The organism is Dyadobacter beijingensis DSM 21582 (genome assembly GCF_000382205.1).
GTDB classification, from domain to species: Bacteria; Bacteroidota; Bacteroidia; order Cytophagales; family Spirosomataceae; genus Dyadobacter; species Dyadobacter beijingensis.
This window is the reverse complement of sequence record NZ_KB907786.1, coordinates 922,745-980,415: the sequence shown is the minus strand read 5'-3', so window position 1 is coordinate 980,415 and position 57,671 is coordinate 922,745. Positions and strand designations below refer to the sequence as shown.

42 protein-coding genes (2 of these 42 running past the window's edge) are annotated in these 57,671 nt (G+C 52.4%); 17 read left to right on the top strand and 25 right to left on the bottom strand.

Translation table 11 applies throughout. The features are described from left to right. Both H144_RS0104120 and H144_RS0104110 read left to right on the top strand, forming a co-directional pair. A protein-coding gene (locus tag H144_RS0104120) for a HigA family addiction module antitoxin (protein ID WP_019940770.1) crosses the window boundary here: on the top strand, positions 1 to 138 show its 3' portion. The gene continues 174 nt to the left of window position 1, outside the view; the window shows 138 of its 312 coding nt (coding positions 175-312); its start codon lies off the left edge, out of view; the stop codon is at positions 136 to 138. A 563-nt stretch (positions 139 to 701) separates the two neighbouring features. Further along, positions 702 to 1,226 (top strand): ferritin, encoded by a 525-nt coding sequence (locus H144_RS0104110; RefSeq protein WP_019940768.1) that lies wholly within the window; start codon positions 702 to 704, stop codon positions 1,224 to 1,226. A 54-nt stretch (positions 1,227 to 1,280) separates the two neighbouring features. On the opposite strand, the gene H144_RS0104105 is transcribed toward H144_RS0104110, so the two are convergent. Then, complete coding sequence (locus H144_RS0104105) at positions 1,281 to 1,871, bottom strand: HPP family protein (protein WP_026350403.1); 591 nt, start codon at positions 1,869 to 1,871, stop codon at positions 1,281 to 1,283. A 245-nt stretch (positions 1,872 to 2,116) separates the two neighbouring features. Between H144_RS0104105 and H144_RS0104095 the strand changes: the two genes are divergently transcribed. From H144_RS0104095 to H144_RS0104085, 3 genes are read left to right on the top strand one after another with little or no spacing between them, the layout of a single operon-like run. Further along, on the top strand, positions 2,117 to 4,357 hold the full coding sequence (locus tag H144_RS0104095) for an FUSC family protein (RefSeq protein ID WP_019940765.1): 2,241 nt from the start codon (positions 2,117 to 2,119) through the stop codon (positions 4,355 to 4,357). A 2-nt stretch (positions 4,358 to 4,359) separates the two neighbouring features. After that, positions 4,360 to 4,569 (top strand): YwbE family protein, encoded by a 210-nt coding sequence (locus H144_RS0104090; protein ID WP_019940764.1) that lies wholly within the window; start codon positions 4,360 to 4,362, stop codon positions 4,567 to 4,569. 35 nt (positions 4,570 to 4,604) lie between these two features. Further along, a complete protein-coding gene (locus tag H144_RS0104085; RefSeq protein ID WP_019940763.1) occupies positions 4,605 to 5,468 on the top strand; it encodes a DMT family transporter in 864 nt (287 codons plus the stop codon). On the opposite strand, the gene H144_RS0104080 is transcribed toward H144_RS0104085, so the two are convergent. From H144_RS0104080 to H144_RS0104070, 3 genes are all read right to left on the bottom strand, one after another. Beyond that, a complete protein-coding gene (locus H144_RS0104080) occupies positions 5,469 to 7,862 on the bottom strand; it encodes a PAS domain S-box protein (protein WP_157504548.1) in 2,394 nt (797 codons plus the stop codon). Between the two features lie 51 nt (positions 7,863 to 7,913). After that, positions 7,914 to 8,363 carry a response regulator gene (locus H144_RS0104075; protein WP_019940761.1) on the bottom strand — a complete coding sequence of 150 codons (450 nt, stop codon included), beginning with the start codon at positions 8,361 to 8,363 and terminating at the stop codon, positions 7,914 to 7,916. 136 nt (positions 8,364 to 8,499) lie between these two features. Further along, the gene (locus tag H144_RS0104070; RefSeq protein WP_019940760.1) at positions 8,500 to 10,884 is read right to left on the bottom strand and encodes a TonB-dependent receptor; all 2,385 of its coding nucleotides are present in this window, start codon (positions 10,882 to 10,884) and stop codon (positions 8,500 to 8,502) included. A 257-nt stretch (positions 10,885 to 11,141) separates the two neighbouring features. Between H144_RS0104070 and H144_RS0104065 the strand changes: the two genes are divergently transcribed. From H144_RS0104065 to H144_RS0104045, 5 genes are all read left to right on the top strand, one after another. Further along, positions 11,142 to 12,470 (top strand): MATE family efflux transporter, encoded by a 1,329-nt coding sequence (locus H144_RS0104065; protein ID WP_019940759.1) that lies wholly within the window; start codon positions 11,142 to 11,144, stop codon positions 12,468 to 12,470. A gap of 110 nt (positions 12,471 to 12,580) precedes the next feature. Next, a complete protein-coding gene (locus H144_RS0104060) occupies positions 12,581 to 14,206 on the top strand; it encodes an NADP-dependent glyceraldehyde-3-phosphate dehydrogenase (protein WP_019940758.1) in 1,626 nt (541 codons plus the stop codon). Between the two features lie 170 nt (positions 14,207 to 14,376). Further along, on the top strand, positions 14,377 to 14,868 hold the full coding sequence (locus H144_RS0104055; protein ID WP_019940757.1) for a DUF6934 family protein: 492 nt from the start codon (positions 14,377 to 14,379) through the stop codon (positions 14,866 to 14,868). Between the two features lie 25 nt (positions 14,869 to 14,893). Beyond that, positions 14,894 to 15,097: a hypothetical protein gene (locus H144_RS0104050; RefSeq protein ID WP_019940756.1), complete on the top strand. Its 204-nt coding sequence runs from the start codon at positions 14,894 to 14,896 to the stop codon at positions 15,095 to 15,097. A gap of 184 nt (positions 15,098 to 15,281) precedes the next feature. Beyond that, complete coding sequence (locus tag H144_RS0104045) at positions 15,282 to 15,473, top strand: hypothetical protein (protein ID WP_019940755.1); 192 nt, start codon at positions 15,282 to 15,284, stop codon at positions 15,471 to 15,473. Positions 15,474 to 15,533: 60 nt separating this feature from the next. On the opposite strand, the gene H144_RS0104040 is transcribed toward H144_RS0104045, so the two are convergent. The 8 genes from H144_RS0104040 to H144_RS0104005 form a co-directional block, all read right to left on the bottom strand. Beyond that, positions 15,534 to 16,256, bottom strand: a complete 723-nt coding sequence (locus H144_RS0104040) for a thioredoxin domain-containing protein (RefSeq protein ID WP_026350401.1) — start codon at positions 16,254 to 16,256, stop codon at positions 15,534 to 15,536. A gap of 56 nt (positions 16,257 to 16,312) precedes the next feature. Continuing rightward, on the bottom strand, positions 16,313 to 18,136 hold the full coding sequence (locus tag H144_RS0104035; protein ID WP_019940753.1) for a sulfatase-like hydrolase/transferase: 1,824 nt from the start codon (positions 18,134 to 18,136) through the stop codon (positions 16,313 to 16,315). 15 nt (positions 18,137 to 18,151) lie between these two features. Beyond that, a complete protein-coding gene (locus H144_RS0104030; RefSeq protein WP_019940752.1) occupies positions 18,152 to 20,458 on the bottom strand; it encodes an arylsulfatase in 2,307 nt (768 codons plus the stop codon). A gap of 32 nt (positions 20,459 to 20,490) precedes the next feature. Next, positions 20,491 to 22,080 (bottom strand): arylsulfatase, encoded by a 1,590-nt coding sequence (locus tag H144_RS0104025; protein ID WP_019940751.1) that lies wholly within the window; start codon positions 22,078 to 22,080, stop codon positions 20,491 to 20,493. Between the two features lie 30 nt (positions 22,081 to 22,110). Beyond that, a complete protein-coding gene (locus tag H144_RS0104020) occupies positions 22,111 to 23,679 on the bottom strand; it encodes a RagB/SusD family nutrient uptake outer membrane protein (protein WP_019940750.1) in 1,569 nt (522 codons plus the stop codon). Positions 23,680 to 23,704: 25 nt separating this feature from the next. Continuing rightward, on the bottom strand, positions 23,705 to 26,764 hold the full coding sequence (locus H144_RS0104015; RefSeq protein WP_019940749.1) for a SusC/RagA family TonB-linked outer membrane protein: 3,060 nt from the start codon (positions 26,762 to 26,764) through the stop codon (positions 23,705 to 23,707). 511 nt (positions 26,765 to 27,275) lie between these two features. Beyond that, entirely contained in the window at positions 27,276 to 29,312 is a 2,037-nt protein-coding gene (locus H144_RS33135; protein WP_019940748.1) for a PAS domain-containing sensor histidine kinase, read from the bottom strand. Between the two features lie 104 nt (positions 29,313 to 29,416). After that, complete coding sequence (locus tag H144_RS0104005) at positions 29,417 to 29,881, bottom strand: response regulator (RefSeq protein WP_019940747.1); 465 nt, start codon at positions 29,879 to 29,881, stop codon at positions 29,417 to 29,419. 303 nt (positions 29,882 to 30,184) lie between these two features. On the opposite strand from H144_RS0104005, the gene H144_RS0104000 reads away from it, so the two are divergent. Next, on the top strand, positions 30,185 to 32,551 hold the full coding sequence (locus tag H144_RS0104000; RefSeq protein ID WP_019940746.1) for a PAS domain-containing hybrid sensor histidine kinase/response regulator: 2,367 nt from the start codon (positions 30,185 to 30,187) through the stop codon (positions 32,549 to 32,551). On the opposite strand, the gene H144_RS34210 is transcribed toward H144_RS0104000, so the two are convergent. Beyond that, positions 32,536 to 32,775, bottom strand: coding sequence for a hypothetical protein (locus H144_RS34210; protein ID WP_157504431.1), 240 nt, complete (start codon positions 32,773 to 32,775; stop codon positions 32,536 to 32,538). The two genes, H144_RS0104000 and H144_RS34210, sit on opposite strands and share 16 nt — an antisense overlap. Positions 32,776 to 33,071: 296 nt before the next feature. Between H144_RS34210 and H144_RS0103990 the strand changes: the two genes are divergently transcribed. Both H144_RS0103990 and H144_RS0103985 read left to right on the top strand, forming a co-directional pair. Beyond that, the gene (locus H144_RS0103990; RefSeq protein WP_026350400.1) at positions 33,072 to 34,997 is read left to right on the top strand and encodes a tail fiber domain-containing protein; all 1,926 of its coding nucleotides are present in this window, start codon (positions 33,072 to 33,074) and stop codon (positions 34,995 to 34,997) included. Further along, on the top strand, positions 34,994 to 35,689 hold the full coding sequence (locus tag H144_RS0103985) for a T9SS type A sorting domain-containing protein (RefSeq protein WP_019940744.1): 696 nt from the start codon (positions 34,994 to 34,996) through the stop codon (positions 35,687 to 35,689). Before H144_RS0103990 ends, H144_RS0103985 begins: the two co-directional genes overlap by 4 nt. A 54-nt stretch (positions 35,690 to 35,743) precedes the next feature. On the opposite strand, the gene H144_RS0103980 is transcribed toward H144_RS0103985, so the two are convergent. Beyond that, positions 35,744 to 38,302, bottom strand: a complete 2,559-nt coding sequence (locus H144_RS0103980; protein ID WP_229207835.1) for a galactose oxidase — start codon at positions 38,300 to 38,302, stop codon at positions 35,744 to 35,746. A gap of 319 nt (positions 38,303 to 38,621) precedes the next feature. Here H144_RS0103980 and H144_RS0103975 point away from each other — a divergent pair, with 319 nt between their 5' ends. The 3 genes from H144_RS0103975 (at position 38,622) to H144_RS0103965 (ending at position 42,722) form a co-directional block, all read left to right on the top strand. Beyond that, the gene (locus H144_RS0103975; RefSeq protein ID WP_019940742.1) at positions 38,622 to 40,865 is read left to right on the top strand and encodes a GH92 family glycosyl hydrolase; all 2,244 of its coding nucleotides are present in this window, start codon (positions 38,622 to 38,624) and stop codon (positions 40,863 to 40,865) included. 266 nt (positions 40,866 to 41,131) lie between these two features. Next, the gene (locus H144_RS0103970; protein ID WP_019940741.1) at positions 41,132 to 41,767 is read left to right on the top strand and encodes a response regulator transcription factor; all 636 of its coding nucleotides are present in this window, start codon (positions 41,132 to 41,134) and stop codon (positions 41,765 to 41,767) included. A 316-nt stretch (positions 41,768 to 42,083) separates the two neighbouring features. Continuing rightward, entirely contained in the window at positions 42,084 to 42,722 is a 639-nt protein-coding gene (locus tag H144_RS0103965) for a response regulator (RefSeq protein ID WP_019940740.1), read from the top strand. 19 nt (positions 42,723 to 42,741) lie between these two features. On the opposite strand, the gene H144_RS0103960 is transcribed toward H144_RS0103965, so the two are convergent. From H144_RS0103960 to H144_RS31355, 6 genes are all read right to left on the bottom strand, one after another. After that, a complete protein-coding gene (locus tag H144_RS0103960; protein ID WP_019940739.1) occupies positions 42,742 to 44,016 on the bottom strand; it encodes an aminotransferase class V-fold PLP-dependent enzyme in 1,275 nt (424 codons plus the stop codon). A gap of 179 nt (positions 44,017 to 44,195) precedes the next feature. Then, complete coding sequence (locus tag H144_RS0103955; RefSeq protein WP_026350399.1) at positions 44,196 to 44,858, bottom strand: glycan-binding surface protein; 663 nt, start codon at positions 44,856 to 44,858, stop codon at positions 44,196 to 44,198. After that, complete coding sequence (locus tag H144_RS0103950; RefSeq protein ID WP_157504429.1) at positions 44,851 to 45,039, bottom strand: hypothetical protein; 189 nt, start codon at positions 45,037 to 45,039, stop codon at positions 44,851 to 44,853. The genes H144_RS0103955 and H144_RS0103950 overlap by 8 nt, the downstream gene beginning before the upstream one ends. 61 nt (positions 45,040 to 45,100) lie before the next feature. Further along, complete coding sequence (locus H144_RS33130; RefSeq protein ID WP_157504427.1) at positions 45,101 to 46,858, bottom strand: response regulator; 1,758 nt, start codon at positions 46,856 to 46,858, stop codon at positions 45,101 to 45,103. Between the two features lie 101 nt (positions 46,859 to 46,959). Next, the gene (locus H144_RS0103940; RefSeq protein WP_019940735.1) at positions 46,960 to 47,382 is read right to left on the bottom strand and encodes a response regulator; all 423 of its coding nucleotides are present in this window, start codon (positions 47,380 to 47,382) and stop codon (positions 46,960 to 46,962) included. Then, positions 47,375 to 48,400, bottom strand: a complete 1,026-nt coding sequence (locus H144_RS31355; protein WP_019940734.1) for a PAS domain-containing protein — start codon at positions 48,398 to 48,400, stop codon at positions 47,375 to 47,377. The genes H144_RS0103940 and H144_RS31355 overlap by 8 nt, the downstream gene beginning before the upstream one ends. 90 nt (positions 48,401 to 48,490) lie before the next feature. Between H144_RS31355 and H144_RS0103930 the strand changes: the two genes are divergently transcribed. Next, positions 48,491 to 48,985: a DUF421 domain-containing protein gene (locus tag H144_RS0103930; protein WP_019940733.1), complete on the top strand. Its 495-nt coding sequence runs from the start codon at positions 48,491 to 48,493 to the stop codon at positions 48,983 to 48,985. Positions 48,986 to 48,998: 13 nt separating this feature from the next. Here H144_RS0103930 and H144_RS0103925 read toward each other — a convergent pair whose 3' ends face one another. The 5 genes in view from H144_RS0103925 to H144_RS0103905 are tightly spaced (at most 30 nt apart) and all read right to left on the bottom strand, a layout consistent with a single transcriptional unit that may run on beyond the window. After that, the gene (locus H144_RS0103925; protein ID WP_019940732.1) at positions 48,999 to 52,790 is read right to left on the bottom strand and encodes a metallophosphoesterase; all 3,792 of its coding nucleotides are present in this window, start codon (positions 52,788 to 52,790) and stop codon (positions 48,999 to 49,001) included. Between the two features lie 17 nt (positions 52,791 to 52,807). Then, complete coding sequence (locus H144_RS0103920) at positions 52,808 to 53,680, bottom strand: SdiA-regulated domain-containing protein (protein ID WP_019940731.1); 873 nt, start codon at positions 53,678 to 53,680, stop codon at positions 52,808 to 52,810. Further along, a complete protein-coding gene (ppk1, locus tag H144_RS0103915) occupies positions 53,680 to 55,716 on the bottom strand; it encodes a polyphosphate kinase 1 (RefSeq protein ID WP_019940730.1) in 2,037 nt (678 codons plus the stop codon). Before ppk1 ends, H144_RS0103920 begins: the two co-directional genes overlap by 1 nt. A gap of 10 nt (positions 55,717 to 55,726) precedes the next feature. After that, positions 55,727 to 57,040, bottom strand: a complete 1,314-nt coding sequence (locus H144_RS0103910) for a Pycsar system effector family protein (protein ID WP_019940729.1) — start codon at positions 57,038 to 57,040, stop codon at positions 55,727 to 55,729. A gap of 30 nt (positions 57,041 to 57,070) precedes the next feature. Continuing rightward, positions 57,071 to 57,671, bottom strand: the end of a protein-coding gene (locus H144_RS0103905) for a GAF domain-containing protein (protein WP_019940728.1). It continues 1,796 nt past the right edge of the window; the window shows 601 of its 2,397 coding nt (coding positions 1,797-2,397); its start codon lies beyond the right edge, outside the window; the stop codon is at positions 57,071 to 57,073.

Genomic DNA, 57,671 nt, shown 5'->3' with positions numbered 1-57,671 from the left:
CTTTCCGAGGCATTCGGTAACTCTTCGCAATTTTGGATCAACTTGCAGACTAATTTCGATATCTGGCATGCCGAGCAAAACGTCGACCGCACGGTAATTACTCATTTCTGGAACGACCCTAACCGGCAATCCGCATAATCTCCATTTCATTTAATTAGATTGCTTACAAATAAACTTGCTTCGCAAAAACTTTGGGTCTATCTTTGTGGTACAATTTCCACGATTCAAATTCCTTGCTGTCAGTGAATACCCAGAATGAATTGTTCAGTACCGCGAAAGGTTACAGCGTACAGTGTGATTTAACTTCCCGAATTGTTCTTCACTTTGGCGAACTCCAGGCCTCTTTCAAAATTCTGGATTTTCTGAATTTCCGTCGTTTCATTAACAGCATCGACATCCACAGCAAAATCTTCGACCTATCCGACGAGTCTGACTATGAGTTCGTTGAGGTTCCCCGATTGAACACGGGCCACAAAATGACGCTCTGCGAAGTGATCCAGTTGCGCGAGCTTGTGAACGGTACGCACTTCGCGATCGAGCTCAATTCCATGCTTCACCAGGTGCTCTTCATGGAGCGAGAATTAGTCTAAATTACTCATTCAGACTATATTAGACCGTTTCCAAATTTCTAAAACGATTTGGAATCATGAACTTTCGCATGATATTTGCACTTGTTAAGACACGAATAAACAAGCAAAATCATGAAAGACTTACTCAGAGCACGTACTTCCCTCAAAGAGGAGATAGAGATACTTTTGAACAACCAGGTGAAGATGGAAGCCGAAGCTTCCGCCAAATATCTGGCCATGGCGTCATGGTGTGACCGCAACGGTTTCAAGCGCAGCGCCCACTATTTCCTGAAACAATCTGACGAAGAACGCGGCCACATGCTGAAAATCTTCAACTACCTGATGACAGTAGGCGGAACAGCGATTTCTCCGGAAGTATCAGGCGTGAAACAGGAATATCCTACATTCAGAAGCGTTTTCGAGACTGCATTGCAAAGCGAAATCGCAGTAACACAATCGATTAACCGCATTGTGACTGCCGCCCGCAGAGAAGAAGATTACGGCACCGAAAACTTCCTGCAATGGTTCGTAAGCGAGCAGATCGAAGAAGAAGACAACGCACGCCGCGCGATCGAGCTGTTCGACGTGATCGGCGAAGATGGCACCGGATTGTACGAAATCGACAAAGCGATCAGCAAAATCGGTCACGACGAATAATAGCAAGATTTGACCTTGCAAAAATAGCTGCCCGAAAGAGCAGCTATTTTTGTTTTAAACCCTGGTGAAATACTTCCGCTCCCATACTTTGTACCAGTTTTTGTTGGCGGGGTATTTGCGGTGGGCGGCAAAACGGTTCACCGCCACGGCCACGAAAAGCAGGATCAGTACACCGCTCAGTACCGGGCTCAGCACATACATATAACCCAGCGCCTTGATTTTCTCGGAACCGATATTGGCAATGAGCGCCGTAGCGCCGCCCGGCGGATGTAGTGTTTTGGTCACCTGCATTAATACAATGGATATCGAAACGGCGAATGCGGAGGCCACCCAGATCTGATCGGGAATGATCTTATGCACCGTCACACCCACTAGCGCACATAGCACGTGCCCGCCTATGAGGTTACGCGGCTGCGCGAGCGGGCTGTTCACGATGCCGTAGATGAGCACCGACGAGGCCCCGAAAGAGCCGATGAGGAACAACGAGTCGGAATCGGTGAACTGTCGCTCGTTGAGCAATCCGATAAGGCCGATACCGAGAAATGAACCGATAAAAGTCCAGAAATGGTCCTTAAAATCGATTAATGTCTCTTTGTAAACTACGTAACGGACCAATCTGGCGTTACGTCTGATCCTTTTTCTCAAAACTCGAAAACTTTTTTGTTGAAGTCGCTCAAAATAGAACTATAACGGGATGGCAATGGTTCGGGAATTAGCCGGGCAATCAGAATTTTCTGCCGGACGCCCATCCTATTCCCTTTCAAAGATACTAAAAACGGCCCATGCCGAAATGTTATCCCACTTGGCGTAGCCTCAAAATTTGGTACAGCTTTTGTTGGTTGTGAGATTTAAAATAGTAGTATTGCAATAGTACACCGTGTCCTGACTCTATGAATTACCTCGACGAGTTCAAAAAATTTATTTCCAGCCATTACCTGTCGACCGGTGTACGCCTAACCCTGGGAACGGTCATCCCAAGCCTTATTTTTCAGCACTACGGGATTCTGAGCGAGATGATTGCATTTCCGCTCGGCACGCTGCTCATCGGCGGAACGGACAATCCCGGCCCCTACCACAGAAGGCGCAATGCATTGCTGGTTGCCATTGCCACCTGTTTTGTCGTCGCGTGCGTGACGGGCTACCTGCGGCATTTCCCATTGATCATTTTCCTGGAAATCATCGTCTTCGGGATGTTTTTCTCGCTCGCAGGCGTATATGGCAACCGCGTGAACAGCATCGGGCTTATTTCGCTGCTCGTTTTTGTATTTAACATTGATGACCACCTCAGCGGCGACATGGTGTTCCGTACCGCGGCGATCTTTTCCGCCGGCGGGATCTGGTACTTCATATTGTTCATGGTTTTACAAAAACTATTGCCCTACAAGCTCATACAACAGCTTTTGGGAGAAAATTTTGTAGAACTGGGCAAATTGCTTTCCATTAAGGCTGACTACTATTTTGCCAATCCCAACTACGACGAGCTGTTCAACCGGATGGTGCACCAGCAGGTGATCCTCCGCGAAAACCATGAAAACCTGCGCGAAATCCTGTTCAAGACCCGGGAGATCGTAACCGAATCGACCACCAAGAGCCGTATTCTGATGCTGATGTTCCTGGACAGCATCGACCTTTTCGAACGCATCCTGAATTCGCAGCAGAATTACGCCAACCTTCACCGCGCATTCGACCACACGAAGGTGCTGCGGCTGTTCGGTACGTACATTACCTGGCTGGCGGCGGAAATTCAGCAGATCGGGCTGGCCGTACAGAGCGGGTATGCATCCCATCCGCGCCACGACCTCGACGAAGCGTTCAACAAATGCCAGCGTGCCTTCGAGCGGATGCGCGAGCATAAGATGAACCACGATAATATGGAGGATTTCATCATGCTACGCCAGATCCTGAACAGCTTGCAGGACGTGACCGAGCGGGTGAAAAAGCTGCACAGGGCCACGAAATACGAAGCCGACGTGAGTACCGACTACAAACTGACCGTCGAAGCGGAGGATTTTACACCCAAACAGGACTACCATCCGCGCATCCTGCTCGATAACCTTTCGCTGAAATCCAGCCATTTCCGGCATGCGGTGCGCGTTACGCTGGGTTTGCTGGCGGGTTATACCGCGTCGCTCTTCTTTGCAGTGGGGCACGGTTACTGGATTTTGCTGACGATCGCCGTGATCCTTAAACCCGCATTCAGCATTACCAAGCAGCGCAACATCCACCGCATCGGCGGCACCATGCTGGGCGTGGTGATCGGTTTTCTCATGCTTTACCTCATCGATGAGAGCACGCCGCTGTTCATTTTCATGATGATAGCCATGATTTTGGCATACAGTTTCCTGAAAATCAATTATTTCGTCGCTTCTACGAGCATCACGCTGTATGTGATCCTGTCCTTCCATTTCCTGAACCCGCAGCATGTGACGGCCGTGCTGCAAGACCGCGTCGTGGATACGGTCATCGGTTCGCTGATCGCCTACGTTATTTCTTCCTACGTGCTGCCCGTCTGGGAGCATTCGCAGATCAAGCAATATATGAAGGAAGCCCTCGAAGCAAACCGGCGGTATTTTGACCTCGTAGCCGCTAAATTTACAGGAAAACAGCTGGATATCAACGAATTGAAAGTATTGCGCAAGAACGCGATCATTGCGATGGCCAACCTCTCGGACAACTTTCAGAAAATGCTTTCCGAACCCAAGCGCCAGCAGCTGAATATGGAGGAATACCACCAGTTTGTGGCGACGAGCCATATGCTCACTTCCTACATCGCGTCGCTGTCGACCTATGCGCAAATGCTGGAATATTCCGAATTTTCCGTCGAATTCGAACTGATGATCCGGCAGATCGACCGCCAGTTGCAGGCCGCGACGGACATCATCGATGGTAAAACCGGCAACAGCCTGGAAATCGTGCGGGAATCGTTGCCGCAGAACCAGCGCCTGATCGAGCTGCTCGCAAAGCGGAAAAAGGAGATCAAAGAGCTCGGTATCGAGGTCGCCGACCAATCCCCGGCGCGCAAAATGCTGTCGGATTTAAAAACGATCAATGGCCTTTTCGAGCTGATCAGCACCATTTCGATCGATGAAATCAAGATTTTACAAAAAATAAAACCCGCGAAAGCGGCATAGGCATGTCTTCACTGTCAGGCACAGAAAGAAAGAATATCGCACCGGGACTTTCCGTCTCCATCGTGCTCAAAAAAGACCAGCGTTCCGGCAAGCTCACCCAGGGCATTGTAAAGGACATTCTCACAAAAGCACCCGTACACACCCATGGCATTAAGGTACGGCTCGAATCAGGCGAGATCGGAAGAGTGAAAGTGATTGGTGCCGAAGATTAAGGATCGCTTATCTTTGCCCACAATTTATCCGATTTATGTCAAATCCCCGCGTTAACCTGATTATCGGGATTATCAGCATCAGCATTTTTCCTGTCCTGGTTAAATGGGCGCCCGTTTCAGGCGTTACCTCCGCATTTTACCGCATGTTTTTCGGGCTGGTGTTCTTGCTGCCTTACGTGGTTTTTCGGAGAAAGTTCACCGTGCCGTGCGCGGCGCTGTGGCTGCCTATCGTGCTCTGCGGCATCATTTTCGCTACCGATATTGCCGTCTGGAACCTCTCCATTCACTATTCCAATGCAACCCAGGCCACGTTGCTTACCAATCTTTCGCCCGTGTGGGTGGGCATAGGCACATTCCTCTTCTTGCCCGACAAACCCGGCCCGCGCTTCTGGCTCGGCACCCTGGTCGCGCTCGCCGGAATGGTGATATTGATTGGTTTTGAAACATTTGCGACCATGCGGTTCGATCTCGGTTTCGGATTGGCCGTCCTATCCGGCATATTGTACGCCTCGTATATGCTCATTAGCAAAACGGTTTTGAACAAAATCGACATTGTGAGCTTTATGACGGTCAGTATGGCCGTTTCCAGTGTCTACTTGTTTGCGATCTGCCTCATCTTCGATCATCCGGTCCGGCATTTCGAACCGGTAATATGGGGTGTTTTCGTCGTGCAGGGATTGATCTGCCAATTGATCGGCTGGCTTACGATCAGCTCGGCGGTGAAGCAACTGGACGCCAAAAGCGTTTCGCTCAGCCTTTTGAGCCAGGCGGTGGTGACGGGGCTTTTCGCGTGGATTTTTATTGGTGAAAAGATCACCCTGCAAATGATCGCCGGCGGCGTAGTGATCTTGCTCGGGATCGCAGTTACCTATTCCGGGCGTTCAAAAAGCAATGCGTGATCAGCCCTCCGCAGGCAAATAAATGATAAATGTAGATCCCGCTCCCGGCTTTCCGACGGCGTCGATCAGGCCTTTGTGGTTCTCCACGATTTTTTTGCAAATAGCCAGACCAATGCCTGTACCTTCGTAGGCCGAACGGTTGTGCAGCCTTTGAAATACCTGGAAAATGCGGTCCTTGAACTGCGGATCGAAGCCAATGCCGTTGTCGGAGAAGGAAATATACTGGTAATTCGTCGTCGGGTCGGCTTCCGCCAATGCGATGGCCGCGCCTTCCACCTCTCCCGAGCGTATCTCGATCATCGGTGCCCTGCCCGGACTTACAAACTTCAACGCATTGGCAACAAGGTTCATAAACAACTGCTCAAACTGGTACGCGATCACATAGCGTACCGGCAACTCATCGCTGGTAATAGTCGCATTCTCAGCCTGGATCACATCGCTCAGCTGATCTTTCACATTCTGCAAAACCTGGTTCAGGTCGGTACTCTCGAGATGCTTCTCGGCCACGTTGGCGCGCGAGAATGCCAGCAGATCCACAATCAGCTGCTGCATACGTGTGGACGATGCCTGCATCCTTTGAAAATAATCTTTACCCCGCTCCGACAAATTCCCGGTTTCCGTTTCCAGTATCCGCGTCGCAAACGTCTGGATTTTCCGCAACGGCTCCTGCAAATCGTGGCTGGCCACGTAGGCAAACTGCGCCAGTTCCATATTGGTGCGCACCAGTTCGCTATTCGCTACGATCAGCTGCTGTGTCCGCTCCTGCACCTTCGTTTCGAGCTGGTCGATAAAGAGGCGGTTATCGTGAATGTCCGAACTGGTCCCTACCCACATCCGGATCGTTCCGTCGGCGTCGTTCTGCGGGATGGCTCTGCATTGGTACCAGCGGTACTCACCGTCAAAACGTTTTAACCGGTGCTCGAACATGAAATCGGTACCATGCTCGACGGAATACATCCACAGCCGCTGGTTCTCGGCCCGGTCGTCGGGGTGTACGGCCTGTATCCAGCCATTCATTTCCAGCTCCTCCGGCGCCAGGCCGAAATAGTCGATCATCGAGCGGTTGAAATAATTCAGCGTACCCTGGGTGTCGCTCGTCCACACAAACTGCGGCATGGAGTCGGCCAGGGTGCGGAATTTACCTTCGCTTGTCTTCAAGGCGAGTTCCGACTCCTTGCGGTCGGTAATGTCCATCATCGTACCCAGCATGCGCAGCGGCACCTGATTTTCGTCAAAAAACACCTTGCCCTGAGTCCTTACCCAGTGAATGGATTTGTCCTGGTGGATAATGCGTGCTTCGTAGTAATAAGTGCCTGTTTGCAGCGCGGCGTGGAAAGCCTTTTCAATGATCGCCGTACGGTCCTCCGGCATCACCTGGTCGCGCATCTGAGCGTGGGTAAGCACGGTATTTTCATCATATCCGAAAATTACGGCCAGTCTTCCCGAATGGATAATTTCACGGGTCTGGAGATTCAGGTCCCATGTAGCGAGCCGTGTTCCGTCGGTAGCGAGTGAAAGGCGGTCGGCCGTTTCGGCGAACTGCTGGCGAAGGGTGACTTTGTCGGTCACATCATTCACCGAAGCCATAATACCCGACACGCTGCCGTCCAGTTCCAGGATCGGTGCATATTGAAAGTCGAGGTAATGTTTTTTCAGGCCGCCGGGACCGTCCACGTAGGCAATCGCTTCATTCTCACGATATATTTTAGCATGATCGTACACATCGTGCAGCAGATCGATGAACTTTTGCCCTTCCAGCTCGGGGAACACGTCTATCAGTCGCTTTCCCACGACGGCATCGAGGCGCCGCCGCCAGATGTTCAGCATACTTTCATTGGCAATACTGATCACAAAATCACGGCCTTTCAGGATCGCCTTGGCAAACTGGGATTGTGTAACGAGGTTCCTGAACTGGTTTTCACTGCTTTGCAATGCCTGTTTGGACAAAACCTGCTGCGTTACTTCCGTAGCCACCACCATCACGCCCGACGCGTGCTCCGATTCTTCAAAAAGCGGCTGGTATACAAAGTTGAAAAAGCATTGCTGGGGCGTCCCGAAGCGCCGGAGCGTCACCTCGAATTCGTTACCGTGGTAGGCAATGCCGGTGTGCAGGACATTGAGCAGGATAGGTTCCACATAGGTGCGAACCTCGGGCAGACCGGTAAACAGCGATTTCCCCACGAGCTCGTCTTCTGTTCGGTCGACAATGCTCAGGTAGGCGTCGTTTGCCATTTCCACGACAAAATCCTCCCCTCGGAGGATCGCCATGCCCACGGGCGCCTGCTTGACGGTATTACGAAACTTGCTTTCGTTGTCCTGCGCGGAATTCACCCGTTCTGCGGGCGGTGTGCTGTTTTCAGAAGAATGCTGATGCAAATTTTTCGACTTGTCCACCTGTTTCAAGAAGAAGATACTTTCAAAAATAAGCGGACAAGTCGGGAGAAGTCAATATTGATAATAAAAGTTTTCGGGAGCCGGCGTCCAATTGTGCTTCGTCCAGTCGATATCCAGGATTTGTTTGATCGCCTGTTTCAGTTTCGGGAACGATCCTGGTTTGCGGATGAAGAAATTGGCTCCTTTTTCGTGCACTTTCCTGACCATTTCTTCCTGCCCGGTCGTAGAGAAGATCACCACGGGGATGTCCTCCCAGGCTTTGGTTTTGCGAATATGGTCGAGGCACTCGAAGCCGTTTTTACGGGGCATATTCAGGTCCAGGAAAATTACATCCGGCGGAGGCGGCACTGTTTTTTCCATCAGATCAATCAGCTCGACCCCGTCATTAGCCGTAAGCAGTTCTGCCGAAAGGCTCACCTCTCTCAGCGCATCTTCGAAGAGCATGCAGTCATCCTCGTCGTCGTCCGCCAGGTAGATAGATTTATTTGGTTTTGTGCTCATAACCTACATTAAGTATTCTTGAAATAACATAAACGTTGCTCAATACATTCAACCTAATCGAGGTGCAGTAGCGATCAATCCCTGTGTTAGAAGATACAAGTTAGGCAATAAAACCGTTAACTAAATTTATTTTACATTAAAATTCACCTTCCAGGCTCTCTTTCGGCTTCTTCTTGGCCTGGTGCAGACGGTAGTTCAGCGTCAGGTTTATTTGTCTCAAACGCCCCTGCGAACTGTTACGTGCATAAAAATTAGCCCCCTCGGTGATGGACCGGAATTTCCGCGAATTGAAAACGTCCACCACCGTGAGCGTCAGCGTGCCATTCCCACGCAAAATGTCACGCGTGGCCGCCAGATCGAGTGTAGCCAATGCTTTGCGGCGGCCCTGCGGCGTTTGCTGCGGCGCCTCGTAGTTGCCCCTCAGCTGCACATCCGTATTTTTCCAAAGCGTAAACCGCGACATGGCCCGCACAAACCAGCTGTAAGTATCGCTCTGAAATTCCTCGTCTACGCCCGTTCCGTCGATAATCGAGCGGAAAAAGTTGGCGCTGCCATCGAGCTTCCACCACGGATAGGGATTGAAAGAGCCCGTAAATTCGGCACCGTAGGCATCTTCCGTCCCCAGGTTTTCGGGGCGTGTATAAGAGCTGCCGTCGTCCTGCACGGTGCGGATGCTAATGATTTTGCCGTTGGTATGGCGGTAGTAAACAGATGACGTGAGCGAACCCTTATTCATATATTTCACGTGCCCGAACTCGAATGCATTCGTGAATTCGGGGTTCAAATCAGGGTTACCGCTCCAATAATTACGGTTATCGCTGTAAGTCGCAAACGGCGTCAGGTCGTTGTACTGCGGCCTGCGGACGCGACGGCTGTAACTAAGCTGAAATGCATTCTGCTTCGCAAAGTCGTAGGTGACGTGCACGCTCGGAAAGAGGTTCGCATACTTGCGGTCGTTGACCTCGCTGGTCGTTCTCAATGTCGTTGTAACACCCGTCCATTCGGCCCGCACACCGCCCTGGTAGGAGAATTTGCCGGTTTTGTTGCCGATCATGCCGTACAATGCATTGATATTCTCTTCATACAAAAAGTCGTTGGTCAGCCCCGGCAGCGTGACCCATCCGCCGTCGCTCGTTTGCTGCGTCACGGTGTAGTCGTTCGTCATATCCCGCGAACTGCTGCGCCCGCCCGCCTCGATTTTACCATCCTTGCCGAACGGGTGCACATAATCGACCTGGAAAAGCAGCTGCTTCTCGGTTTCATAGTTCACGGCCCGCTGCAGCAGCGGCGGAATGCCCGACGGGCCGCCATCTGGTTTGTACACGTTTTCATGATAATACTGGTCCGAATCCTCCCAGTTATCCAGGTAGCGTACATCGGCGGTAAACTCCTGCCCTTTCCTGTTGAATGTTTTTTTGTAGGTCAATGCATATTCTGCATTCGGTTCCGTCTCCGTTTCGTCCTGTGTACGGCGCGTGTAGCTCGTCATATTACCCAGGTTGGAGAGGTAATCGCGGTAATCGAGGGTCGAAAAGCGCTTGCCCTTGCTCGTGCGCCAGGTGTAAGCGGCCGTGAGGACGTTTTTGGTATTGAAATAATAATCCAGACCACCGCGGGCGCTGTTGGCCATGCCTTTGAGATTACTCTTCATATCACGCTCCATGATGAACGTGGAATCGTTGCGGTAGAGCTCCTGGTAGACGAAATTCTTGCCCGGCGTGTTCCGGTACGACATCGTGTAGTTGATGAAGAAATTGAGGTTTTTCTTTCTGTAATTGATATTGGCTGCGCCGCCAAAGTTGGTAGGGTGCCCGGTAATAATGTCGAACGAGCCGTTGACACCCTCTTTCCGCTCTTTTTTCAGCACAATATTGATCACGCCGCCCATCCCCTCAGCCTCATACCGCGCCGACGGGTTAGTAATGATCTCCACCCGCTCGATCATACTCCCCTGCAACTGCGCCAGCCCGCTCGCACCTTTGATGCTCACAAGCCCGGATGGCTTTCCATCGATCAGGATGCGCACATTGCCGCTGCCGCGCAGGCTTACATTGCCTTCCACATCCACGGCCACAGAAGGCACGTTCGTGAGAATGTCTACGGCCGTACCGCCCGCATTAGCCAGGTCTTTGCCAACATTAAAAACTTTCTTGTCCAGCGAAAGCTCCATCGAACTCTTCTCGGCCTGCACGGTCACCTCGTCGAGCGTCCGGGCCGACGCCGCCACCTTGATCGCGCCCAGATCGAGCGGTGAATTGGCGGCACTCACTTTTATATTAGTAGTATAATTCGGCTTGTAACCGATGAACTCCGACAATGCATAATAAGTACCTGCCGCAATGTCGACAATGAACCCGCCCGTCTCGTCGGTAATCGCGCCCGACACGAACGAGCTATCCGTGGTTTTGAACAGCCGGATGCTCGCGTAGCCCAGGGGCGCGTTGCTCGCACCGTCGATAATCTTGCCGGTAACCTTCAATTTCCCATTATTCTGCGCCACCGCCGGCATTGCCGCCAGCATTCCCAATACCCACATAACCCTTACAAAACCACGCGACTTTCCCTGACGAAAGCCCTGCTTCAAACTGCTCCTGATAGCCATTATCCCGTTGTAATATTTTCTCAAATGCTTTAAAAAGTTGCTACCATTACAAACCCTTTTGGCCCGCCGTTTTACTCTACCTTAATGATATATTAAAATGAACTTTCCGCCCGGCATTCCGACCCTGTACCGGATTTCCATACCTTTGCATTCTTTTTGCACATCCGCACAACGCCATGAAGAACGAAGCATCACAAACTCTACGACTCGCATTCCCTATTATCATCGGAGAACTGGCCCAAATGGCCCTCCACCTGATCGACAGCGCCATGGTAGGCGCCATCAGCTATAAGCAACTGGCTGCGGCGGCACTGGTAATCAATGCGATGAACATTCCGTTCGTGATCGGGATCGGGATGACGATCTCCGTCTCGCAAATGGTATCGCTGGCCAACGGCCGGCGCGACGCCCAGCAGGTTTCGCATTATTTATTCAATGGCTTCTGCCTCTGTACGCTCACGGCGCTTGTTATTTCCTGCACATTGCTGTTCGGCAAAGATTACCTGCGCAACCTCGGCCAGGACCCCGAAGTAGCGGAGCTGGCGATCCCGTTCATGCGGCTGATGGGCCTTTCCATTATTCCGATGCTCCTTTTCATGACATTGAAGCAGTTTGCCGACGGTTTGGAACACACGCGCACGGCGATGATCTTCTCGCTGGCCGGTATGCCGGTCAATATCCTGCTCAACTGGCTGCTCATTTACGGCAACTGGGGTTTTCCGCGCCTGGAACTGGAAGGCGCAGGCTGGGCCACACTCATTACCCGCACGATGATGTTCCTCGCATTGCTTTTCGTGATTTTGAAGCACAAAACTTTTGAAAAATACATTGCCGTAAGCCGTAACCAATGGTATTTCAAAGCGCAAACCTGGCGCGAGCTGCTGCATATCGGCGTGCCGAGCAGCTTGCAAATCGGCATGGAAGCGGGCGCATTCGCCGTATCGGGCATTATCATCGGCACATTGGGCGCCGTGGCACAGGCGTCGCACCAGATCGCGCTCAGCTGCGCGTCGTTTACATTCATGGTATCGATGGGCCTGGCGCAGGCGGGTTCCATCCGCGTAAGCAATGCGCTCGGCCGCAGCGACTGGAAGAAAATTTTCGTCATCGGCAAGAGCACGCTCATTACCGCGCTGATTTACGGCACCCTCTGCGCGATCATCTTCGGGGCATTCCGCAACCTGCTGCCCAAGGCATTCAACGACAACACCGAGGTAGTGGCATTGGCCGCATTACTGCTCCTTTTCGCTGCCGTTTTCCAGATTTCGGATAGCACCCAGGCCATCGGCGCGGGATTATTGAGAGGTATCAAAGACGTAAAAACGCCCACGATCCTGATCGGTATCGCCTATTGGGTAATCGGTATCCCGGTAGGCTACACGCTCGCGTTCCATTTCGGGATGGGCGCTTCGGGCATGTGGCTCGGGCTGATCCTCGGTTTGACGATGGCGTCGATATTCCTCATGACGCGATTCTTCAAAATGACAAGAAGAAATCGGATTTAGACAAAAGTTGATCAAAATCAGACTTGTTGATAAGGATAAAAATGCGAAACTTCGTCATTATCCCAGTGCGCTTTTTTTAAATCAATTCTTATCCACAAAAATCTGGTTCAATGGATTTCAATTCCACGTTAAAGAACATCTTTGTTGAAGAAAAAGACATTCCTGCGGAGTTCAGCCTGCCTGCGCTGATCCACCAGCGCGAGTACCTGTCCAATGGCGAAATGAAAACCTGGGACGGCCCCGTCCACGAGGTGTATTCTCCGATTTGCATTAAAACTGAAAACGGCCTCGAACGCAAGCTCATTGGAAGCTACCCTTTGGGAACTGCCGTAGAAGCCGCCGAAGCGCTGGACGCCGCCGTGGCCGCTTACAACAACGGCCGCGGCGAATGGCCTACCATGGGCGTCGCCGAACGCATCCATTGCGTGGAGCAGTTTACCGGGCGCATGATCGAGAAAAAGGACATCATCGTCAAGCTTATCATGTGGGAAATCGGCAAGTCGTTTGCCGACTCGGTGAAGGAATTCGATCGTACGGTAGAATACATTTATGCCACGATCGACTCGCTGAAAAACCTCGACCGCGACTCGTCCGGCTTCGATATCGTCGACGGCATTGCCGCACAGGTACGCCGCTCGCCCCTGGGCGTGGTACTGTGTATGGGCCCGTTCAACTACCCGCTCAACGAAACTTTCACTACCCTGATCCCCGCACTGATCATGGGCAACACGCTGCTTTTCAAACCGCCGAAATTCGGTACGCTGCTGCATTACCCATTGCAGGAGGCTTTCCGCGACTGTTTCCCAAAAGGCGTCGTGAACGTGATCTACGGGCGCGGCAACACCGTCGTCCCTGGCCTGATGCAATCCGGCAAAATCAACGTCCTGACGCTCATCGGTTCGAGCAAAGTGGCCAATGAGTTGAAGAAATCCCACCCGAAAGTGAACCGCCTGCGCGCGGTACTCGGCCTGGATGCGAAGAATGCAGCTATCGTCACGCCCGACGCCGACCTTGGCCTTGCGGTGAAGGAAATCATCACCGGCTCGCTATCGTTTAATGGTCAGCGTTGTACGGCATTGAAAATCGTGTGGGTACACCGCAGCGTCGCCGACGCGTTCCTCGAAAAATTCAGCGCGGCGGTAGCGGAACTGAAATTCGGCATGCCGTGGGAAAAAGGCGTATCACTTACCCCGCTGCCCGAAACCAATAAAATCGAATACCTCACCGGCTGCATTGCCGACGCCGAAGCGCACGGCGCGAAAGTGGTGAATGAAAACGGGGGCAAATCCGAAGGCTCATTCTTCTACCCGGCCGTCGTATACCCGGTAAACAGCGATATGAAGCTTTACCACGAAGAGCAATTCGGCCCGATCGTGCCCGTGGTACCGTTCGACGACCTGGAAGAAACCATCGAATTCCTCATCGAATCGACGCACGGCCAGCAAGTGAGCATTTTCAGCAACAATGCCGACGAAGTAGCCTCGCTCATCGACCCTCTGGTAAACCAGGTAAGCCGTGTGAACATTAACACCCAATGCCAGCGCGGCCCGGATGTCTTCCCGTTCACGGGCCGTAAGGACAGCGCCGAGGGTACCCTTTCCGTCCCCGACGCCATTCGCGCATTTTCGATCCGCTCCCTGGTCGCCTTCAAAATGAATGACGCCAACAAGCAGCTGATCAACGAGATCGTACACGAGGACACGTCGAACTTTCTGAGCACGAAGTTCATCTTCTAGCCACTCATTTCCCGGCCGCAAACCAGAAGATAAACCGTTCCCTCAATGCCAAAAAGCACGTTCAGCAACCTGGACGGGCTTTTTCTTGCCGGAGGATAAGTGGTGGCGGGCGGGGCGGATAGGGAATGGGGTTGGGGCGCTTTGGTAAGTGTTTCGAGCACACTATCCATATGAATAAAGACATTTACCACTTCCAAAGTATTGAAGATTCATCGCTATACACATTTACAAGTGAGGGTATTCACGGAAAAATCCATAAAGTGGTTCTCATGAGCCCGCTTATCGATGAGCTTAATGCCCATTTCGATCCACTTTTCAATCTGGCGTTTGGCGATATCGTTCGCTTGAAGGATAGCTGGGTACTCGATGATAGCATCAGGACAGGAAATGGGGACATGCCCAAAGTGATTGCAACGGTAGCTGCCATTGCCATAGCTTTCCTGGAAAAACATCCGCACAGCACACTGTCGTTTCAGGGATACATGGATCCGAAATCAGCATTTTTAGGCAAAAATCAACGGAACATACTCTATCAACGGGGAATCAATTCAAACTGGGAAGAATTGTCGGCTAAGCTACGATTTTGGGGCGTAAAAGCAGGAAAATTCGAGAGCTATACGCGAGGAAGCACATATGACCGGATATTGGCAAATCGCAAATAAATCTTTAACTTAACATCATCACAGTATGAAGACTTTTATGGAAAAGCAGGAAAATGTGGATCAGGATGCGTGGATTGAAGATCTTCTCAAAGACAAAGAAAAATTCATTGAAGGGATCAAAAACTCACCCGCCGTCATAAAAAAAAACCGGGAAGCCATTGAACAATTATCCAAACTCAAACCGCCTTTCCCTTGGATTGACGATTGTTCAAAGCAGAATGTCAGTTAGGCTCGCAATGCATTAGTATTCAAAAACACCATGATAACCACACACAGAATGCATATTCAAAAACCCGTTCACATCCTGAACGGGTTTTTTATTTACCGCAGGATAATCGGTGTTTTTGACGACGGATAGGCATTTGGGTAACATTGTTTAAATTAATGTAACACTATAAACACATGAAAACAGGATGAGAAACCTTGAACCAATTGACCGCGAAGAGTGGATCGCAGAACTTCTTAAAGACAAGGAAAAAACTTACGAAGCGCTCAAAAATTCTCCTGCGCTGAAAAGAAGAAGGGAAAAAGCAGCAAGAGCACGGGCAAAGCAGAAGCAGACGGTTCCGTTGGAAAATGATTCCCAAGGCAAGGATGAGCAATAAGATTTCCCTGCAAAACATTCGGCCCGGTATGATACCGGGCCGAATGTCCACCTAGTCCAATCACAAATTCGCTTCTGCGAGTGCCCTTTCTATTTCTGCTTTCGGCGTGACGCCGCTTTTTTTCCAGACGACCTGGTTGCCGCGGTAGAGGATCAGCGTGGGTAATGCCGTTACGCCTACTTCTTTGGTCAAAGATTTGTTTTCGTAGGCTTCGATCGTGATCACTTTTACAGAGCTGGCTTGCTCGTGTTTGATGGAATCGACCGTGGGGGCCAGTTTTTTGCACGACCCGCAGTAGCGCGAGCCGAAGTCGACGAGTACCAGCTTGTCCGATTTCAGGGACGCCTGGTAGTCGGCGAGCGAGAGGCCGGGCCCTACGGTGGAAACGACGGGCTTGCCGAGGCCGATCCATTTGCTCAGTCCTCCGGGCAATTCGGTAACTTCTGTGAAGCCGTTGTCGCGGAGGTCCCTGGCAAGTTTGCCGCTGCGGCCGTTGGCGATGGAGTAAATGAATGTCGGCTTGTTTTTGTCGAGTTTGGCAATGGCTTTGGTAAAATCGGCCTCGTTGGCTACGCTGAAACTGACGGCGCCTTCCAGATGGTTCTGCGCATATTCCTCCGGCAGGCGGGCGTCGAGGATCTGGGCGTTCTTGCCCGCTTTCGCCAGGCGGCTTTCGAATTCCTCGAACGAAACGAGGTCGCGCCGGGGTGCGGTTTGCGCGAAAACGACGGTATGCGCTGCCAGGAGCCATACCCATACAAACAATGGTCTGAATGTTCTCATTACAATTGAGTTTAAAGTGACTTTCTGCTTTCGGTGGTTGGCCTCGGCTATCGACTTTACTGTGAATTCTTGTAATTACTCAGCAGCACTTTGGCGGCGCGGATGTCATAGTCAAACATTTCGGCCTTTTGCGCAGCGATTCTTTCCGCATCGGCAATGGCAGGCGCGGCGTCTTTTCCCGTCAGGTCCAGGACGTTCAGCGCTTGCAGGCGGGCGTAGGGATTGTCGCTTTTTAATGCATCGGTCAATGACGCGATGGCGCCCGGCTTGTCGGTCCCGGTCACGTATAATGCCTCCGCAGCGGCAATTCGGACCGCTACTTCCTGGTCTTTCAATGCCTTTTGCAATGCGGCTTTGCCGGACGTTGCTTTGAGAACCGTCAGCCCGGTAGCTGCCCAGTAGCGGATTACCGGATCGTTATCGCCCAGTGCCGTGATGAGCGCCGGCGCATGCGATGCATTGCGGGAAGTGGCGATATCCGCCGTCGCGATGACTTTTTCAAGGTCATACTTGCCGCTCCGGGCGTAATCGAACAATGGCGTCGTTTTGGCGATTTCATAAATAATGGCTTCGGGAATGAAACCGACATCCCGATAGCTCCTGAGCCATTGTGCATTCGCTTTCCGCAGCCTTTCCAGCTCCTTTTTATGTTTCGGATCGCCGGCCAGGTTGTGGATGTTGTGCGGATCGGCTTCGACGTCGAAAAGCTCCTCCGCCGGCTTCGGCTCCCAGAATTTCGACTGCACAGCATTCAGCTTACCTGCTTTATACAAATCCTCCCACGATTTCACCGACGGTGCCCGCCAGAGGTATTCCAGGTACTGGCCATAAATTTTATTGGGCAAATAGTTACGGATGTAGCGATACTTCTTGTCCCGCACCGACCGCGACATGTCGATCCGCTCGTCCATCCGGCCGCGAAAACCGAATGCATAAGGCGGCTCCGGCTTCTGTTGCCTGCCCAGGAATGCCCCGCCCTGCATATAGTCGGGCACCTTAACGTCCACCAGGCTTAGGACCGTAGGCGCAAAATCCAGGAACGTCACCAGGCGATCGGACACGCTTCCCTGCTTCTGACTGGCCAGGTGCGCGTATTTAGGCGGCAAATGGACGATCAGCGGCACATGCAGGCCCGATTCGTACATAAACCGCTTGCTGCGGGCAAGCACACCGCCATTATCGGCATAGTAGAACACGATGGTATTCTCCGCCAGCCCTTCGTCCTTCAATTCCTGCAACAGCTTTCCAAACTGCCGGTCCATTTCTTCGAGCTTGTCGTAATACTGCGCCCAGTCGTGTTTCAACTCGGCCGTAGCCGGATGGTAGGGCGGCAGCGGCACCTTTTCAGGGTCATGTTTCAAGGCGGGTAACGGCTCGTGCAGGGAGCTTTCGTGCGATACATTGAGGTTAAAAACGGCAAAAAACGGCTGGCCCGGCTTCCGGTTTTTATAAGTCGCCTTGTTGCTCGATTCGTCCCAGGCATCTGGCTGATCGGTCGTGTTGTAGTCTTTCTTGGCATTGTTGGTCGTGTAGTAACCGGCCTCGCGCAGGTATTTTGGAAAGAACTTCACGAACGACGGCGACGGGTACGTGCTGCGCATATGCTCGGTGCCGAGCGAGGGCGGGTACATGCCCGTGATGAGGGTGTTACGCGAGGGTGCACACACGGGGGCCGTGGAAAATGCATTCTGGTAGCGGATACTTTCCTTCGCGAACTGGTCCAGATTGGGCGTCGTCGCAAATTTATCTCCATAGCTGCCGAGCAGGACGGTATTGTCCTCGCTCACGATCCAGAGAATGTTCGGACGGTCCTGCGCCCTTACGCCCGGATGTAATGCGATCGCGAGTATCGCCAGAAGAATTTTACGGATCAGATTCATTTCAATTCCTGGTTATTACTTCGCTAAAACCGCCTGTTGCGCCGGGGCGAGATCGATGGTGACTTTATTGATTTTGCCTGTGAATGCAAAAGGCACTTTATACGTGTCCCCTACCGGCGTGAGGTCGTCGAAACCGACGTTGACCCCTTCGTGCAGGTACAATGCATCCGAGGTTTTGGCCAGCGTCCCCTCGCCTACCTTTGCATTATTGACATACAAACTCACCACGCCGCCGCCATTGGAATCGTATTGCACACTGGCTTTCAGCTCTGCTTTTCCGGCAGGCAATGTCGCATTAGAGGATGCAATCACATATTTATTCCCGTCACCCACGGCATAGGCGAATTGCAGTTTCTGATTTTGGATAAAAAGGCTGAGCCCCCCTGCCGCGCCACCGCGCGAGAGCAGCACTCCTTCCGTTCCCACGCCCGACAATACCGCATCGGCCACGATGGAGAACGAGCGTTTCAATGCAAACGGGCTCGCCACATCGATAATCGTAGACTGGCCGGGATATAGCACCACTTTATCCACATGATTATAAGCGGTCGGCAGTGTAAACGGCTCCGTACCATCTTTCAACGGGTAGACATTGTATTTCAAAGCCTCGCTGTCGAATAGTGCTTTCAATTCTTTCAGCTTCGCCGGATTGGAAGCGGCCAGGTCGTTCGTCTCGTTGAAATCCTCATTCAAATTGTACAACTCCCATTGATCCTTCTCGAAATCCTGCCCTTTGACATGCAGAGAGCCTGCCTTCCAGCCATCCTTATAAATAGAGCGCGAGCCGCGGATTTCATAATACTGAACCGTATGGCGGCTTTTCGCACCGCCTTCATTGAGGCTGTAAGCGAGGCTCGTTCCTTCGATCGGGTCTTGCTTGATACCATTTAAAACGGCCGGTGCCTTGATATTCAGGAGCTCCAGGGTCGTCGGCAAAATGTCCGACACGTGACCATACTGGTTGCGGATGCCGCCTTTCTCCCTAATGCCTTTGGGATAAAAAACGATGAGCGGGTTGTGGGTACCGCCTTCCGAATTGGCGTCCTGTTTCCAGTGGCGGAATGGCACGTTGGTCGCAGCGGCCCAGCCGAGCGGATAGTTCACTTTCGAAAACTCGGTGCCGATCAGGTCGATCTGTTCGATATTCTTCTTCAAACGTTCTTCTTCCGAAATGCCGGTACCGAAGTTGTTCACCGTCCCCACGAACGTACCTTCCTTGCTCGCCCCATTGTCGCCTACCGACACGATCACGATGGTATTATCGAGCTCGCCCGTCTCGCGGATGTGGTTGATCACCCGGCCGATCTCGTAGTCGGTTTGTTCCAGAAAACCCGCGTAGGTTTCCATAAACCGCGCATATAATTTCTTCTCGTCGGCACCTAATGCATCCCATGCTTTCACACCGGGGTTACGCGGCGGCACTTTGGCCGTTTTCGGCACTACGCCGAGCCGGATCTGATTCGCCAGCACCTGCTCGCGGTACGCATCCCAGCCGGCATCGAATTTCCCTTTGTACTTATCCGACCATTTTGGGGCCACCTGATGCGGCGCATGGCCCGCGCCCGTGGCTAGATATAGGAAGAACGGCTTGTCGGGGTTACCGGATTTCTGGCTCGCGAGGTAGCTGATCGCCCGGTCGGCGATGAGTTCGTTGAAATGCTTGCCATCCTGGCGGTCGGCCTCGCGGTGGGTTCCCTCCCACAGTTCGGGATGCCATTGGTCGATGCTGCCGCGGGACGGGAAGCCGTAAAACTGTTCGAAACCGCGGCCCGTCGGCCATCGGTTGAAGGGCCCGGCCGGGGTAAGGTCGGCGAGCGGGGTAATGTGCCATTTGCCCAATGCAAACGTGTTGTACCCGTTATCTTTCAGGATTTCGGCAATGGTACCCTTTTCAAACGGAATGAGCGCGTCGTAGCCCGGTGTGCCGATAGCGGTTTCGGGGAAAAGTCCCATATGCGCAGAATGCGAATTGCGGCCCGTGAGCAGGGACGCGCGTGTCGGTGCGCAAATGGCGGTGGTGTGAAAATTGGTATAGCGCAAACCGTTGTTCGCCAGGCTATCGAGCGTGGGCGTGTTGATCAATCCTCCGAAAGTGCTGATGGCACCATACCCGATATCATCCAGCAAGATCCAGACGACATTCGGCGAGCCTTTGGCGGCCTTCTTCTTTTCCGGCCAGGCCTGCTGCGTTTCCGCAACCGTCTTCCCTATTTTACCCTGATAAGCCGGTGTCGGTGCATATTGCGCATGAACCCCGCTTGCCGCCAGCACAGCCAGCGCGCTGAGCGACAACTTATTCCACGGACGATAAATATTTTTCATAACAAACTGTTTTTGAATAATTTATATCAAAACTATTTAATAGTATTCCAATCGACGACGCCCACCTTCGCGGCCCATTCCAGGTATTCACTTTCCAGTTCCTTCACTTTTTGAGGGAAACGCGCTGCGAGGTTGTCGTTTTCGCTGCGGTCGTTTTTCAGGTCATAGAGTTCCCAGGGCTGGTTTATTTCCGCCACCAGTTTCCAGTCGCCTTTGCGCACCGCGCGGCTGCCTTCATGCTCCCAAAAAATAGTTTTAACGTGGGTGGCTTGCGGGTTTTGGAACAAGGATGTTAGTGAACTGCCCGCGAGCGGCGTCAGCTTTTCGTTGCCGAACGTTGCGGGGTAATGCACGCCGGCCAGTTCAAGGATCGTCGGCGTAATATCGGTAATGTGACTTACCTGTGTGCTCAATGCGTTGGCTTTGATCCTGCCGGGAAACCAGGCGATGAACGGCGAGGCAATGCCGCCCTCGTGCGTATTCTTTTTGAATAATTTAAATGGCGTATTGCTCGCATTACCCCACGGCGGATCATAGCTATCTATCGAATGTACCGAACCCGGTTCGCCTGTTTTTGGGGTTACATAACTCCATTCCCGTACGGTGTCGCTGCTGCCGCCATTGTCGGAGACGAAAATGACGAGCGTGTTCCGGTCGCGGCCGATGGCTTTCAGCTTCGCGAGCACCTGTCCGATGCATTGGTCCATCCGGTCGATCATGGCGGCGTAAATGGCCATGCGCGTGTCCCACTGTTCTTTTTCAGCGACGGACAGTGCATTCCACGCTTTCGCTTTTTCGTAGCGCGGCGACAGCTTCCACTCCTTTTGAATGATGCCGAGCGAAACGAGTTTCCGGTACCGGGCTTCGCGCAATGCGTCCCAGCCTTGCAGGTATTGGCCTTTGTAACGGGCAATATCCTCCGGCAATGCCTGGATCGGCCAATGCGGCGCGTTATAGGCGAGGTATAAAAAGAAGGGGTTTTGCTGGTCCTTTATATGATCGATGGACTCGATTGCGAAATCGGTGATGGCTTGTGTGAGATAGCGTGAGGTGTCGTACCGCTGGATTTCCCGGCCGTTCAGCTGGAAAGTTACCGTGCGGCCGTCATTGTAGAGCGGCTCGGAGTTGAAATAGCTGCTGCCGTTGTTCTGCATCGTGAACGACTGGTCGAACCCGCGGTTCACGGCCCAGGCCGACGGAACAAGGCCCACATGCCATTTGCCGGAAACGATTGTGTTATAACCGCCCGTTTTGAGCAGTTGGGCAATGGTTGCGCTGTTTTTACTTAAATATCCCTGGTAGGCGGGTGTACCTTTGTCCTGCACCATGTCGCCTACGCCCGCCTGATGCGGATACAGGCCGGTGAGCAGCGCGGCACGCGAGGGGCAGCAGCGACCGCTGTTGTAAAACTGGGTAATGCGCAGGCCTTCCTGCGCCAGCTTGTCCAAATGCGGGGTGCGGATCTCGGAACCAAAACTTCCCAGGTCCGAAAAACCCATGTCATCGGCCAGTATCAGCACGATGTTGGGCTTTTCGGAAGGCTTCTGTGCCCATCCGGGCACCAGCGAAATTATCGCTAACGCCCCGATGAGGCTAATCCGGAAGGAAGTATTCTTATTCATTCAATAACACAGATTACAAACTAGTGTGCATTACTCCCACAGCGGGTTCTGTTTCAGCGATGCGTTGTTGTCGATCTCCGATTGCGGGATCGGATAGTAGACGTGCTTCGGCGCGGCATTGGTTTTGCCCACTTTTTTCTGGTTGGTCACAAACGTGCTGTTGTAAGCCGCATCGCGCTGACGGATCAGGTCAAACCAGCGCTGGTACTCGTAGGTGAACTCCAAGCGGCGGTCGAGGTATACCGAGTCGCGGAACTGGTCTTTCGTCAGGCCTGCGGTGAGGTCAGGCAGGCCGGCACGTTTGCGGACGCGGTTCAGCGATTTGTAGGCTTTCGCGGTCGGACCGTTTGCTTCGTTCTCGGCCTCCGCATGGATCAGCAGGAGCTCGGCGTAGCGGATAATGGGTACGTTGGCGGCCGACTGGTTAGTAACTGCCGTCGAAGCCGGGTCGGCCCATTTGTTCCAGAATGGCGTCGAATCGTTCGGTACCGCCGTGTTGGCAATGGTTAGTGCATACTTGCGGCCGTTTGTCGGGCTGGTGAAGCTGCGTACGAACGTTACATCGCGGCGCTTATCGCCTTTTTGGTACAGCTTGTAAATGCTGAAAAACTTGTCGTTGCCCTGCGTGTAGAACCGCACCATATGCGCGTAGTTGCCATTCAACCCCGGCACACCCGACAGAATCGAGCGCGGCCACTCGTTGTTACCCTGCGCCAGTGAGTTGGATTTGAACTGCGCCGAGAAAATGTGCTCTTTATTATTCTTGAATGCCGGCAGGAAAACTTCCGCATAATTCGTCACCAGGTCGTAGCCGTAGGTGCCTGTACCGCCGTCCGCCGACGACAATGCCTCCTCCGCCTTATTCACCGCCGACTGGTATTTCGCGCTCACTTTCAATGGTAAGGAAGCCTGGGTGAGGTACACTTTCGCCAGCAATGCTTTGGCCGCTCCCGCAGTCGCGCGCCCTACGTTGGGCGACGCATACGTGGCCGGGAGCACCGATGCGGCTTCGGTGAGGTCTTTCTCAATCTGCGCATACACGTCGGCCGAAGGCGATTTCGCGATGGCATAATCCGCTGCGTTCACGTATTTCTGGTATTCGAGGATCAGCGGGACATCGCCATACAAGCGCACGAGGTTGAAATAATACAATGCGCGGAGGAACTTGGTCTCACCCAGCAAACGCGTTTTCAATGCCTCGTCGAACTGAATGGCGGGTACCTTTTCCAGCACCACATTCGCCTTTTTGATGGCGGCATAATGCTGCTGCCAGAGTTCGTAAATCCGCAGGTTGGTCGAGGAATGCGCCAATACCGACAGTGAGCGCACGTCGGGGTTGGTGGCGCCCGGTCCCGGATCTTCGTCGTCGCCGGCCATGTTCATACCGGTGTTGAAGAGCGTGTTGTAAGGCGTCTGGATCGACGAACCGCCCGAATTAAGGAAAAAATACACGGCGTTCACGGCATTGATCGCGTCCGCCTGCGTTTTGTAGTACTGGTCTTCCGACAGGAATGCTTCGGGTTCTTCTTTCAGGAATTCCTCGCACGAGAGCGACGCGAATGCCGTGAAACCCAACAGGATATATTTAAATGCTTTCATTTCAATGATTTTGGAATGGTGGTTATCAGAATGTGAGGGACAGACCTACCTGGTAAGATTTGTTGTTGGGATACACGCCCTGGTCGACGCCCTTGTTGATCAGCGACTGGCCATTCAAGCTCACCTCGGGATCGAAACCGGTGTATTTCGTCCAGGTTTTCGGGTTTTGGGCCGAAACATACAGGCGCAGGTTCTCAATGCGCAGCTTCGAAAGCAGCTCTTTCGGGAAAGTGTAGCCCAATGAGAGGTTTTTCAAACGGTAGTAAGTCGCGTCTTCGATAAACCGGTCCGAAATCGTGATCGCCGGGTCCTGGTAAGCCGCTTTCACATCGGTATTCGTGTTGGTAGGCGTCCAGCGGTCGAGCAGCAGGGTCGAGCCGTTCACATAACCTGTTCCCAATTCGAGGTTTGCGCGGTTGGCATTGTACAATTTGCCGCCAAGCGATGCCTGGAAGAAGATCGTCAGGTCAAAACCTTTATAATTAAATGTGTTGGTGATACCGCCCGTCAATGCCGGCTGGTTTTTAATCACCACCCGGTCGCCTGCCTGTGTGATCACGCCGTCGCCGTTGATATCCTTATACTTCTGGCCGCCCGGGCTTTTGTTCTGTTGCGGGGTCAACGGCGCGTCACCTTCCTGGATAATGCCGTCGGTCTGGTACACGATGAACGAACCGAGCGGATAGCCTACTTTCGCGATGGAAGGGTTGGAAATCACCGGAATGATCTGGTCTACGCCGTCGCCCAGGCTGAGGATTTTGTTGGTATTTTTCGAAACAATGAAGATTGTGTTCCATTTGAAAGCGCCTTCGAGGTTTCTTGAATTGATGTACAACTCGATACCCTGGTTGGACACCGCCCCAATGTTCTGGTACACTACGGAAGCTTGTCCATTATAGAAATCGGACAGACCGGAAGTTCCGGGGACCGTGCGCGTCAGGAGCAAATCGGTGGTTTTCTTGTAATAGTAGTCAGCAATGATGTTAATGCGGTTTTTGAACAAACCCAAATCCACCCCGAAATCTGTCTGGAACGTTTTCTCCCAGCCGAGGTTCGGGTTAGGCACGGTGTTAGGCGCAAAACCGGAAACGGTCGTGTTCGAGAAGTTGTAGCGGAAATAGCTCAGCTGCGACAACGACTGGTAGGAAGGAATGTTCTGATTACCCGTCTGCCCGGCGCTCAAACGCAGTTTCAGCAGGCTGATCTTTTTGAAACGCTGGAAGAATTTTTCCTCGTTCACATTCCAGCCGATCGCTGCCGACGGGAAGTAGCCCCATTTGTTGCCGCTACCGAATTTGGACGAACCATCCGCGCGCAATGTAAACGTGAACAGATAACGCTCGTCGAAAATGTAATTTACACGGCCAAGGTAGGAAGCCAGCGACCATTTGTTGGCCAGGGAGCGGGGCGCGATGTTGGTAATACCGGTTGCCAGGTTGTTGTATTCAAATGCGTCTGTGGCAAAACCGGCCGCTTCGGCGATCGCTCCTTTGCTTTCCGATACCTGTGCCGTGAAACCGGCTACCGCATTGATCTTGTTCTTTTCATTGAACTCTTTGTCGTAGCTGATCGTGTTCTCGTTCAGCCAGTTGCTGGTAAATATCGATCCAACGATCGCATCGCCGCTCAGCGACTGGCCTTCGGAAGTAGTACTCGGCAAATAGCGGTTCTGCTTGTTGCCCACGATGTCGGCCCCCACAAGCACCTTGGCTTTCAAGCCATCCGCAATCGTGTACTCGGCCGAAACATTACCCAGGAAACGATTGGTAATCGTCTCGTTCAGCTGGTTGTACAACGAGTTAATGGGGTTCTGTAATGCCGATTCGAACGGACTGTTCACGACAAATGTACCGTTGTCCTGATAAATAGGCAGCGAAGGGGGCGTTTGCAGCAGGTTACCCACAATGGCGGTAGGCGCTACGTTGGCCTTGGTATTGCTGGCATTCAGGCTGGCGAAAATGCGGAGACGGTCGCTGTACTGGTGGTCCAGATTAATGCGGGCCGAGAAGCGGCGAAAGTCGGTATTTTGCAGGATACCGTTCTGTTTGAAGTAGTTACCTGAAATCGCGAGCTTGGTCTTGTCCGAGCCCGAAAGAATGGACAGGTTATGGCTCTGGATAGAGGCACTGCGGAATGCGGCGTCCTGCCAGTCGGTACCAGCGCCCGTCGTATCCAGTGAATAGCCCGAAATAGAAGGGATAGAGGCTGTTTTACCCGAGTTGACCGCCGCGTCTTTCCGAAGCTGCCACCACTGCGCAGCATTCAGCAAGGGAATGGTGCGGAGCACTTTTTGCTGACCGTAATAGGCATCGTAATTAATGGAGGACTTGTTTTTTGAACCGCTTTTGGTTGTGATAATCACTACGCCGTTCGCGCCGCGTGAGCCGTAAATGGCTGTGGCAGAAGCATCTTTCAAAACATCGATATTCTCGATGTCGGCCGTATTGATGGACGACAATGGGTTGATTTTCGAACCGTCGGTCACACCGGCGTCGGTCAGGCCGTAATCGTTGTTGATCGGGAAGCCGTCGATCACGTACAATGGATCGCTGCCGGCTGTAATAGAGTTGTTCCCGCGGATCTGCACGCTCACGCCCCCACCCGGCTGCCCGGAAGTTTGCGTTACCACCGCACCTGCCACAGAACCTTGCAAAAGGCGCTCTACCGATGCTACCGGCTGACTTTTGATCTCAATAGGTACCGATGCGACAGAACCGGTAATGTCCTTCCGCTTTTGTTCCCCATACCCTACGACCACCACTTCGTCGAGCAGGTTCGCCGTTTTCAGGACCACTTCAATGGGTTCGGCCGGCTGCTCGTAAATCTCGATTTCCTGTTGCTGAAAGCCCGTAATGCTGATTTGCAATGTGAAGGGAAACTCCTTGGCGGGCGGAATGCTGAACTTCCCGTCGATGTCCGTCAATGCATATTTGGCGGAGCCCTTCTCGACCACCGTCGCGCCGGGCAATCCCTGCCCTGATTCGTCTTTCACGACGCCTGTAATGGCATCCTGGGCCACGGCGCGGTAAAAACCTGTGAATAGCAAGCCCGTCAGCAGGAACAGGCGAAATAAATGTTTCGTCATTATTTGTGGTGAATAAAATGGATAATCGAGGCACAAGAAGGCTCACCTTCATGCATATACGTAAACACGAACGGCGTGTGCCGGACGGAACAGTTATGCGACGAAGTTGCTGATCCGCATATGCCTCATATGCCGACCAGTCATTTCAATATGAATGAGTCAGGATTTTGTCAGGAGTCAACAACAGGAACAGCACATGGCTGTGAAACGGGGACGTTCGGAAACCACCATCCATCCGGGGGCCTGCATACGGGTCCGTAGGGGCTGGACGAGAAGTAAATCTTTCGCTTTCATAGGTACGATAGAATTTTAGATAAGTGCTTTTGCCCGACTGGTGGTTAATCAGGCAACCTCATTTTTATATAGTCTATAAATATGATAGACAAAGTAAACTTATTGAAAATTAAAACGCAAGGTTTTCCAGGCAGAAACTTTTGAAAACCGGTAATAAGGCATCAAACTACCGGATTTTTACAATCGATAAACCGACTTATCCAATTTCAGGGTCTTTTCAATGCTGCGTGGTGGCAGGGATGAAAACGTGGAAAACGGAACCGATGCCCGGCGAGCCTTCGGCGATAATGTAGCCGTGGTGATTTTGGGCAATTTTTTTACAAATGGCCAGTCCTATGCCTGTGCCTTCGTATTCGTTTTTCCCGTGAAGTCTTTGGAAAAGGTCAAAAATGCGGTTTTCATAACGCTGGTCGAAGCCGATACCGTTGTCGGTGACGCTGATCCGGCAGAAAGGGCCTTGCCCGGGCTCATCTTGCGTGAACGCGTAGGTGACGCACACTTCGGGCCTGCGATCGGGGCTGCTGTATTTGATACCGTTGCCGATGAGGTTCTGCATGAGCTGGTGAAATTGCACGGGAATTACCGGCAATACGGGCAGCTGCTGCACTTCCACAACGGCCTGTTTCTCGGTAATGAGTTCTTCCAGATCGCTTTTTACCTCGTCCACAATGCCGTTCAGGTCGGTTTCGACAAATTTGAAATTAATCCCGCTGGTGCCGGAATAGCTCAGCAATGCCTCGATCAGCTTTTGCATCCGCGCGGACGCAGCGATAATGCGTGCGAAATAATCCCTCGTGTTATCGGAAAAATGCTGCGATTCCTTCTCCATAATGCGGCTGCTGAACGCCCGGATCTTCCGCAGCGGCTCCTGCAAATCGTGCGACGCCACGTAGCTGAACGACGCCAGTTCCTCATTGTTCCGCCGCAGCTCCATGTTCTTCTTGTGCAGGGTATCGTTGAGTTCGATGTCCTTCGTCACATCCTGCAATGCGCCGATCATCAGGTGGTTTTCACCTTCGCGGATAAAATTCCCGCTCAGTCTGAAATGCTTCACCTCGCCGCTTTTCGTGATCACGCGGTAGGTATTCTGTACGATCACCCTCGTTTCGTAAGCCCGGATACCGTCACGAATGGCCTGATGGCGGTCGTCGGGATGGAGAAACGAGAGAAATTGTTCGAATGAGGGCGTAAACTCCTGCGGCTGGTGCCCGATGAGCCGGTACAGGTTATCGGAGCATTCGAGCTCGTTGGTTGCCACATTCCAGGCGTAGCTGCCGATGTTGGCATTCTCTTCCGAATGTTTGAAAATAGAGTTCTGAATGGCAAGCTGACGGTTCAGATCTTTCAGTTTCAGGTCCGATTTGAGTTCCTCCGAAATATTCCGGGCCGTCACGGTGACACTATCCCCCAGCCGCTCGATGCTCGCGTCGAACCAATGCAGCTCGCCTTCGAGCCGGACGTCGATCTGGTAGTTGTCCGGCCGGCCGGTTTCAATGCATTTCACGAGCTTTTCGAAAACCCCGTTCCGGAAAATGCCCGGATACACCTCCCGGCATGTCCGCCCGACAATACTCCCGCCGTCCCGGCCAATTTTTGAAAAAGTATCTTCATTGGTATAAGCAATCCGGAAATCCATGATCTTGCCGGCCTCGTTGCGGATCGCCTCGTAGGACGCAATGCTGTTTCCGGCCGTATTCAGCACCGATTGGAGGAATTGCTCGGAATGCCGCAACCGCTGCGTCCGTTCTTCCACCTTTTTTTCCAATTGCTCGGAAAACATGATCTGGTCATGAATGTCCATGCAGCCGCCCACATAGCCGACAAACACACCTGTGGCCGTGTAGCGGGGCACGCCTTTGTCGGAAATCCAGCGGTATTCCCCGTCGTGCCGGCGCAGGCGGTAATCCATGCTGAACTCCTTGCGGGCGTCGAAATGCGAGATGTAAATGGCGAGGCAGCGGTCGAAATCGTCGGGATGAACGCCTTCGGCCCAGCCGTCGCCCAGTTCTTCCTGCATGGTGCGGCCGGTAAAGTTCAGCCAGCCTTTGTTGAAGAAATAACAGCGTTTATCGGGACCTGAAAGCCATATGAGCACTGGTGCCGTATCGGCGATCGCCGTGAAACGTCCCTTCATTTCCTGTAAATATGCGAGCGTATCGCCACCATCGGCGGCGGCCTGTCCGAGCTTCGCCTTATCCAGCTCGGCTTCGAGCGCTTCAATGCGTTTCAGCAACGCATCCGTTTCTGCATTCATATGGAGGTCTTGTGGAGGTCTTCGCCATTTTCATTCCCACCAATTTACGCGGGGTATGCCACAATAGCAACGGCAAACCACGCCGTTTTGCAGAAAAAGAATTGTTACGACAGCAGGTTTTGCCTTAATATAAAATCCAGCTCGATAGCCACGTCGATGTACTGTGCCCGCAAACCCGTTTTACGCAAAAGCGAAATCTCGTAAGCCGCATTGATCACGACGCGGATTTGTTCCTCGTCCCAGGGTTTTTCCATGCGGTAATGTGCCAATCCTGTGCCCAACGCATCAGAAATGGCGGTAGCATCCGTGAACCCCGTTAGCAGCACCCGCAAGATGTCTGGATATTTGCGTAATACTTCTGTCAAAAACTCCACGCCCGTCGTCATCGGCATGCGTTGATCAGTGATAACTATCTGGATGTCTTTGGTGTTTTTCAGAACTTCTAATCCTTCGGTGACGGAACTGGCCGTCAAAACATTAAACTCTTTCCTGAATGTCGCTTTGAACGAATTCAGATTATGGATCTCATCGTCCACATAGAGTACATTGATTGATTTTGAAGTTGCCATGGGTTAGGTCGCCGCATAGACCTGGTTTTGCCGTTTGCAAACCGGAAACTTTTCGGCTATAAGCAAATATTACGTTTCCCTGACAATGGCCTGTCAACGACTTATCGACTGGCGGGCGCTAAAAATCAAAAGGTTATTTGATTAATTTAAAGGCGCACAAGCATTTAGAAAAAAGGCAGTAACGGCTGTTTGTATCCGTTAAAAAAGTTTTCGGCAGGCAAGATTTCGTAAAAGAGTAGGCAAAGATCTTTTGAGGGTTTTGAGATGGAGAAATTGTTTTAAATTTATACGAACTAATTCTATATGTCCGCGATGCAATCCAAGTTCTCCGCCGAATCTCTCGATATGGTTATTGCTGGTGTCAACGCCGGCATTTGGGACTGGGTTTTCAGCACGGGCAAGCAGGTCTGGTCTGACCGCTTTTTTGAACTGCTGGGGTATCAACCAGGTGAAATACCAACTGGCTACGAGCCATTTACCGAAATACTCGTCCACCCCGACGACAAGCAGATTGTCGCCGACGCCATTCGCAAACAGCTCGAAAACAACATTCCCTACCTCGTTCATGTAAGACTCAAAACCAAAAGCAATGGCTACCGCTATTTCGAATGCCGTGGTAATGTCCGGTTCGAAAACGGCAAGCCCGAACGCATGGTAGGTTCTGTGAGCGACATCCACGAGAATGTGATACAAAAAGAGCATCCGGGCAAGCTGGACGGGGTTTTGCAGGACCTGACCCAGCGCAAGCTCGTCGAAGAAAAGCTGAGCGTGATCTTTCAATATTCAACAGACGCACATTTACTGCTCGACGAGGGCGGAATCACCGATTGCAATGAAGCAGCGGTGAAAATGCTGCGCTGCAGGAACAAAAGCGAGCTGCTATCGATACACCCGGCGCGGTTTTCGCCCGAATTCCAGCCCGACGGCCGCCGCTCTTCTGAAAAATCGGTTGAAATGGACCGGCTGGCTTACGAAAACGGCTACAACCGCTTCGAATGGGTACACAAGCGCATGGACGGCGAGGAATTTCCCGTGGAGGTGACGCTAAACCCCGTGATGATCAGCAATAAAAAGGTGCTGCTCGTCGTGTGGCACGACATTACCCACCGCAAGCGGGCCGAGGAACTCATCCGCCGCAACGAAGCCATGCTCGCCGAATCGCAGCAGCTCACGCACAGCGGCAGCTGGGAGGCCAACCTTGTGACGGGCCAGAACTATTGGTCGGACGAGGCATTCCGCATTTTCGGCCTCGAACCGGGCAGCACCGGCCCCGACACCGAGCTTTTTTCGGCCATGATCCACCCGGAGGATATGCCACTCTATCGCACCCATATCCGCGACGCGGTCAATGAGCGGAAACCCGCCAGCTTCGATCTCCGGATCGTACTGCCGGGCGGGCGCGTCAAGTTCATCCACGCCATCGGCAAGCCGTTTGTCGACACGACTGGCAAGGTTACCAAGCTTTACGGGGCCATTATGGACATCGACGAGCAGAAGAAGACCGAGCAGGAGCTGATCAAAGCGAAGGAACAAGCCGAAATGGCGGCCATCGCCAAGTCCCAATTCCTGTCGACGATGAGCCACGAGATCCGCACGCCGATGAACGCGGTGATCGGCTTCACGCATCTGCTCCTGCAACAGGACCCCAAGCCGGAGCAGATGGAATACCTCAATATCCTGAAATTTTCTGCTGAAAACCTGCTCGTACTGATCAACGACATCCTGGATTTCAGCAAGATAGAAGCCGGGAAGATCGAATTCGAGGAGGTGGATTTCAATGTATTGTCGCTCATGGAGAATATCCGCTCCGGCGTGCTGCAAAAGGCCAATGAAAAGGGTATTTTGCTGAAACTGAAAGTGAGCAACGATGTGAATGTGACCGTGGCAGGCGACCCGGTGCGGCTTGGGCAGATCCTGACAAACCTTGTGAGCAACGCCGTCAAATTCACGGAAAGCGGTAAGGTGACCATCTCCGCGGCCGTGTCGGCAAGGGAGGGCGACCGCGTCACGATCGATTTCCGTGTGGAAGACACGGGCATCGGCATCCCGCCCGAAAAGCTCGGGAACATATTCGACAGTTTCACCCAGGCGACCTCCGACACGACCCGCAAATACGGCGGTTCCGGCCTCGGACTGACGATCACCAGACGGCTGCTCGAATTGCAGCACAGCACGATCCGCGTCGACAGCACGCCCGGTGAGGGCTCGGCATTCTATTTCAGCCTCACCTTCCCGATCAGCGCCAAACACCTCGCCGAACAGGCCAACGGCGCTCCGGCGAACCATTTCGACCTGGAAGGGATGCGGCTGCTGATTGTGGAAGACAACAATATTAATGTGCTGCTGATGAAGAACTTCATGAAGCACTGGAACGTGGAGTACGACCTCGCCGAAAATGGCCTCGTGGCCCTCGAAAAGGTACGAGCGAACGATTATGATTTGGTATTGATGGATTTGCAAATGCCTGAAATGGACGGTTACGAAGCCACGCGCCACATCCGCCGCCTGCCCGACGAGAAGTACAAGCGCCTGCCGATCATTGCGCTCACGGCCTCGGCGATGATGGACATCAAGGACATTGCATTTACGGTAGGTATGAATGATTATATCAGCAAACCGTTCAGCCCGGCGGAACTGTACGCCAAAATAGCCTCTTATCGCAAGAAGTAACCTCTTTTCGCCAGCGAATCCAGCGACGGCGAATGCCTGCCGGAGCGTATTTCTTCCATTTGGACCGCTCCGTTCCCAAACGCTCCCGGCGACCAGCGCAGCAGGTAGGGATGCCTTTTTACGGTACGTTTTTCATGAAATAGCCAGGGGTCGCAGAATCTTAAAATCAAACAAATGGCCAACAAGACAATCGCCCAGACGGGTGATTTCACTTCTTTTCTCATAGCTGCGGGTATTAGGTAAAACCGGAAGCTACGTCCGGTGCCCCAAGTTGTCGACAACCCGTGCGATCCCGGAAATCCACTTATTGCCCGGCAGGGGAAACTTACCAAGCGATTACTTAGTGTCATTTCGCCGCAGGTTCGACTGGTTTTCACCGACGCCTCCCCAACTCTCCGTCCCGCCACATTTTACCGCAGGCTATTTCCCCGAACGCCGATAAATCATCCCGTCCCCCACCTAACGGGAAACCTGCCCATATTACCGCCCACATTCTATTAAAGCCCAAACATTTACACACATGAAAAATCTATTGATCCTCTCTATGCGGCAAATCACCCCGGCCACCTTGTCGGGCCTGCTGCGAATCAAATTCGAATACAGACGTACGCGGAAGGTCAAAACGCGGGTGGTTGTTCTGCTTTGTCTGCTGGTTGGCTGTTTTTCGCAGGCGATAGCGCAAGCGCCGCAGCAGTTTAGTTTTCAGGGGGTTGCGAGAGGGGTGGATGGGAAGGTTTTGGTTAGTAAGAATATTACGGTGGGATTCGATATTCACCAGGGAAGCGCTAATGGACCTGTCGTATTCAGCGAGGCTCATAATACGATTACAAATGCTAACGGAATTTTCAACTTGCAGATCGGGGCAATAACAGATCTCAGCAACATCAACTGGGAGGCAAATTCCTATTTTTTGCAAACGGCGATGTATTACGATGGATTGCCAGCCGTAGTCGATTTAGGAACGACACAGCTGCTAAGCGTTCCGTATGCTCTGCAAACCTTGAAAGCCATCCAAGCAACTAGTTCCCTAAAATCAGATACAGCTGTCGTGGCAAAAAAATGGGTAGATGACGAACCAATAGTCCAAACTGGAACCAGCGGAGCAGGTTCTTTACCAGATGTTTCAACCGGAAACCTGCTTATTTGGTATCCTAAAAATGCTGCCTTCAGGGCAGGAAAAAATACGGGGAACAAATGGAATCGGGCGACTATGGGCATTAACTCATTTGCAACAGGGGAGGGTACTCTTGCTTCTGGAGACCAGTCGGCATCCTTTGGTACTAATACGGAAGCAACGGGCATCAACTCATTTGCCATTGGATATGGGTCCAAGGCGTCAGGTACGAACTCGTTCGCAACAGGATCGAACGCAAACGCGTCAGGTATTATCTCGGCGGCAATTGGCGAGAACGCGGCAGCATCCGCGAGTGGAGCGATAGCAGTGGGTTTAAATAGCAAAGCAACCGATTTTAGATCCGTAGCAATAGGGAATGCTGCCGAATCGTCGGGGCAGGACGCGGTCGCACTCGGGTATAACTCGAAAGCGACTAATACCAATTCGCTTGCTTTTGGTAACGGCTCGGAAGCCACTGGAATAAACGCTGTTTCTTTTGGTAACTCCATCGCATCCGGACTTCGTTCTGTTGCAATGGGAGAAGGTGCACTTGCAAAAGCGATTGACGGGGTTACTATCGGCACGTACAATAATTCCGGAGACTTCCCTGGGGCGCAGCAAGCGGCCACTGACCGATTATTTCAGATCGGAAACGGAACTAGCGCATCTCGTTCAAATGTAATTACGGTGCTAAGAAATGGCAATGTCGGATTTGGTAATAATTGTGTAAATCCTGAATATGTCTTGGACATTGGAGGCCGTGCTCGGATAAAAAACAACGGCGGAAGCAACACCGCGGGTATTTATTTTAACAATTCCCAAAATATAACAGAAGGCTTTGTTGGAATGAAGTCAGACGATGAAGTCGGTTTCTATATCAACAATTTATGGCGTTTCATCGTACATAGCGGCGGCAACGTTTATGCACAACACTATTCAAATTTTTCTGATCGGGCGTTAAAAACCGATATTCATCCATTACAAAATAGCTTATCAGGACTTCGTAACATGCAAGGCTACTCTTACCACTGGAAGGACACAAAGAGCGCCCAAACACTACAAACCGGTGTAATTGCCCAGGAAGTCGAAAAGGTATTTCCAGAGCTGGTCTCCCTAGCTGGCAACGGCTTCAAAGCCGTCAACTACATCGGCCTCATCCCCCACCTGATCGAAGCCGTCAAAGAGCTCGACAAAAAGACGGAGGAAATAACCGCTTTGAAAAAGGAACTGGCCTCGTTGCAGGAAATGAATCGAAAGCTCAATGCATTGGAAGCCAGCTTGAAGAGCTTGATGCAAGGCCAACATGAAACTTCAACGCAGACCGGCAAATGAAAAGATTATTCACTATCACCGCTATCGTTCTATGCGCATATCATACGCGGGCACAGCAAATTTCTCCCGGGGCCATCTACGCCGCCACTGGCTCCGGATCGGCCAATGGCGTGAGCGTCAACTGGGTGTTGGGCAGCCTCAATACGTTTTCAGATTTATCCGTACTGCCGGTGAAACTCATCAGCTTCGAGGGACGGCTGAACGCTGCCGGCCTTGCCGAGCTGCATTGGAAAACGGCCGAAGAAGTCAACAACCTCGGGTTCGAGATACAGAAGTCGCCGGATGGTAAAAAATGGGAACTGCTCGGATGGGTAGACGGTGCGGCCAATTCCAAAACGGAGCATAGCTACCATTATATCGATCAGGATTTCGTGACGACGAGCTACTACCGCCTGAGGCAAGTCGATTTCGACGATTCGTACACGTACAGCAAGATCGTATGCGTGATCCCGCAAAAGGAAAGCCTCGACCGGTTCTACGTTTACCCGAATCCGTCACACGAAAACAAGGTTAGGGTCCAAATGCCGGAAAGAACTCAAAAGCTGCTCCTATTCGACCAGCTCGGCCGGAAACTCGGCCAGTTCGACGCACCCGCGACGGAACGTACCATTACTTTGCCCAATACCGGTTCCTACCTGCTGCAAATCGATACGCCGGTGGGAAGCAAAACAACAAGGCTGAATTTTCACTGAGGGTTAACTGGGGTTTTTACAGAGGCCGCTATCTTAGCGGTCTCTGTTTTGTTTTTAAGAATGCAGCACTTCCGGCATGTCTTTCCGGAAATCTTCGCCGTAAATGCGGTTGTACTCGCGGGCGAAGTTTTCGAAGGTGGTTTTTGCGAGGGAATGCTTACCCAAGTGGGCTAACGCCTTGCATTTGAGGATCATCGCTTCTTCGTTCACCGGGTCGAAGTAGAATACATAGTTGGCGAGTTTCACGAGGAATTCCGCGTCGTCGGCAATTTTTACGGAGCCTGCATAACGCAGGTAGGCATCGACAATCTCGTTCGATATCTCGGATTTGAAACTATCGAGCCATTCGTACTCTACATTCGAAAGGAAATTGCCGCGCTTGGTAATGCTTGCCAGTTCGATAATGCTTTGCTTGCTGAGCAGCTTGCGGTTGCCCACGAGGTTGAGATAATGCATATAATCGACCTCTATCTTCTCGAAATCGATCTTGATCTTCCAGTAACCCGTCTCTTTCGACACCTGGCAGTGCTTCATTTTGTCGAGGATCGCTTTCAGTTTGGCGATATTCACCGAGCGGTTGTTGCGCGCACTTTCGGAAGGCTTGTCAAACCACAATAACTCCTTCAATTTCTCCGAACTGATCCCATCCCAACGGATCGAATACAGCAATATCACTAAAAACAGCTCCTTCACGAGCGGGCTGAACTGTTTCGTGATCTCGTTCCCTTCCTCATCGTACAATTGCAGGTTACCAAACAGCAGGATGCAGCTATGGTACGGAACAGCCTTCCCGATCTCCTCTTCCTCCGGCCCGACGGCTTCAATTTCGGCAACGGTCGCCGTTGCGGCAGGTACCACCGGGCCCACAATCGGCGCTTTGGTCGCTTTTTGCTTGCCCAACTGGCCCGGCATGTAACGGTACAGCCAATATCCCAGCAGCGCAGCACACACCAGCGCGCCGATGCCCCATAGCGTTCGCCCCAGATCGTCATCAGACGACGCCATTTGCGGGGCCACCGTTTCCAGCGGCGGCGCATAGAGTGAGTAAATGGCCACTTTGGTCTGCAAATTGGCATCGCGATAGAGCGTCACCGCTACGAAACGGCCATTGGCTTTATCGTAAAAAAGGTCGGCAAACGACTCGATGTCAATAAACTGATAAGGTACTTTGGAACCGACCGCCTTGAATTCCGGCCGCGTCAGCGAGCCTTTGATGAGTTGCAGCTCCGAACTAAACTGATGTTTCGGGAATATTAATGCATAGTACGAGCTATCCTGTTCATTGATAATCATTGAGTTACCAAAAACAAAATCCTCTTTCGGCACTTTCAGCTCATAAATCTTCCGGAATGTCCGCTTTGCCCGGTCGAAATACAGCAGGTCGTACCAGTTGCGCGGGTTGAGCATTTGCTGGCCTGTGGAGCTGCCATACCCGCCCATCACATACGCGCCCCCGTGTGTAGCGCCTAGCGCGGCCAGGTACCTGGGCGTGAACGCCGAGTCACGGAGCGGGACCTGCTGCCAGGTGCCCGACGGTATGTGGTAACGCTGCACCTCCTTCTTGTAAGCCAGATGCCCGTAACCGCCCAGCATATAAATGGAAGAATCGGCGGGCGACAGGAATTTGTTGGCGTGCAGGTAGTAAGTCTTTGCCTGCGGCACTATCCCGCTTTTGTCCCAGCTTCGGGTAGCGGTATCGAATACGGAAACCTGTTTTTCATTCAAGAACACATTATACAACCGGTTCCGGCCGGTGTCGAAAAGGACCTGGTTATCGACATAAACAGGCTGGCGGCCGGTTTGGTAGGGCATCGTTACCAGCCGGTTGCCGGCGAGGCTGAACCGCACGAGCGAGTCTTCTCCCACCACGAAAACGTGGCTGCCTTTTTCATCGAAACCCACCCGTACGTAACCCTTCATCGTCACCGTTTGCAGCAATTTCCACTCGTAATGCAGCTTTTTAATCCAGATCGGATTGGCCGCGGCTGCCGGTTTGTGGCTGATTTCCTCGGTTGCCTTTAACCCATCCGTTTCATTCAGCGGCCAGTTGTACGCCAGCCGGCCGGCCTCGCGCAGTTCTATATGCCGGATTTTCATCGGCGGGACGTCGGTCGTCCGGAATTCCTTGTATTGATTGGCCCCGAAAAGGATTTTGTAACAGCCCTTTGTAATGTACTTCACCGGCTGCGAAAAGCTCTTGTTTCCGTACACGACCGTAATCTGCTGTTTTTGCTTCTGAAACCGCAGGATAATGCGGTTCCATTTTGCGAAAAGGTCATCGCCGTGAAAATCGAATGCGACGGGGGCAAATTGCTCGCCGATGATGAGTTTGAAATGGTCCTGGTTGACCGAACTGTTGTCGTAAATCAGGTCGATATTTTGCTGATCGTCACCGATGACGCGCACGATGTAGCCGAAATAGGTCTTTTTATTGCGCAGAAATGACAGTTCAAAAGACAGTTCGAAGTCCTTATCGAAGCAAATGGTACCATCGGGGCTCAGGTCGAGGCCCGTCCGTTTATCCTGCACCGCTTCAAAACTCTCAAAACCAAGTCCGTACGACTGCGCTGACGCTTCGCGCAGGCGGCCCGACAACAGTGTTAACCAAAACAAGAGAAAAATAGACCTGAATTTCATAAGAGTGGGGAGGCAGGAAAACCCAAAAAGTTTTCCTCCGGCAATGCATTTAAGGGTTACGTTAATCGATTGTTAAGCTTTTCTTAAGTAGCGCGCGTTTATTTCGTGTTCTCGTCCACACACCGCTCTTGGACGATATCAATTTAAAGTTAAACAATAACCAGGGTTTTTAATAACCCGTTGAACACATCCTTGTATTTTCAGGAAAGCCCGGTACAAACTGTTAACTATACTTTCTAAAACCGATTTCATGGAAAATATAAGCGCCGAAACCGTCATTAAAATTTAATTAAGCATGATCCAACCTTTCAAAAACCTAACCACATCCTCATTCATACTTGCCTTTTGCTTACATTCAGTAACCACTCCCGCACAGCATTCCCCGGAAAAAGATAACCTGCAATACGTGGACCTGCGCGTCGGGAATGTGGGCCAGCTGCTGGAACCAACCCGTCCTACCGTGCAGCTGCCCAACCAGATGATGCGAATGTTCCCCGTCCGCCAGGATTACCTCGACGACCAGATTTCGAGTTTTCCCGCCATCGTCGTATCGCACCGCCTCGGCCAGGCTTTCGCGTTGCGCCCGAGCATCCGGCCCGTAACCGCCGCGGCCTGGACGCACAAAATGGCCTACGACCACGACCTGGAAGTACTTCGGCCTTACTATTATTCGACCTATCTGATCGACGATGAAGTGAAAGTAGAGTTCGTTCCGGGCAACAAGGCGGGCATTTATCGCTTTGAATTTCCCAAAAACGGCCACAAAAGTATCCTGTTCGACCTGTATAACAATGGCGAAGGCAGCTGGAAATTCAATGGTGGAAAAGAAGTGACGGCGAAAGAGATTTACCATGACGACATTCCCGTGTACCTCTACGGCACGTTTAGCCAGCCCGGGAAAACCGGCTCGGTGAATGGCGATAATGTGGTAGCCGGCGACGAAGTGAAAGGTAAAAGGGCGCAAGCGTACGTTACTTTTCCGGACGATGCGACTAATATCGAATTCCGATATGCAATCTCGTACGTGAGCCCGGAGCAGGCCCGGAAGAATTTTGAAAAAGAGGTCAAAACGGCTGGATTCGAGGATTTGAAGAAGGCCGGCGAGCAAATATGGTCAAAAACCATCGGTCAAATTCGCGTCGAAGGCGGTACCGAGGGCCAGAAACGCAGTTTTTACTCGTCGCTTTACCGTACCTACGAGCGGATGGTGAACATCTCGGAGGACAACCAATATTACAGCGGGTATGACAAAAAGATCCACACCAGCAACAGGCCGTTTTATGTAGACGACTGGACGTGGGACACTTACCTCGCCCATCACCCGTTGCGCGTGATCCTGAACCCGGCGCAGGAAGAGGATATGCTGCAATCGTTCGTGAATATGTATGAACAAAGCGGCTGGCTACCGACTTTCCCCGTGCTTTTTGGTGATCATGCGTGTATGAACGGCTTCCACTCGTCGGTTACGATGCTCGACGGCTACCGCAAAGGCCTGAAAAACTTTGATATAGCCAAGGCATATGAAGGCATGAAAAAGAATGCCGAGCAAGCTACCATGCTCCCCTGGCGCAACGGCCCGAAGTGCGAGCTCGACGACATTTACCATACCAAAGGCTTCTTCCCGGCATTGCATCCGGGCGAAAAGGAAACGGTGAAACTGGTGGACAATTTTGAAAAACGGCAGGCCGTGGCGGTCACCCTTGGCGGCAGCTACGACGACTGGGCCGTGGGCCAGCTGGCCAAAGACCTTGGAAAAGAAAGCGACTTCCAAAAGTTCAATGCGCGGGCGACGAACTACAAAAACCTTTGGAACGACGAAAAACAGATGTTCATCCCGAAAGACCGCCAGGGCAAATGGATCGCCATCGATCCCAAATTCGACGGCGGCATGGGCGGACGCGAATTTTACGACGAAAACAATGGCTGGACTTACAAATGGCAGGTTCAGCACGATATTAATGGCCTGATCAGCCTCATAGGCGGCAAAAAGCAGTTCGAGAGCAGCCTTGATCAGCTTTACCGCGAGGGCCTAAGCCGCAGTAAATACGAATTTTGGAGCAAATTTCCCGATGCGACGGGCCTTGTGGGACAATATTCAATGGGTAACGAACCTAGCTTCCACATTCCGTACCTCTATAATTTCACGGACGCGCCCTGGAAAACACAAAAACGTGTGCGGTTCCTGCTCGACGTGTGGTTCAAGGACAATATTTTCGGCATTCCGGGCGACGAGGACGGCGGCGGGATGACGGCATTCGTGGTCTTCTCATCGATGGGCTTCTACCCGATCACGCCAGGCCTGCCCGTGTACACCATCGGCAGCCCAGTGTTTGAAAAAGTAACGATCGACCTGCCGAACGGCAAGCAGTTCAAGGTGATTGCCAAAGATTGCTCGGTTACCAACAAATACATCCAAAGCGCCAAAATGAACGGCAAACCCCTCAACGTACCGACCTTCACCCACGAAGAACTCGCGAATGGCGGGACGCTGGAACTGGAAATGGGGCCGCTGCCTAATAAGGGTTGGGGCGTTAGATAGTTGAATTTTGAATGATTGAATGATATGCTACTCGTCATTCAGTCATTCAATCATTTGTACCCTACAAAAAATATCCCTCCAACAACCGCCGGAAGGATATTTACGATACTCAACGTTAATTAATGCACAAATTTACTTTGTACAATAGAGTGCACATATAGAGTTAAAACGTTGCAGCCGTAGATACATTTCTACAAGCCGAGACTTTGATAAATATTTAGATTTGTGCGTTTCCGGTGAAACCACAAACCTCTTGATCAAAGATTATGAAGATACTGATCGTTGAAGATCATCCGCTTATACGGATGGGGCTTAAACTGCTCATCTCCGAATCTGAATCCAAAGCCTCTGTCACACAATGCGATACCTTCCCGGAAGGCCTGGTACTCCTCGACCAGGAAAAGTTCGATCTTCTTATCCTCGATATCGATATCCCCGGCGGCGAGAATATTAAAATGATGAATATGATACGGAGCAAACAGCCCGACATCATCATCCTCATACACTCCGGCTACGATGAGCAGGTATATGCATTACCCTACATTAAAGCCGGCGCGAATGGGTTTCTGTCCAAGCAGGCCAGCCACGACGAGTTCAAGACAGCACTCAAAGCCGTGATGACCAAAGGCAAATATGTGAGCTACCAGGTACAGCAAATCCTGCTTAACACGATCAAAGACAACAATTTCGGGAAAGTAATGAACCCTATTACCAGCCTTTCGCCCAATGAAATGCGGGTTATGCAGCTGCTCACCGAAGGCAAGTGGACGAAGGAAATCGCTGCGATCATGAATGTGAAAGAAAATACCGTGAGTACCTATAAACGGCGGATTTTCAACAAGCTCGATGTCGTGGATTCGATCGAGCTTTCTAAAAAAGTGTCTCTGCTCAAACAGTTCTAATTAACAGAATTTCAACTCGGATTGCATCGGATGCCCTTGTCATCGCCGTCGTTACAGCGATGTGTCACCGCATGCAAACTACGTTGCTAAATAAACTTAAAAACAGTTTGCATGCATAAAAAACTAATTCTATATTTACATACAACTATTTGATAAACAACATATTACGTGTAGCTTTTCTTAAATAGCGATAGAAATGATTCTATAATCCATTTGCGCTAACGCTACAATAGCACGCTTATCGGTAACTTACATTTACGGCCAGGAAGCAGTTTGTCTCCCTTTTCTAAGATTAATATTCTGACACGGCCGGTGAATGAAACACATACTACTCGTTGAAAACCATTCGATTGTAAGGCTTGCAACCATCTTTATTTTACGCGAGGTGCTACCCGCGGTTACATCATGGGAAGCCGACACCTTTCCGGAGGCGCTCCGCATCGTATCTTCCCAAAAACTCGACCTCATTGTCCTCGACATTAATCTACCCGACGGCGAAGGATTCCAGATGATCGAGAAAATCCGGCGCATTCAGCCGGAAGTCCTGATCATGATGTTTTCGGGAGTAGATGAGGAAATTTATGCCGCGCATTACCTGCGGGTCGGCGCAAATGGCTTCGTTTCAAAAACTTCTTCCACCGAAGAGGTACGGGCAGCCATCACGGCCATGTTTGACATAGGCCGCTACATGAGCCCCGACGTGGCAGAAGCGCTTCTCCGTGGCCCGTTCGCACGACCCGGTCGGAATGGTAACCCGCTCGTCATGCTTTCCCAACGCGAGCTGGAAGTCATGGACCTGCTCGTTCAGGGCAAATGGACGAAAGAAATCGCAACCTTCCTGAACATCACGGGCAGCTCGGTAAGCACCTACAAAACACGGATTTTTGAAAAACTCGGCGTCAGCACGGTGCTGGAATTGTACCAGCGGGTTTCGGAACTTCGTGATATGGAGTAGCCGACCGTTAAGCAAGTGGCTAGGCGCCGCTTGCGCCGGTCAATTCCTCGCGGATGCGCCGTGCCACCACTTTGTCCTCGCCGGGCTGTAACATCCAGGCGGTTACGCGGATGAGATTGGCCCCTTTCAGCGTACCCTCCGTTGCCGGGTCGATGGAATCCGAGCCAGCCTGATAGTAGTACAACGGCAGTCCCGAAAAACCGGCTTCTATGGACGGGCTGCCGAACCGCAGTTTGTCGCGGAGTTGGCGCCCGGTGAGTTTTACAATGCTGTCGTCCCAGCTGATCGTAAGCGTAGGCGTAATGTTCCCCAGTTCGGGGATGGTCACTTTGGTGGTAACGCCGGGCAAGTCTTTCACGGCATTTTCAATGCGTGCGATCTGCGCTTCCCATTCTTTCCATTCGCGGTCATGATCGCCGGAAATGAATTTTTCGAGCGCCACATACATGCCCAAAATCTCCTCTTTGTTCACCTTGTGCCCGCGTGCGACCGTGAACCCGCGCGGAGGCGCATTCAGGCGCGCGGCTGCGACGATATCCTTCCGGCCCATGAGAATACCCGCGCTCTGGGGCCCGCGCATTGCTTTCCCGCCTGATATGAACACCATATCAAACCCCATATCATTGAATTTCCAGAGGTTGGATACCGGCGGCACATCCGCGGCAATGTCGATAGACGTCGGGATATTGTGCTTTTTACCCAACGCGACCCACTCCTCATGCTTGATCTGCCCGGCATTGGTGGTGATGTTGAGAAAGTGCAGCAATGCCGTCCGCTCACTGATCGCCCGCTCTACATCCTCGGCCGTTTCCACCTCGATCACCTTGCAGCCGGTATTGAGGAATGCATGATTGTATCGTTCGTTATGTGATTTCTGGCAAATCACTTCCGATTTCATGCCTGTGTCTTCCAGATGCGGCAGCTGCTCCACCTTGCGTACATCCAGCCCCGTAAGCACGCCTGCGAGACCCAGCGTCATGGCAGAAAATGCACCGCAGGTCACCATAGCCGCTTCGGAATGGACCAGCTTCGCAATCTTCTCTCCTACTTTATCCTGCACCTCGTCGATCATGCAAAAATGCCTGGAAGTGTTTTCGATCGTATCGACGACCTCTTCGTGCATAATACATCCCGACATGTAGGTGAGCGTTCCCGCCGCATTGATAAACGACCGGATGCCCAGCTCAGCGATCAAATCGCGCTTTTTCTTCGGAGCAACCCGCGCTCCGGACAACGGCAGCGAGCCGATTAATGGTAATGTGGAAAGGCCTTGAATAACTTTTCTGCGTTTCATGGGTTTAGGTATTGGTAAAACCACAAGATACACAAATGGAGTCAGTCAGGGAGTCATCGGGCCAGGTCTAGTCATGAAATTAGTCACAACACCTGCCGATATCTGACCTGTTCACTCATTGACTCATTCACTCATTAACTCATTCACTCATTCACTCATTGACTCATTGACTCACTGCCTCATTCACTAACCTTCGGCACAACCCTGAAATTATCGAACGACATATCGCAATCCAGGTCGCCGCCGCCATGAAATAGTAACCTCGTATAATATCCTTTCGCACTTACGACCATTTTAGACCCGGCTTTTTCATAGGCCGTCGCAATTTCTTCGAATGGGATAACTACCGTTTGCCATTGACCTTTGGTGTCGTACGGCGGCAGCCACGTGTATTGACTATCGTTAAAACCGCTTGCTAGTCCTGCCGATATTTTCAGCACATTGTTGTTGTAGGGCTTAACGGTATTGACTTCGAATTTGAGGAAGTATTTGTCGGGTTTCAAAATGGCCGAGTCGGGAATGTTTTTGCTGATTGCCCCTACGGCATCGGGCGGTCCGCCGGCCACTTCCGTCCATTGCCAGCCTCCGATCGCCTTTTTGACCCGGATATAATTGCCGTTGATCGCGGGCGGGTCACCTGCCGCCGGCTTGGTAACAACAAACGCGGCATTCCACCAGCCGGTGAACGGGTCGCTGCTGAGGAAGATATTCCGGTTGTCGCGGAACCAGAGGTCGGATTTCGTTTCTCCGAACTTCGTCTTGATCGTCGCAGGACCCGGCTGCGCACCTTCGGGTACCGTCACCTGTATTTCCTGGTCTTTCACCCCTACCAGCCTACCCACCTTCCCGCCTGAGAAGGTGACGGTCAGCGGCGGATAGAAAAAGTCCCCGCGAACGATCAGTTTCTGGCTGCCGCCCGGGATCGTCTGCGTGATTTCCGCTCTTGGGCGTGTTCCGCTGCACGGTGGTATCGCAAAGCAATGTGAGGTTGTTCTCGATCACAGGCACCGCTCCCCAGTTCATTACGAGGAAACGATAGGCCAGCGCCCGCATGAAGCGCGCTTCACTATAACCCTAATAAATATTATTTTAAAGTGATACCCAGAAATGGAAAGATGTAGGCATAAAAATCCTGCGGTATGAATGGCTTGATAAAGTATCCGGAGAAGCCGCTCGCCATCGCCCGCTCCTTTTCGTTCTCGAATGCAGAGGCCGTGAGGGCGATGATCGGAACGGCGGGATCGAGCTGGCGGATGAGGGTGGTGCTTTCGAAACCGTCCATGACAGGCATTCGAAGGTCCATCAGCACGAGATCGTACCGGTTCTGTTTGAACAGATCGTACGCTTCCTGACCGTTCGCGGCCGTATCGTAGGGTATATTCTTGCGTTTCAGGAGCTGCGTGGCTACTACGAGGTTGGTCTTATTGTCGTCGGCCACGAGTATGCGCACGTCCGGGATGGTTTCCGGCGCGATTTCCTGCAACGGCTGACGGCCGGCGATCGGTTCGGTGGAGTATGGCAGCGACAGCCGGAACGAGAATTTCGAGCCTTTGCCTTCCTCGCTTTCCAGGTGTATTTCGCTGTTGAACAATCGTATCAGTTCTTTTGAAATGGCCAAACCGAGGCCTGTGCCCGTAATACTATCCGAATGTGTCCGCACTCTGACCTGCGTAAAAATCCCGAAAATGCCGGCCTGTTCGGACTTTGGAATGCCTATACCGGTGTCGGCCACCTCGAAATTCAGGGTAATGGCCCCGGGCGTCCGTGCGACCTCGCGCACGTGCAGCGCCACCGACCCCCTGGCCGTGAATTTGATTGCATTATGGACGAGGTTGGTAATGACCTGGCTTAGCCGCAGGCGGTCGCCAATGAGCTGCGGGGGCAGGCTCGGATCAATGGCGAACACGAGCGAGATACCCTTTTCATCAGCTTTCGGGTCGAAGGTTTTTTTGAGAATATCGAAAAAATCAAACGGATTGAATGGCTGCGGGTCGAGTACGACGTGGTTGGAATTGATTTTGTTGAAATCCAGCACGTCGTTGACAACCGCCATGAGGTGATCGGCCGAGAATTTCAGGGTTTTGAGCAGATCATTCGGCTTATCGCGGTTTTCCTCTTCCTGCATCATCAAATGCACCATCCCTACGATGCCATTCAGCGGCGTGCGGATTTCGTGGCTCATCATGGAGAGGAAATCGGTTTTGGCACGCGTGGCTTGTTCGGCAATGGTTTTCTGGCGTTCGAGGGCCTCGTTCTGCTGTTGCAGGGTATAACGGAAGTAAAAGTTGCGTTTGCCTTCGTTGTAACTGAGTTTTACAACAAATGGAAAGAGAAAATGCCCGGCCATGACGAACACGCCTCCCTGCTCGAAGAAGGAAATCAATGTGGTATCACTCACAAAATGGATCGCCAGCGGGTAGAGGACCAGCCCCAGCGCCGACACGACGAGCGCATACCGCAGCGGCCAGCGCAGCACGAGCGCAGCAAATATGACGGCGAGCGTGAGATTCAGGCAGGATTGTACGTAGGAAAGATGCGGCCTCGACAGCAGAAATGCGTAAAAACAAATGAGTGTAGCAAACGTGTAAAAGCTCATTTGCTGCCCGGAAATCACCTTCCTGGAATGCAGGAAAAAATACCCGAGAATCACGGCGCCCGAAAGCAGGTGCGTAGGCAATAAAGTGTAGAAAAACGGGTCTCCCGATAAAAAGAAGGCGATGGACGATAATGGGTTACATATCAGAAATGTAACACAGAACAGCCGGTTGGGTATCCTCGTCCTGACTTCCGCCTCCTCCTTCCAAAGCTGCTCAAAAGATTCGGAATATTGAATATCTTTCAAATAGGAGCCTTTTTGAACGTTGAATTTCAAAAATACGCCTAAAAATGGCAAATCACGTGTATTTTGGTGACAAGTTGAATGCTTTTATCACTTGCCGGGCGCTATTGGGAGAGCGGGTCGTCGAAGAACCCGCGCAATTTATCGGAACTGATAATGCGACGGCACGACTCGATGGTCAGCGGCTTCTGCTGGTAGTCGATCACCTGTCCGAAAGCGAATGCGCGCGCTTTTTCCGTTTCTTCGGTGGCCGAGCTGACCATCACGATCTGGACCCGGGACAAATAAGGCCGGTCGCGGATCGCCCGCAGAAATTCCCAACCGTTCATCACGGGCATATTGATATCCAGCAGGATAAGGAACGTCGTAGCCATCGCCTCGTTCATATCCAGGTAATCCAAAGCTTCCTGCCCGTTGTAGCATAGCACCGTGTCATACGAAACCCCGCTGCGTTTGAGAAAGGTCTGATGCAGGAACAACATGATCTTGTCGTCGTCTACCAGGAGGATTTTCAACCCGTCATTCATTGTTTTGGACTTTATCTGCTTTGCGTACAATCTCCCGGATCACTTCGTCCAGCTCATCGGCCGACGACCTGACGTGTTCCAGGACCGTTTCGAAGGGCATCGTTCCGAGATCACCCGACCGAAGCAGGTCCACCAGTCCCATCAGGCGTGTGAGCGGCGCGCGTACCTTGTGCGACTGCGTCCAGGCGATTTCCCGTAACCGCTCGTTCTGCTGCCGGTAGCGCTCATTGCTGATCAAAAGGGCTGTCGCTTTCTCGACGGCCTCGGTAATATCCCTGGAATTCGCGACGATGCCGCCTACTGCCGGGTCGTCGGTCAGGTTGGTGGCGGTGGTCACGATCCACCGATATTGCCCGGCGCCGTCCATGAAGCGAAAAGGCTCCGTTTTGATCTGCCGGTATTCGCTCATTTTTAAAAATAATGCCAGTACGGCCTGCCGGTCGTCGGGATGTATCCAGTCGAATGCGTTTTTGCCGATAAATTCGTCGGGATGAATGCCGAGGATGGGTTCGCTGCTTTCGCTTACGAACAGGTAGTTACCCTGCTCGTCGAGGATCGCAATGAGGTCTGCGCCCTCCTGGACCAATGCTTTGAAGCGCCGTTCGCTCTCCATGAGCTCGCGTTTTTTTTCCAGGCGCTCGGTTACGTCGGTGATTACGCACATGTGCAGGCCCGGCAGAATATTTGGTTTGGCGTTGAAACTGCCGGTCACGAAGGTGCCGTCCTTGCGCCTTATTTTCATCAGACCGTTGAGAATTTCACCATTGAGGAAGTTCTTCCATAGCCATGCAAACGGTGTTTCCGGTGGTAGCACCAGCACCTGGTCGATGGAAACGCCTTGCAGGTCGTCCCGGTCGCACCCGATCATACGGAGCGTAGCGGCATTGACGTCGAGGCAGCGGCCATCGTCGTCGCAGAGCACGATGGCGTCGGTGGTGTTGTCGAAAATTGCATGGTACATCACCTCCCTGGCGGGCGGATTTCCGTTTTCAGATCCTTCCTGCTTCTCAGTACTCATTCAATTCCAGCCCTGGCGGGTGTAGGTGCCTTGTAAATCGCTAATTAATGCTATTTTTCACTAACAATCAAACAATCCCGGCAGCATACAATGGAAAAGCTTATTGGCCTCAACTGGCATGAAATGTGGGTTCCAACCACATCTGTATTGGAAATCTTTATCCGCGGGACCGTCACCTACTGGACCATATTCCTATTGCTCCGGTTCTTCCGCCGCGGCACCGGCCAGTTCAGCGTGAGCGATATCCTGCTCATTATCCTCATCGGCGACGCTGCCCAAAACGCCATGGCCGGCCAGTACAACAGCATCACCGAAGGCATCCTCCTCATCGCGACGCTGGTATTCTGGGACGTGGCCATCGACTGGATGGGTTACAAGTCCGCCTCGCTCTGGCGGTTTTTCCAGGCTGACCCGAAACTACTCATCGTCGACGGGGAGTTCCAGCAACGTAATATGCGCAGGGAATTCATTTCCGAAGCCGACCTGATGGCTTATCTGCGCGAAAAAGGGGTAGAAGATATCCGCAATGTGAAGGCCTGCTACCTCGAAGGGAGCGGTAACCTCAGCGTTTTGGAGAAAAAATAAGGGTTTGGTCCACCTAAAACCAGAATCCGAGCTGGATCGCGATCCGCGGCTTCTCTTCTTTCTTTTCTTTGGGAATGAACGCGCCGGCTGCAATGGTCAGGGCGTCGACCGGCGAAAGCCAGATGCCGCCGCCGTAATCATAATGCCACTGGTCCGACGACTCGTTTTCGAGCCATACGCGACCGTAGTCAAATCCGCCGAAAATACCGAAAGTGAGGGGTAGTACCGGGTTATAGCTGCTGCCTAGTTTCAGGCGCAGGTCGGTATCGTGCCAGAAAGAGCTTTTTCCGTAAAAACGCTCCGTGCGGTAGCCGCGCAAGCCGAGTTTCCCGCCGATTTGCGGTCTTTGGAAAAACTGGTACCCCTCCCCGAAGTTCAGGCCGGTGCCCACCTGCGTGGCCAGGATAAGTCTTTCCTTTTGATCGAGTGAGGCATAGTAGGCGAATTGTGCCCGCAGGCCCGTGAAATTATCGTCGCTTTTCAGGTCGGATGTCCAGTTCAGGGCAGCATTGAAACGAATGCCGGTATGCGGCGAGAAAATGTTGTCGATGCTGCTGAAATTGAAGGTAAACTTCGCGCCGCTGTAATATTTGGTTTTGAAAATATCTTCGGGCAAGCCGTTTTCGGTACTGGTGATGAACCTGCCGCCCGTTGCCTGAATGTCGTTCACCTCGAATACGGGACCTAATGTGACAAAGCCGTTGACGCCCGCAAAACGCTTTTTAATGGCCGGATTCACATAAAATGCGCTCTGCCGGACCCGGTAGAAATCCGGATTCTGCACAGGCCGCCCGGTTTCGTTACCCAGCCCGGCGTAGTTGAAAGCATACCTCGGCCCGCGGTAATAGGTATCCAGGTAGAAATCGAATTTTTTGAATGCATTGATAAAATCGCCGGTATAATTTACTTTGAAACCCTGTGTTTTAGCCGCAAAGCTGCCGCCGATCGTCTGTACCGAAGCGTAGGGTTCTTTTTTGAAACCATATTTCGTGATGTTGACCGCGCCGCCCAGGAAGAAACCGTCGTCCGGGTTCGCACCCAGGATCGGGATCGGTAGCGCAATGTCATAGTTGCTGTCGCCGCTCCGGCGGTCGTACACGTTGAAGCGGTAGAGGCTCGTGCGCTTGTCTTTGGTGTCGGGGCCCGCAACGAGGGTATTGTTTTTCAAATCGTCATACACGAGCGTCTTTTTGCCGCCGCCGCTCACACGGGCGCTGTCGGCAAATAAGTCCTTGCCCAGCCCACCGATCAGCCGCAGCTTAATGCCCTTGTGCACATCGCCCTTCACGATAAACTCGTCCTTGTCGCCATTGCCATATACATTAATGGCATGCGTCACGGCATTTTCGAACACGCGCTGGTAGTTCTGGTGCTTGATACGACCTTCCTTACCCGTCTCGTACACGGTCACGCGGGTATGCGCGTCGTCGATCCTTTCGATCAGGAAGCGTTCTTCTTCTTCCGTCCCGATCACATTCACCGACTGGCTCACGAATTCATAATGCGCACGTGCAATTTTCAACAAATCTGCGCGCCGGGCTTTCAGGCCTTCGATCATTTTCGGGGAGGCTATCTCGCGCGCCTTGGCCGGCCAGTCGTTGAACGACGCTGCAATGGCTTCGTCGGTCAGGTTTTTCTGGATAAATTTCACCTGCTCCTCCCATTGCTCCCAGCTCAGTTCGTTCAGGAAAGACCGGTCGAAATGGCGGGCGCTCCATGTCGTCCATTTCATGCTCTGGATTTCAGGGCCGTAGGTTTGCAGCTGTCGCAAGAATGGCAGCGTAAGCCGTGCAATGTTCGTCAAAAAGCCGTCATAGCGCGAAAATGCCTGGTCGCGGTCGCGGGGAATAGGGCGGTAGAGAATGGTTCCGTCTTTCTGTTTGATGGATGCCCATGCCCACTGATCGTCGTGGCGGTCCCAGTCGCCGATGATGAAGTCGAGCAGGCGCGTGCGGATCGCCCACGGCTCGTCCACCTTGTTTTTACTGCTTTCCAATAATGCTTCCACGAGGTCGGGCGTGCTCACGATCTTGTCGGGATTACCGAAAAAGTCGGCGTTTTTCCAGCGTTTGCCGTCTGCCCGCTCTTCCACGAGGTTCATCGTACCGCCGAATACGTTGTTGAAACTGCCTAATGCAGGCTGCGCCGGTACGTAGTACATTCTTGGATTGGTGTGGTACACATTGATCGCCCCCGCGAGTGCCGGCATATTCAGCGGCGCGAACGGATTGGTCGACAGGAAGTTATCCTCTACGAGGTACTTTGCTGCCACCATCTGGTTGAACGGAAACGGCAGGAAGCGGCTTACATCTTTGGTCAGCCCGCGCATGGCATACTCCCTGCCCTCGTTGTCGCGCAGGCGGAGCGAGTTGGTCTGGTTGCCCCCACCCTGCTTGGTAGCCACAACGCCGCCTTTATAGGTCGCCATGTCGAGCACCGGGAACCGATATTGTTCCAGGTAAAGCGGGCGGTAATGCTCGCCGAGCATGGCCTTATGAAATTTGCCGATCGGTTTCACCTCGTTGCTGGTCACGAATTTCGTTGTCGAATCGGCGTGCTGGCTGTATTCGGTGAATGCCGCAGCTGAATCGGGCGCTGCTACCTGCTGCCGGCCTTTGACCTTGTGCTGAAAGACCAGTTTTGCATCTTTGCCGTCGGGTGTTACTTCCCAGAATTTCGCCCAGGTTTCGCCGCCGGCGTAAAAGCTCAGCGTCGAGAAGCCCAGTTTGGAAGAAGAGAACAATGAGCCCTTACCCAGGCTTACCGGACTGGTTTTCGAGCCGCTTCCGCTCACGATGAACTCCTGGCCGTCGTTTTCGATGAATTGCAATGCATGCTCATGCCCGCTCGCAAAAATGAACTTGCCATTCTTCCGCGCCCCCGCGAGTACGGCCGTGCGCAGATCCTTGTAATGCTTGTTGGCCGCATCCTGCCGCGAGCCGATCGTCCCGCGGAAAAGTGCGCTCAGGCTCCCCAGCACGGGAAGCGGGATGTACAGGTTCGGATTAAGCTCGGTCAAAGGGAAAATATGCTGCTTGATGGTGAAGCGCCCGCCATGCGGCCCGTAGGTGTACGGCGGATGGTGCATGGCGATCACGACGTTTTTGCTGCGGTATTTACGGACCACATTTTCCCACACAAACCGGAACTGCTCGCGGTTACGGATCTCGCAGCCGTCGTTGATCTTCTCGTCGCGGTCCCAGTCGGTGAGCCACCATTGCGAGTCGGCGATGATGATCACGACATTGTCGTTCAGTTCCACCACCTCGGGGCCGGAGCAACCGTTCAGCGGGAGGAAATAGTCTTCGTAATCGTCCTTATCTTTCTTCCCGCGGCTTTCGTTGATGTGTTTCTGAATGTATTTCTCCTGTCTTTTCAAACCTTTCACGCCCCAGCCGCGCCAATCGTGGTTACCGGGTATGAAAATGGGCCTGCCTTTGAAATTTTCCAGCGTTTCCAGCTGCGAGCCGATGCGGAACTCCGCTACCTTGCGGGCGGCGGAGTCCTCCGACGGCGGCATGCCGTATTCGTAAATGTTATCGCCCAAAAACAATGCCGAGCTGTTGGCCGGCTCGGTCGCCAGTTTCGTTTTGAGGTATTCCAAAACAGGGGCGCGGTTTTCGGGGGCGTCATTGCCCGCATCGCCGATGAGGTACATCGTATGTTTCAGTTCCAGGGCCGGGTCGGGCGAGGCCGACTGCCATTGCGCACCTTCTTTGGAGAAGCGGGTTTTGTAGCTTGCGCAGGAGGATATGCCTGCCAAAACTGTTCCCAATGCGAGTAAACGGAGTAAATATTTATTCATAGGATGTCATGAATGGCCTAGCGGCCGGATTTTCTGAATTTGAGCACATTCCCGCTGAAAAGGTCGTCGCCCTCGTTGGAAATATAAAGGTTGCCCGCCTTGTCGAAAGCGACGCCCTCCGGCTGGATGAACATGTTGCCGTTCAGGTGATGCGCGTCTTTCACATTCCACTGCTGGTCCACCACCACCACCATCTGGTTTACCGCCGAGATAATGTACCACTCCCTCGTCACAGGATTTTTGGCAATGCCCGACGGCCTGAAACCGCGCGCTACCTTGCCCGTAATCGCCTTGATCTGATCGACATTGATCGCAAAACCACCCGTTTGCGTGATCACCGAATCCGGCCCGGCTTTCAGCACATAGCCCGACACGCTGTTTTTCGAATTGTCGCCCGCACAGTTTTTGCAGATCACAAACAGTTCGCCGGTCGTCTCGTCGCCATACATTCCTTCGTATTCTCCTTTGGGTAAAAGGCCTTTCATTTCGGAAATCCCCTGCGGCTCCTCATAGTACACTTCCGACATCGGGAATGTGAAAATGGTACCATTACTTTTCAGCACATACGCGCGATCGCGCACGATGGCCAGGTCTTCGTAATCCCCTTTCTTCGCAAACTTGGTATGCAGCTGCTTGGGGACATCCCACGCCAGCCTGAATAGTTTGCCGTCCTCATCCTGAATGGCGTAAATGGTATCGTTCCGGCCCTTGTCGAATGTGATGCCCGACACTTCGAACAGGCTTTCGGGCAGGTTGAACTTCTCCGGCTTGTTGAGATCGTACCCGCGGAAAAGCTCCGCCTCCTTCTGCGTGGAGTTGCAGCCGAATATCAGCAAACCCGCTAGCAACCAGGACATCACCGTCCCGATCCGTGTATATTGGTTTTTCATTAAAATGCTTTTTTAAACTGCTCGACAGCCCCGGTCAGGTATTGGTAAATGGCCTCCTGCGAGCGCACGCCCCCGGGCAGGTTGGTTACGGGCACATTATGCAGGTGATCGTCGATCCATACGGCCTGCACGGAATCTTCCCATTGCAATGCGAGGATGTCGATAAGCTGCTTTTTCAGGTCTTCGTGGTAAATCGGGAAACACACCTCGATGCGCCGGTAAATGTTACGGTTCATCCAATCGGCCGAGCCCATGAATACTTCCGGCAGGCCGTTGTTATGGAATACAAATACGCGCCCGTGTTCGAGGTAGCGGTCCACAATGCGTTTGATGCGGATATTCTCGCTCTGCCCCGGAACGCCCGGTACGAGCCGGCAAATGCTCCGCACGATCAGGTTCACGGTAATGCCCGCATTCGACGCTTCGTACAGTTTGTTGATCAGCACCTCTTCTTCGAGGTTGTTGAGTTTAATGGTAATACCTGCGGGCAAGCCGTTTCCGGCATTGTCAATCTCCCTGTCTATCAGCTCGATAAACCGGTTTTGCAGGTTAAACTGCGCCACCAGCAAATGCTCGAAACGCATGGCGTCGATCTTCTCGGGTTTCTTCTTCTTGCTCAAAAAACCGAAGAGCATTTCCGTTTCCTTCAACATGAACGGGTGGGCCGTGAGCAGAATATGGTCCGTATAAAAACGCGCGGTGCCTTCGTTGAGGTTACCCGTCGCGAGCAGGCCCAGGTAGGAATGCGTTTCATGTTTGCGTTTGACCAGCGCCAGCTTGGCATGCACTTTCAATGCATTCACGCTATGGATGATTTTCACGCCTGCGGCTTTCATTTTTTTGGCCCAGCGGATATTATTCGCCTCGTCGAACCGCGCTTTGAGCTCCACGAGTACTGTTACTTTCTTGCCGTTTTTAGCGGCGGAGATCAATGCATGTGCGATTTTCGAATCGTGCGCGACGCGGTACATGGTCGTGTAAATCTCCTGCACAGAGCGATCAATCGCCGCTTCGTTGAAAAACCGCAGAATGGTATCGTAGGTCTGGTACGGCGCGTGCACCATCAGATCCCGGCGGGTAAGCGCCTCAAACAGCGTCTCCGGCTCTTCGAAGCCTTCCAGATGCTGCGCAGCGGGCCACGGCGGGTAGGAAATCGCCGGCGATGCCACGGGGAGCGACGAAAGGTCTTTCAGGTTATGGTAACGTCCGCCTCCCACGAGCGATGCTTTTTTCAGGTCGAACACATTCACAATGTATTGCAAATGCCGCAGCGACAGGCCGGGCTCATACAGCAGCCTCGTAGCAAGGCCGAAATCCCGCTTGCTCAGCTGCTTTTCCACCTGCTCGGCCATGTCCTCGCCGTCCTCGTCGAGCAGGTCCAGCTCGGCGTCGCGGGTGACTTTGATATTGAATGCTTTGATATCGACGGCATCCGGGAATATGACATCCAGGTTGCAGCGGATCAGGTCTTCCAGAAACAGAATGTATTCGCCGTCGGACTGCCTGATTTTCACGAAGCGGTCGAGCTGCGGCACCGGGATGTTCACGAGCGCGATTTTTTCGCGGTCATGCGGCAGTTGCAGGATGACGACAATGTAAATTTGATTGTTTTCGGGGAAAAATGAGGTTTTGTCGTTCAGGTAAACGTGCTGGATAAAACCTGCTATCTGGGTATAAAAGTAGCGTTTCGCGAACGCGGCGATCTGCGCTGAAATTTCTTCTTTATAGGAAAAATGAATCCCCAGCTGCGCTAATGCGGGGATGATGGATTTGGACAAAATAGCACCAAATGCTTCCAGCTGCCGGTTTATCATCGCCTCGGCTTCGAGGTAGGCATTGCCGGCGGTATCCCGCATGGCATTTTTTTGCAGGTACGGCATCCGTACGCGGTAAAATTCGTCGAGGTTCGAAGAATAGATCGACAAAAACCGGATCCGTTCCATCAGCGGCACGGCCTCGTTGGCAGCCTCCCCCAGCACCCTTTCATTGAAGGTGAGCCAGCTGATATCCCGGTTGAAATAGCGGAATGCTTCCATATCTGTAAAATCAGTGTTCGAAGAATATGGACGCGATCACGAATGCGACTACCGACACCACAATACCAAACATGAACACATTGTAAGCCACGCGCAGCAGCCGGTACTTCCGCCCCAGCACAACGCCCTGCGAATACACGTCCTTGGTAAGGCTGCCGTAGAGAAATTCCCGGTCGTTCATCATCGTCTGCATGCCTTTGGAATACTCTTCAAAAGACATCCGGTAAAAATTCCCGAAAAACAGCAGGTTCACGCTTTTGGCGTCGATATCCTCGTCCGTGAATGTGCCGCGCGGGATGGTCGGGCGGGTGGAAAGGATCGAGAATACCATCGTGACCATACACACCGTGAGGAGCATCATCGTGGGCAGAATCAGGTAGGCATTGTCTTCCAGCTTGCGCACGAGCACGCTCAGTAGCACCGAAATGATGATCGACGTCGTCGTGATCATGATATGCGCCTTGTTGTCGGCCATGTCGCTCAGCCGCTGGTGGTTGTTGGAACTGATGCGGAACATCGTTTCAATGCCCTTGTCCGGCCGGTCGTCCTTCTTCTTTTTGCCTTCGGCGATTTCGGGGATCAGCAGCCGCTCTTCCTTGTGATGCTTCCCGGCAGCCACGGCCACCGGTATCGATCTCGGCGCCTCGTCGGCCACGGTTTCCGCATTCGCCGTCTGCGGGCTGGCTGGTTCCGCCGCCACGCTTTGGGCCGATGCTTCGAGCTCGTCTTCCAGCAGCTTCTGTTTCAGCTTTTCGAGGTTCTTTTTCTTTTGTTTATCCAAAAGGTCCCGGCAGTAATCTGTATGGTACTCATGGGTTTCAAGCAGCTTGATCGTGCTTTTGCGCCATTCCGTTTTATCGATCTTGTGCCCCAGGCGCTGTTCGGCTTCCTTGCGCACGAGCTTGTTCCAGTCGCTGAACTCCGGCGTACCGAGGTGGTACAAATCGGCGTCGCAAACGATCTGTTGAAGGAAATTGGCGGGATTCTGCGGCCAGATCGTCGCCAGCACGCAGCCTTCCACTTCCGCGATCACATCTTCCTCCACCTCTTCCGACCGCAGAAATTCCGCGGCCATTCCGGCCCCGCGCTTTTCGTGGCCGGCGGCTTCGCCAGTACTGTAACCGGTATCATGAAACCATGCGGCCGCTACGACAATGAAGGTCTCCCTGTCCTCCAACCGGTAATGGTTGGCGATCTTCACGGCATTGGCCACCACCGACTCCGTGTGAGCGAGGTTGTGGTAACTGAGCTGCGTCAGGGCTTTCGTGCCAAAAAAGTGATGGACGTGATGCTTAACCTTGTCGAGCCGATGGTTATAGTTCATAGAACTTTCAGTTATAAATAATGCGCTTCGTTAATTCCAGTCCGAATCCAGATTCACGCCGACACGCAGCGCTTTCAGGCCCGTAACTCCTTGCAGGTCTTCGAGATCGAAGAATTCCAGGTCATCCAATAAAGTATTTTTTTCCTGCAAATACCGGATATACCCTACATATTCTTCGGCCGACTTGCCATTGAAATATACCAATGCGATTTTGCCCGGCTGGGTAAGCCGTTCGCCGGTACCTTTCACGTGCACCTTGTCGATCCGCTTCTTGATCACCTGGTACCGGATGTTGTACGCGCCTTCCACATCGAACCGCCGCTCGTCGTCGCGGAAACTGATATCGATACTGCCCGAATTGATAAAGATCAGTTGGGTCGTGTCGAGCGGCTTTTCCAGCTGCGGGATCAGCGAATGCGTGATCCTGGCGATAGCCGCCATGGTCGTCAGCTGCCACAGACGGATGTTTTTGAGGTAAAGTTCACTAAAACGCTTTTGCGGTTCAATGGACTGACCAATGTAAATGTCGTACTCAATGCCGTCCGTTCTGAATTTTTCGAAATAGCAGGGATAGGCTTCCTGGATTTCGTTGCGGAACAAATCCAGGTACAAATTCACCGACGAGTTGATG

Excerpts from the sequence above, each read along its gene's own strand:
- H144_RS0104040 (WP_026350401.1), bottom strand. The coding sequence starts at position 16,256 with ATGAGAACATTCAGACCATTGTTTGTATGGGTATGGCTCCTGGCAGCG.
- H144_RS0104065 (WP_019940759.1), top strand. The coding sequence starts at position 11,142 with ATGAAGAACGAAGCATCACAAACTCTACGACTCGCATTCCCTATTATC.
- H144_RS0104085 (WP_019940763.1), top strand. The coding sequence starts at position 4,605 with ATGTCAAATCCCCGCGTTAACCTGATTATCGGGATTATCAGCATCAGC.
- H144_RS31355 (WP_019940734.1), bottom strand. The coding sequence starts at position 48,400 with ATGAGTACTGAGAAGCAGGAAGGATCTGAAAACGGAAATCCGCCCGCC.
- ppk1 (WP_019940730.1), bottom strand. The coding sequence starts at position 55,716 with ATGGAAGCATTCCGCTATTTCAACCGGGATATCAGCTGGCTCACCTTC.
- H144_RS0104035 (WP_019940753.1), bottom strand. The coding sequence starts at position 18,136 with ATGAATCTGATCCGTAAAATTCTTCTGGCGATACTCGCGATCGCATTA.
- H144_RS0103910 (WP_019940729.1), bottom strand. The coding sequence starts at position 57,040 with ATGAACTATAACCATCGGCTCGACAAGGTTAAGCATCACGTCCATCAC.
- H144_RS0104000 (WP_019940746.1), top strand. The coding sequence starts at position 30,185 with ATGTCCGCGATGCAATCCAAGTTCTCCGCCGAATCTCTCGATATGGTT.
- H144_RS0103950 (WP_157504429.1), bottom strand. The coding sequence starts at position 45,039 with ATGAACTGGGGAGCGGTGCCTGTGATCGAGAACAACCTCACATTGCTT.
- H144_RS0103920 (WP_019940731.1), bottom strand. The coding sequence starts at position 53,680 with ATGAAAAACCAATATACACGGATCGGGACGGTGATGTCCTGGTTGCTA.
- H144_RS0103960 (WP_019940739.1), bottom strand. The coding sequence starts at position 44,016 with ATGAAACGCAGAAAAGTTATTCAAGGCCTTTCCACATTACCATTAATC.
- H144_RS0104075 (WP_019940761.1), bottom strand. The coding sequence starts at position 8,363 with ATGAGCACAAAACCAAATAAATCTATCTACCTGGCGGACGACGACGAG.
- H144_RS0104005 (WP_019940747.1), bottom strand. The coding sequence starts at position 29,881 with ATGGCAACTTCAAAATCAATCAATGTACTCTATGTGGACGATGAGATC.
- H144_RS0104020 (WP_019940750.1), bottom strand. The coding sequence starts at position 23,679 with ATGAAAGCATTTAAATATATCCTGTTGGGTTTCACGGCATTCGCGTCG.
- H144_RS0103975 (WP_019940742.1), top strand. The coding sequence starts at position 38,622 with ATGATCCAACCTTTCAAAAACCTAACCACATCCTCATTCATACTTGCC.
- H144_RS0103930 (WP_019940733.1), top strand. The coding sequence starts at position 48,491 with ATGGAAAAGCTTATTGGCCTCAACTGGCATGAAATGTGGGTTCCAACC.
- H144_RS0104015 (WP_019940749.1), bottom strand. The coding sequence starts at position 26,764 with ATGACGAAACATTTATTTCGCCTGTTCCTGCTGACGGGCTTGCTATTC.
- H144_RS0104070 (WP_019940760.1), bottom strand. The coding sequence starts at position 10,884 with ATGCTGGCGGCAATGCCGGCGGTGGCGCAGAATAATGGGAAATTGAAG.
- H144_RS0103965 (WP_019940740.1), top strand. The coding sequence starts at position 42,084 with ATGAAACACATACTACTCGTTGAAAACCATTCGATTGTAAGGCTTGCA.
- H144_RS0104045 (WP_019940755.1), top strand. The coding sequence starts at position 15,282 with ATGAGAAACCTTGAACCAATTGACCGCGAAGAGTGGATCGCAGAACTT.
- H144_RS0103970 (WP_019940741.1), top strand. The coding sequence starts at position 41,132 with ATGAAGATACTGATCGTTGAAGATCATCCGCTTATACGGATGGGGCTT.
- H144_RS0103990 (WP_026350400.1), top strand. The coding sequence starts at position 33,072 with ATGAAAAATCTATTGATCCTCTCTATGCGGCAAATCACCCCGGCCACC.
- H144_RS0104055 (WP_019940757.1), top strand. The coding sequence starts at position 14,377 with ATGAATAAAGACATTTACCACTTCCAAAGTATTGAAGATTCATCGCTA.
- H144_RS0103940 (WP_019940735.1), bottom strand. The coding sequence starts at position 47,382 with ATGAATGACGGGTTGAAAATCCTCCTGGTAGACGACGACAAGATCATG.
- H144_RS0104050 (WP_019940756.1), top strand. The coding sequence starts at position 14,894 with ATGAAGACTTTTATGGAAAAGCAGGAAAATGTGGATCAGGATGCGTGG.
- H144_RS0103985 (WP_019940744.1), top strand. The coding sequence starts at position 34,994 with ATGAAAAGATTATTCACTATCACCGCTATCGTTCTATGCGCATATCAT.
- H144_RS0104025 (WP_019940751.1), bottom strand. The coding sequence starts at position 22,080 with ATGAATAAGAATACTTCCTTCCGGATTAGCCTCATCGGGGCGTTAGCG.
- H144_RS0103925 (WP_019940732.1), bottom strand. The coding sequence starts at position 52,790 with ATGAATAAATATTTACTCCGTTTACTCGCATTGGGAACAGTTTTGGCA.
- H144_RS34210 (WP_157504431.1), bottom strand. The coding sequence starts at position 32,775 with ATGAGAAAAGAAGTGAAATCACCCGTCTGGGCGATTGTCTTGTTGGCC.
- H144_RS0104110 (WP_019940768.1), top strand. The coding sequence starts at position 702 with ATGAAAGACTTACTCAGAGCACGTACTTCCCTCAAAGAGGAGATAGAG.
- H144_RS33135 (WP_019940748.1), bottom strand. The coding sequence starts at position 29,312 with ATGAATGCAGAAACGGATGCGTTGCTGAAACGCATTGAAGCGCTCGAA.
- H144_RS0104030 (WP_019940752.1), bottom strand. The coding sequence starts at position 20,458 with ATGAAAAATATTTATCGTCCGTGGAATAAGTTGTCGCTCAGCGCGCTG.
- H144_RS0104095 (WP_019940765.1), top strand. The coding sequence starts at position 2,117 with ATGAATTACCTCGACGAGTTCAAAAAATTTATTTCCAGCCATTACCTG.
- H144_RS0104060 (WP_019940758.1), top strand. The coding sequence starts at position 12,581 with ATGGATTTCAATTCCACGTTAAAGAACATCTTTGTTGAAGAAAAAGAC.
- H144_RS0104090 (WP_019940764.1), top strand. The coding sequence starts at position 4,360 with ATGTCTTCACTGTCAGGCACAGAAAGAAAGAATATCGCACCGGGACTT.